The sequence below is a fragment of the Cellulosimicrobium sp. 72-3 genome (assembly GCF_013127315.1).
GTDB lineage: Bacteria > Actinomycetota > Actinomycetes > Actinomycetales > Cellulomonadaceae > Cellulosimicrobium > Cellulosimicrobium funkei.
The window spans coordinates 2,923,877-2,981,547 of record NZ_CP053419.1 but is presented as its reverse complement, the minus strand read 5'-3'; the positions used below and the strand labels follow the sequence as shown (position 1 = coordinate 2,981,547).

Sequence of the window (57,671 nt, the reverse complement as noted above, 5' to 3'; positions counted from 1 at the left end):
CGTGCGCGGGCTCGGCTACCTGCAGGCTCCCGTGGTCGTCGCCGGGGACGAGCACTGGTCCGGGTTCCGCCCCGACCAGATCACCGCCCTCGCGCAGAAGGTCTCGCCGGTCGTCGCCTGACCGGCCTCCCCGGAGCGCCGCGAGGCGCCCGGAAACCCGTACGGAAACAGGCGGAGCAGGGCAGGACGGAGGTGCGTCCCCGTGGGGTCGCTCGTGTACTTCTCCAGCGTCAGCGAGAACACGCACCGGTTCGTCCAGCGGCTCGACCTGCCGGCCCTCGGCATGGACGTCCAGCGCATCCCGCTGCGTCCGACCGAGGGCTTCCTGCGCGTCGAGGAACCGTACGTGCTCATGGTCCCGACCTACGGGGGCGGCAACGAGGGCGGTGCCGTCCCGCGCCAGGTCGTGAAGTTCCTCAACGACGTGCACAACCGGTCGTTGATCCGCGGCGTCATCGCCGCCGGCAACACCAACTTCGGCGAGGCCTACTGCATCGCCGGCGACATCATCTCCGCGAAGTGCCAGGTGCCCTACCTGTACGCCTTCGAACTCCTGGGAACAACCGAGGACGCCGCGCGCGTCCGCGACGGATTGGGACGATTTTGGCAACGACAGTCACGGATTCCGGCGTGAGCGTGGCAGGTGGTGGCACGGTCACCGAGGTGCCGCTCGCGAGCACCCAGCTCGACTTCCACGCGCTCAACGCGATGCTCAACCTCTACGGCCCGAACGGCGAGATCCAGTTCGACAAGGACCGTGAGGCCGCGCGACAGTACTTCCTGCAGCACGTCAACCAGAACACCGTCTTCTTCCACGACCTCGCGGAGAAGCTGGACTACCTCGTCGAGAACAAGTACTACGACCCGGCCGTCCTCGCGAAGTACGACCGCGAGTTCGTGAAGTCGCTGTTCGAGTTCGCCTACGCGAAGAAGTTCCGCTTCGAGACGTTCCTCGGCGCCTTCAAGTACTACACGTCGTACACGCTCAAGACGTTCGACGGGAAGCGCTACCTCGAGCGCTTCGAGGACCGCGTCTGCATGGTCGCGCTCGGCCTCGCCGACGGCAACGAGCAGGCCGCGCTGGACATCGTCGAGGAGGTCATCTCGGGCCGCTTCCAGCCCGCGACACCCACGTTCCTCAACGTCGGCAAGGCGCAGCGCGGCGAGCCCGTGTCCTGCTTCCTGCTGCGCATCGAGGACAACATGGAGTCCATCGCGCGCGGCATCAACTCCGCGCTGCAGCTCTCCAAGCGCGGCGGCGGCGTCGCGCTGCTCCTGTCGAACATCCGCGAGCACGGCGCGCCCATCAAGCACATCGAGAACCAGTCGTCCGGCGTCATCCCCGTGATGAAGCTGCTCGAGGACTCGTTCTCCTACGCGAACCAGCTCGGCGCGCGCCAGGGCGCCGGCGCCGTGTACCTGCACGCGCACCACCCCGACATCATGCGGTTCCTCGACACCAAGCGCGAGAACGCGGACGAGAAGATCCGCATCAAGACGCTGTCGCTCGGCGTCGTGATCCCGGACATCACGTTCGAGCTGGCGAAGAAGAACGAGGACATGTACCTCTTCTCGCCGTACGACGTCGAGCGCGTCTACGGCAAGCCGTTCGCCGACATCTCGATCACCGAGAAGTACGACGAGATGGTCGACGACTCGCGCATCCGCAAGACGAAGATCAAGGCCCGCGACTTCTTCCAGACGATCGCCGAGCTCCAGTTCGAGTCCGGCTACCCGTACATCATGTTCGAGGACACGGTGAACAAGGCGAACCCGATCAAGGGCCGCATCACCCACTCGAACCTGTGCTCGGAGATCCTCCAGGTCTCGACGCCGTCGACGTTCAACGAGGACCTCTCGTACGACCACGTCGGCCGCGACATCTCCTGCAACCTCGGCTCGCTGAACATCGCCAAGACGATGGACTCGCCCGACTTCGCGAAGACGATCGACACCGCGATCCGCGCGCTCACCGCGGTCTCCGACCAGACGAGCATCGAGTCGGTGCCGTCGGTCAAGCGGGCCAACGAGGCCGGCCACGCGATCGGCCTCGGCCAGATGAACCTCCACGGCTACCTCGCGCGCGAGCGGATCCACTACGGGTCCGAGGAGGGCATCGACTTCACGAACATCTACTTCTACACGGTCGCCTACCACGCGATCGCGGCGTCGAACCGCCTCGCGATCGAGCGCGGGCGTGCGTTCGGCGGCTTCGAGGACTCGAAGTACGCGACGGGGGAGTACTTCGACAAGTACACCGACCGCGTGTGGGAGCCCGCGACCGAGCGCGTGCGCCGGCTCTTCGCCGACGCAGGCGTGCACATCCCGACCCAGGACGACTGGGCGGCGCTCAAGGCCTCGGTCATGGAGCACGGGATCTACAACCAGAACCTCCAGGCCGTCCCGCCGACGGGCTCGATCTCCTACATCAACAACTCGACGTCCTCGATCCACCCGGTGCCGTCGAAGATCGAGATCCGCAAGGAGGGCAAGATCGGGCGCGTCTACTACCCGGCGCCCTACCTGACGAACGACAACCTCGAGTACTACGAGGACGCGTACGAGATCGGCTACGAGAAGATCATCGACACGTACGCCGCCGCGACGCAGCACGTCGACCAGGGTCTGAGCCTCACGCTGTTCTTCAAGGACACGGTCACGACGCGCGACGTCAACCGCGCGCAGATCTACGCGTGGCGCAAGGGCATCAAGACGCTCTACTACATCCGCCTCCGCCAGATGGCCCTCGAAGGGACCGAAGTGGAAAACTGCGTCTCCTGCATGCTGTGAGCGACGAACCGTGATCGACGAGATCCTCGCGGTCAGAGTCCCCGTCGGACTCGTGTATGGCATCCGCCTGCGCGAGTCCGACGAGTACCGCTACGTCGGGCTCACGACGAAGGCTGCGTCGCGTCGGCTTCGCCAGCACTTGCGGAACGCGCGCGATGGTCAGAGGACGCCGTTCTGCGACTGGCTGCGCAAGCATGGCGAGCATGACATCGTGGTCGATGTCCTGGAGACGGCTCTCGGAGACCTGGAGTCACTCGGTGAGTCTGAGATTGAGTGGATCGAGTTCTTGCGCGCCACCGGGCATCGGCTGCTGAACGTGTCAGACGGCGGGCTCGGTCCGACCGGAGTCGTCTGGACCGCGGAGCAGCGCGAGGCGGCTCGGGTCAGGTCGACAGGACGCAAGGGGGTCAGCCGCCCGGGTGAGCTCAACCCGTTCTTCGGTCACAAGCACTCGGACGAGCAGCGTGCACTCTGGTCGGAGCAGCGCAAGGGGACGTTCGTCGGGCCGGAGAACCCCAACTACGGGAAGTTCGGGCCGGAGCACCCGAGCTACGGGCACACGATGTCGCCCGAGGCTCGCGCTGCGCTCTCGGCCATGCGGCGCGGTGAGCTGAACCCGAACTACGGTAGGACGGCGAGCGAGGAGACTCGTGCCAAGCGATCGGCCGCCCAGAAGGGTGTGCCCAAGCCGTCGAGCGCGCGAAGTGCTCACACCCGTCATCACACGAACAAGGGCCGCACCAGCCCGACGTGCAAGTTCTGTATCGCTGACGCGGAGCAGCAGTCCTCGCGTCTACCCGAAGGAGAGAATCCGGCATGAGTCCCACCGGGAAGCTCAAGCTCATCGATCGCGTGAGCGCGATCAACTGGAACCGTCTCGAGGACGAGAAGGACCTCGAGGTGTGGGACCGCCTCGTCGGGAACTTCTGGCTGCCCGAGAAGGTGCCGGTGTCGAACGACATCCAGTCGTGGAACACGCTCACCGCGCAGGAGCAGGAGCTCACGATGCGCGTGTTCACCGGCCTGACGCTGCTGGACACGATCCAGGGCACGGTCGGCGCGGTGTCGCTCATCCCCGACGCGATCACGCCGCACGAGGAGGCGGTGTACACCAACATCGCGTTCATGGAGTCGGTGCACGCCAAGAGCTACTCGTCGATCTTCTCGACGCTGTGCTCCACGCGTGAGATCGACGACGCGTTCCGCTGGTCGGAGGAGAACCCGAACCTCCAGCGCAAGGCCGAGATCGTCATGGACTACTACAAGGGCGACTCGCCGCTCAAGCGCAAGGTCGCGAGCACGCTGCTCGAGTCGTTCCTCTTCTACTCCGGCTTCTACCTGCCGATGTACTGGTCGTCGCGCGCCAAGCTGACGAACACGGCCGACCTCATCCGCCTCATCATCCGCGACGAGGCCGTGCACGGGTACTACATCGGCTACAAGTTCCAGAAGGGTCTCGAGAAGCTCTCCCCGGAGGAGCGCGACGAGCTCAAGGCGTACACGTTCGAGCTGCTCTTCGAGCTGTACGAGAACGAGGTGCAGTACACGGAGGACCTCTACGACGGCGTCGGGCTGACCGAGGACGTCAAGAAGTTCCTGCGGTACAACGCCAACAAGGCGCTCATGAACCTCGGTTACGAGGCGCTCTTCCCCAAGGACGAGACCGACGTCAACCCGGCGATCCTCTCGGCGCTGTCGCCGAACGCCGACGAGAACCACGACTTCTTCTCCGGGTCCGGTTCGTCGTACGTCATCGGCAAGGCCGTGAACACCGAGGACGACGACTGGGACTTCTGATGCCCGCACGACCCTGACCGACCACGACGGGCGGGCGTCCCCCACGGGGACGGCCGCCCGTCGTCGTCGAGCCGGGTCAGTCGTTCGGCCGGGACTGCGCACCCTCGACGGGAGGGTCAGCCGACCACGGGAACGTGATCCAGAGGTCGGTGTCCTTCCACGAGTAGTCCGGCTGGATGATCGTGCGCGGCTTCGTGTAGAGCACCGCGGAGCGGGCCTCGGCACCGTGGGTGCTGAGCATGTCCATGACCAGGGCGAGCGTCCGGCCGGAGTCGGCGACGTCGTCGACCACGAGCACGTGCGCGCCCGGCAGGTCGGACGTGTCCATGAGGGGCGGCAGCACCCGCGGGTCGGTGAGGGTCTGGCCGATGTCGGTGTAGAACTCGACGTTGAGCGTCCCGACGCCCTTGGTCCCGAGCGCGTACGCGACCGCGCCGCCGGGCAGGAGACCGCCGCGGGCGACCGCGACGACGACCTCGGGTCGGAACCCGCTCGCGACGACCTGCTCGGCGAGCTCGCGCGCGGCGACGCCGAAGGTCTCCCACGTGAGCACCTCGCGCTCGGGCGGGGCGGCCGCGGGGGGCGTGGGGGCGTCGTCGGGCACGGGTGGGACCGAGGTCGTGGAGGCGTCCGTCATGCGTCGAGCCTACGACCCGCCCACGCCCCGCCCGACACGCCCCGGACGCGCGGAGGGCCGCACCCCGAGCGGGGTGCGGCCCTCCGTGCGCGCGCGTCCGTCAGGAGGCGCCGAGGATGTCCACGACGAAGACCAGCGTCTCGCCCGCGAGCTCGCTCGTGTTCGCGTCGCTCTTCTCGCCGTACGCCTGCGCGGCCGGGATGACGAGCAGCACCTGGCTGCCCACGGTCTGGCCGCTGAGGCCCTCCGTCCACCCCGGGATGACGCCGGTCAGCGGGAACGACGTCGGCTCTCCGCGGTCCCAGGACGAGTCGAACTGCTCACCGTCGAGCTTCCAGCCCGTGTAGTGGGCGATGACGGTCTGGTCGGAGGTGACCTCGGCGCCCGAACCCTTGATGAGCGGCTGCACGACGAGCTCCGTCGGCGCCTCGTAGCCCTCGGGGATGTCGATGCTCGGCTTGCCCGTGTCGTCGAGCGTGACGACCGGCAGGCCCTCCGCCGGGGTCACGGCCTCGCCCTCGGCGCGGTCCGGGATCGTCTGGGCGTTCACGACCTCGATGAGGTTGAGCACGGTGCCGCCGTTCCCGTCAGGGCCGGCGAACAGGAGGCGCGTGCCGACCTTCTGACCGCTCAGCGGCTCGGTGAGCAGGTCGAACTGCGGGTCGCCGAGCACGAACGACTGCGGCGTGTCGCCCTCCCAGGTGGAGCCCTGACGCTCGCCCGTGGCACCGTCGTAGGCGACGTAGTGCATCGTGACCTGCATGCCGTCCGTGAGCTCGTCGCCCGTGCCCTCGTCGGTGATGCGCGTGACCGCGGCCGAGACCTCGAGCGGTGCCTCGAACTCCAGCGTCGGTTCGGCGCCCGCGTCACCCGTGACCGTCACGGCCTCGAGCGCCGCGACGTCCTCGGGCGACGCCGTCGGGGCGTCGCTCGCGCCGTCGGAGGCGGACGGGCTCGACGACGTCTCGTCGCCGCCGCCCTCCGACGAGCAGCCGGAGAGGACGAGGGCGGCGCCCAGGGTGAGCGCGGCGACGCCGCGCAGGGTGCGGTGCTTCACGAGGAGGGTCCTTCGGTCGGGGGGACGGCGGGGCCGTCGGGTCTGGGCCGCACCCGCACGACGGCGGTCGTCGGCGCCCGGGAACGGGCCACCTCGCGGTCGGACGCCGGGTGCAGCACCGGCCCGGACACTCTAGCGGTCGCGGCTGGACGCCCGCTGGGAGTCGTGGGCCCGGTGCTCTGCCGCTCCGCGGGCCAGTGCCGTCCGACGCTCCGTGATCCGGCGAGCGCCCCGCGAGGAGGTCCCCGGCGGTGCCGCGGGGGAGAATGGGCCTATGCCGTCCCGTCGACCGTCCCGCAAGCGACCCTGGGGCGCGGAGCCCGCGCCCCTCGACCTGGACCGCGCCCTCGGCGGTGCGCGCCGGGAGTCGGGAGCCGACGGCGAGTGGCAGGTCCGCACGGTGCGCGGCGGCGCGAAAACCTACCTCTGCCCGGGCTGCCAGCAGGAGATCCCGCCCGGCACCGGGCACGTCGTGGCGTGGCAGGAGGACTCCTTCTTCGGGGCCGAGACGGCGCTCGACCACCGTCGCCACTGGCACAGGTCGTGCTGGGAGGCGCGCGACCGCCGTCGGCCGCGGTAGACGCACTAGGCTCGGGACGATGAGCACCGCACCCGAGACCGCGCCCGATCCCGCCCGAGCCTCGACGGAGCCGACCCCCATCCGGTCGCTCAGCGTCCTGCCCGCGCGGCGCGAGGACGTCGAGCTGCACACCGCGGACGGCCTCACGCTCGTCGGCGAGCTGGCGCTCCCCGCGGACCGCGACCCGGTCGCGACCCTCGTCACGCTGCACCCCCTGCCGACGCACGGCGGGTACATGGACTCCCACGTCTACCGGAAGGCGGCGTGGCGTCTGCCGGCGCTCGCGGACCTCGCCGTGCTGCGGTTCAACACGCGCGGCACGTCGTCCCCGCGCGGGACGAGCGAGGGCGCGTTCGACGGCGGCGAGGCCGAGCGCTTCGACGTCGCGGCGGCGATCGAGTTCGCCGAGTTCCACGACCTCCCGAACCGGTGGCTCGTGGGGTGGTCGTTCGGCACGGAGCTCGCGCTCAAGCACGGCACGGACCCGGCGGTGGAGGGCGCGATCCTCCTCTCGCCCCCGCTGCACCGCGCGACGGACGACGACCTCGACCGCTGGGACGCGTTCGGCAAGCCGCTCGTGGTCCTCGTGCCCGAGCTCGACGACTACCTGCGCCCCGACGAGGCGCGACGACGCTTCGCGCGCGTGCGGAACGCCGAGGTGATCGGCGTCGAGGGCGCCAAGCACCTGTGGGTGGGGGAGTCGTCGGTGCGGCGCGTGCTCGACGAGATCGTGGGGCACGTGCGTCCCGGTTTCCCGCTCCCGCTGCCGACCACGTGGGACGGCGACGCGAGCGGCACGGCTGACCGCGACACGGCCGACTCGGACCAGGCGAGCTACGACGCGAGCCGGTCCGACGGCGTCGTCGACTGACCCCCGCCGCGGCGCGAGGCGCCGCGCGCACCCGACCGACCCGAGGAGGACCACGTGACGACGGCACCGCTCGAGACCTTCACGCTGCGCGAGGGGTACGGGACACCGCTCGTGCTGCTGCACGGCTTCCCGCTCGACCACCGGATGTGGGCAGACGTCGCGGAGGCGCTGCCGGGCGAGCCCACCGTCGTCGCGGTCGACCTCCCCGGGCTGGGCGCGAGCCCGCTGGGGGGCGAGCCGCCGTCGATCGAGGCGGCGGCCGACGCGACCGCGGACGCCCTCGCCGCGGCGGGGATCACGCGCGCGGTCGTCGCGGGCCTGTCGATGGGCGGCTACGTGGCCCTCGCGCTCGCAGAGCGCCGGCCGGAGCTGGTCGCGGGGCTCGGGCTGGTGGACACCAAGTCCACCGCGGACTCCGACGACGCGCGCGCGAACCGGCTGCGCATCGCCGACGAGGCGGAGAGCACGCAGACCGTCGAGCCGGTCCTCGGCATGCCGGGGGTGCTCCTCGGCGAGACGAGCAAGGCCGCGCGCCCGCACCTGACCGCGCGGCTCGAGGAGTGGATCCGTGCGCAGCGGCCCGACGGCGTCGCGTGGTCGCAGCGGGCGATGGCGGCCCGCCCCGACCGCACGTCCGTCCTCGCGGGCTTCGCGGGGCCGGTCGCGGTGGTCGTGGGCGAGGAGGACCAGGTCACGCCGGTGGCGGAGGCGGAGCACATGGTCGCCGCGGCGCCGACCGCGCAGCTCGTGCAGGTGACGGGCGCGGGCCACATGAGCGCGGTCGAGGACCCCGCCGCGGTGGCCGACGCGCTCGCGGACCTCCTGGCGCGGGCGACCGTCTGAGCCGCTGACCGCTCGTCAGCGCCCGTCGAGCACGAGCGCGAGCGCGTCGGCGAGGTCGATCGACTCGCCGTCCCGGCCGCCCTTGCCCAGCACGAGCGGCGGGTCGGACGGTTCGACCGCGACCCCCCGCAGGCGCGCGCGCACGCCGCCGGGCACCGAGAGCACGTAGAACTCGCCGTCCTCGCCGACGGCGACGCTGTGGTTGCGGCGCAGGTACCACCCGCGGAGCGGGGTGCGGTACGTCGCGGTGCCGTCGAACGCGCGGGCGCGGAGCGGCTCGGGAGCGAGACCCCGTGCGCGCGCCCGCGCGACGAAGTCGGCGAGCAGGGCCCGGGCCGCGTCGCTCTCGCGGGCGCGCTGCCGGTCGAGCTCGCGCTGCTGGTGCGCGGCGGCCTCGGTCCGCTGCCGACGCCAGTCGTCGGCAGCGGACCCCGAGGGACCCGACGGGCCCGCGGTGGCCGGCACGGCGTCAGGCCGAGGCGGGGGCGTCGGGCTTCGCGTCGGCCGTCTTCGTGCCGCCCGACTTCGCGCCGGTCGGCTTCGTGCCGGTCGGCTTCGTCTCGCTCGGCCGGGCGTCGGCGGACGCCGCGGAGCCACGCTCCGCCGGTGCCTCGACCGTCCCGACCCGCTGCCCGGACTCCTCCGGGACGACCGGGAACTCGGCCGTCATGAGCGTCGCGGCGCGCGCCTGCTGGGCGGGCGTCCCCGCAGGCACCGCCTTCTTCGCGGGGGCCTTGGTGGCCTCGTTCTCGCTACCGAGGAGACCACGGAGCTCGTCGAGGTAGGTGTTGATCGAGTCGTGCTGGCGCGTGAGGTCCTCGAGCTGGCGCTGGGCGACGTTGCGCTGCTGCTCGGCCTCGGCCTTCGCGTCGCTCACCGTCTGGTCGGCGAACGCCCGGGCCTCGGCGACGACCTGGTCGGCGTTCCGGCGCGCCGTCGACAGGAGGTCCTTCACGTACGCGTCGGACTCGCTGCGGACCTTCTCCGCCTGCTGGAGCGCGTGGGCGACACGCTTCTCCGCCTCGGCGGCGTGCTCCTCGGCCGTCGCGACGAGCTTCTCCGTCTCCGCCTTGGCGGCGGCGTGGCGCTCGGCGTTCTCGCGCTCCGCCTCCTCGCGGCGTCGCACGACCTCGAGCTCGGCGTCCGCGAGGGCGGTGCGGGCCTGGTCGCGCAGCGTCTCCATCTCGGACGTGACGGCGTTCGCCGCCTCGGTCGCCTTGCGCTGCGCCTCGTCCACCTGGCGCTGCGCCTCGCGACGCGCGTTCTCCAGCAGCTCGGCCGACTCGCGCTCCGCGGCCTCGCGCTGCGCCGCCGTCTCCGCCGCGACGCGCGCGCGGAGCTCCGCGGCCTCGCGCTCGGTCGTGACGCGCAGCTCCGTGGTCTCGCGCTCCGCCGTCGCACGCAGCGTGCCGAGCTCGCGCTCGAGCGACGCGCGGCGCTCGCTCTCCTCCGTGGCGAGCGCGCTGTGGATGCGCGCGGCCTCGCGCTCCGCGGAGCCGACCAGCTCCTCCGCGCGGCGCTGGGCGCTGAGCAGCGTGCCCTCGGCCTCGGACGCGCTCGTGGAGCGGATCTCCTCCGACTCCAGGCGTGCGCTGTTGAGCAGCTCGGCGACCTCGTTCTCGGCGCGGGACCGGACCTGGCCCGCCGAGAGCTTCGCGCGGGCCATGATGTCGGCCGCCTGGGCGTTGGCCTGCGACAGGATGTCCGCCGACTGCTCCTCCGCCGAGCGCAGGAGCTGCTCGATGCGGGAGCCGAGCCCCGCGTACGACGGCCGGTCCGCCTCGCGGAGCTGGCGCTGGGCGTCGTTGAGCTCGCTCGTGAGCTGCATGGCGCGGGCGTCCGCCGCCTCGACGCGCGCCCGCGCGTCCTCCACGGCCTTCTCCAGCCTCGCGAGCTGGGCCTCGACCTGGACGCGGTCGTACCCGCGCATCGTGATGGGGAAGAGCGTGCGCTCGTCGGACACGTCGATGACCTCCGGTGCTGAGTCGTCGCGGCTTCCGCCGCCGGTCGGCGTCCCCTCCCGGGGAGGGAGGGCGCGGCGGTCGTGCCACGGCCCCGCCGTGCTCCGACCAGGATACGGGGATCACGCTGTCCTGAATACCCGGATTGGTGGGGGTGAGACGATGGTCGCAGTGCTGCGCGCACGGTCTTCCCTCGCGGGAACGGCGGCCCTCTCGGCCGCCGGGCACGACGTTCCCTGGGAGCGGTGAGACCGTCCCGGGAGGGGCGCGTGAACGGTTCGTGAGGATCCACAGGCGAGGCGTCTCGGTCGATCCACGAGGGGTTTCGCACCTATCCTTGAACGTCGATCGACGAAGGGAACCTCGGTGCTGCAACGAATCATCGCCGCCCTCCTGCTCGTGGGAGGGCTGGTCGCCGTCGGCCTCGGTGTCGCGTCCGCCACCGTCTGGCGGGACAGCGACACGGTCGTGGCGACCACGGCGTACACCGGCGACGGCACGGTGCTCGTCACCGCGCCCGGGGTCCTCGACCTCGTCGCCGAGGACGTGACGATCCGCGCGACAGCACCCGGTGAGCAGCAGGTCACCCTCGCGATCGGCCGCGAGGCCGACGTGACCGGGTGGGTCGGCGAGGACCCGCACGGTCTGGTCACCGGCCTGTCCGACTGGGACGCGCTCGCGACGCGCGCCGTCGACGCGCCGGCCGCGGAGGACGAGCCCGCGGAGGGCGAGACGCCCGCGGACGGGGAGTCGCCCGCGGAGGGCGAGAGCCCGGCCGACGCCGAGGCACCCGCCGACGCCGAGAGCCCGGCCGAGGGCGAGACGCCCGCCGAGGGCGAGACGCCCGCGGAGGGCGACGCGGCCGCGGAGGCCCCCGTCGTCGGCGTCGACCCCGCCGGCTCCGACATGTGGCTGGAGGAGGCGACGGGCGCCGGCTCGGCGAGCCTGCGCTGGTCCGACCAGCCCGGCCGCTGGCAGCTCCTCGCCGCCGGCGTGGGCGAGGACGCCGTCGCCCCGACCGTCGAGCTCTCGTGGCCGCGCCAGGTCGAGACGCCGTTCCTGTGGCCCGGCGTCATCGGCGGTGCCGTGCTCATCCTCCTCGGTCTCGGCATCGGGGCGGCGAGCCTGCGCCCGCGCCGCCGCGGGCCCTCGGGCGGCACCACGACCTCCGCGACCCCGGCGGTCGCGCCGGCCGGCACGACGGCGGGGACGTCGTCGGACGACGCCGACGCGCCCGACGGCGAGGTGCCGACCGACACGGCCCAGGTGCGCATGCTCACGCGGCGTGAGCTGCGCGAGCGCGAGGAGGCCGACCGCCTCGCGCAGCAGCAGGCCCGCGCCCAGAAGCCGCGCCGCGCGTGGCTCACCGGCCAGATCCCGATCGTCGCGCGCGGCGAGCGCCGCCCGCGCACCGCGGCCCAGCCGACCGTCGACGCGAGCGCGCACCCGACCACGGAGGACAGCGCGAGCACGCGCGCAGACGCCTGGCGCCGGGCGTGGGGCTTCACGCCCGGCAGCGACGAGAGCGCCCCGGCGCCTGCACCCGAGAGCGACCCGGACGAGACGAAGGACAGCACCCGATGACCAGCACCGCCCGCGACACGGCCCGCGCCCGCCGCGCCCGTCGTCACCTCGGCGGGGTGGCCGGGGGACTGGTCGGCGCGCTCCTGCTCGCCGCCTGCTCCGCACCCCTCCCGACGCCCGAGCCCGACCCCACGCAGGACCCGCCCGCGCCCGTCCTCACCGAGGCGCAGGAGACCGCCGTCCTCGACGCGGTCGCCGCCGCGCTCGCGGCGGCGAGCGAGACCAACGACGCGGCCCAGCTCGAGGGCCGCGTCACGGGCCCGGCCCTCGCGATTCGCACGAGCCAGCTCGCCGTCGCCGCCGCGCGCGGCAACGCCGACCTCGTGACCGAGCTCCCGACGGAGGCGCAGCAGGTCGTCATCCCGACGACGCAGACCTGGCCGCGCACGTCGTTCGCCGTGAGCGTGCAGCCCGAGAACCTGCAGACGCCGCGCCTGTCCGTCCTGGAGCAGGACACCGCGCGCGGCGACTACCAGCTCTGGGCCTGGGTCCGCCTCCTGCCGGGCGTCACCATGCCGAGCTTCGCGGACCCGAGCATCGGCAGCGAGGACGTCGCTCCCGACGACTCGAGCCTGCTCGTCACGCCGACGGACGCCGTCGCGCAGTACGCCGACGTGCTCAACCTCGGCACGGGCTCCGGGTTCGCGGGGTCCTTCGAGGAGGACTCGTTCCGCACCCTGCTCGCCAAGCGCGCGCAGGACTGGACGACGGCGCTCCAGCCCGCCGCGGGCGCCTACGCCCTGACGTTCACGCCCAACCCGGACGAGCCCGTGCGCGCGGTCCGCACCGCGGACGGCGGCGCGCTCGTGGTCGGTGCGATGACCTCGCAGGAGTCGATGACGGCCGAGGAGGGCGCGCAGGTGCCGCCCGACACGGAGTCGATCAAGGCGCTGTACGGGGACAAGACTCCGACGAACGTGCTCAAGGTCGGCTACGTCGACGTCGTCGCGCTCTACGTGCCGCCCGCGGGCTCGGAGGAGAAGATCCGCGTGGTGGGCAACGAGCACGTCGCGACGTCGGTCGCGAACGCCTGACGCTCCGTAGGATTGCGACCATGAGCGAACCCACCCAGCCCACGTTCGACGTGCGCGGCGCGGTCGACCTGTCCGCGCTGACCAGGCCGCAGTCACCCCCGCCCGGCGAGGAGGGCGGCGCGCCCGCCGCGGGCGGGTACGTCGTCGACGTCACGGACGAGACGTTCGGCCAGCTCGTCCAGGACTCGGCGCAGTACCCCGTCGTCGTGCTCCTGTGGATCCCGACGGACCAGGCGAACGCGCAGCTCGGCACCGACCTCGGCGCGCTGGCCGACGAGTACGCCGGCCGCTTCCTCCTGGCCCGCGTCGACGCCCAGGCGTACCCGCAGATCACGGCCGCGTTCCAGGTCCAGGGCGTGCCGACCGTCGTCGCGATCCTGCAGGGTCAGCCCGTGCCGCTGTTCCAGGGCGCCGCGCCCGTCGAGCAGGTGCGCGCCGTGCTCGACCAGGTGCTCCAGGCGGCCGAGGCGAACGGCGTGACCGGTCGTGCGCCCGCCCAGGGCGCCGACGGCGAGCCCGAGCGCCCCGCGGAGCCCGCCGCCGAGCCGGAGCCCGAGCTCCCGCCGCTGCACCAGGAGGCGTACGACGCGATCGAGCGCGACGACCTCGACGCCGCGGTCGCGGCCTACGAGAAGGCGATCAAGCAGGACCCGCGCGACGCGCTCGCCGTCGCGGGGCTCGCGCAGGTCCGCCTCCTCCAGCGCACCCGCGACGCCGACCTCGCGACGGTCCGCGCCGCGGGTGCCGCCGCACCGCAGGACGTCGACGCCCAGCTCGCCATCGCCGACCTCGACCTGCTCGGCGGGCACGTGGACGACGCCCTCGACCGGCTCCTCGACCTGCTGCCCGGCGCCGACGCGGACGGCAAGGAGAAGCTCCGCGTGCGCCTCCTCGACTACTTCGAGGTCGTGGGCCCCACCGACCCCCGCGTCGGCAAGGCCCGCCAGCGCCTCGCGATCAGCCTGTACTGACGCACCCGCGCTCCACCGACGCACCCGCGTCACGCACGACGGCGGCCGGTCACCGTGAGGTGACCGGCCGCCGTCGTGCCTGGAGGTCACCGCGAGGTGACCGGCTGCTGCCGTCGTGCCTGGAGGTCACCGCGAGGTGACCGGCTGCCGTCGCGCTGAGGAGGCAGCGCCGGGGGTGAGGCGAAGCCGGTGGGTGGGGTGGTGGCGCCGGGTCGTGGCGGGCCTGGCGGGAGCCGCGAGGAACGAGCGGCGGATGGTAGACCCGGCGCCACCACCCCACCCACCACCCAGGGTGACGACAACTCGCCGTCGGCGGGACCAGGCCTCTACCTCGGCGACGAGGCCTCTACCTCGGCGGACCGGGCCTCTACCTCGGCGACGGGACGAGGTACAGCGCGCCGAGCGGCGGGACGCGCAGGACCGCGGAGTACGCGCGCCCCTTCCACGGGACGGGCTCCGCCCCGACCTCACCGAGGTTGCCGACACCGGAGCCGCCGTAGACCTCGGCGTCGGTGTTGAGGACCTCGCGCCACGCGCCGCCCGACGGCAGGGCGACGCGGTAGCCCTCGTGCGGCGTCCCGGCGAAGTTCACGACGACGGCGACCTCGCTGCCGTCGCGCCCGCGGCGTACGTAGGCGAGGACGTTGTGGTCGGCGTCGTCGGCGTCGAGCCACTCGAACCCCGCGGGGTCGTGGTCGAGCTCCCACAGAGCAGGGGTCGCGCGGTACAGGGCGTTGAGGTCACGCACGACACGCTGCACGCCCTGCCGGCCCGGGTCGGCGGCGAGGCCGTCCCAGTCGAGCGACCGACCCTCGTTCCACTCGGAGTGCTGGCCGATCTCGCTGCCCATGAAGAGGAGCTGCTTGCCGGGGTGCGACCACTGGTAGGCGAGGAACGCGCGCACGCCGGCGCGCTTCTGCCAGTCGTCGCCCGGCATCTTCCCGTAGAGCGAGCCCTTGCCGTGCACGACCTCGTCGTGGCTGATGGGGAGCACGAACTGCTCGGAGTACGCGTAGACCATGGAGAACGTGATCTCGTGGTGGTGGTACCGGCGGTTGATCGGCTCCTCGGCGACGTAGCGCAGGGAGTCGTTCATCCAGCCCATGTTCCACTTGAGCCCGAACCCGAGGCCCCCCGCGGAGGTGGGCCGGGTGACGCCCGGCCACGCGGTCGACTCCTCGGCGATCATCATGACGCCGGGCGTGCGCCGGTACGCGGTGGCGTTGGCCTCCTGGAGGAACGCGATGGCCTCGAGGTTCTCGCGGCCCCCGTGCACGTTGGGGTGCCACTGGCCGGGGCCGCGCGAGTAGTCGAGGTAGAGCATGGACGCGACGGCGTCGACGCGCAGCGCGTCGACGTGGAACTCCTCGAGCCAGTACGTCGCGTTGGCGACGAGGAAGTTGCGGACCTCGTTGCGGCCAAAGTCGAAGACGTACGTGCCCCAGTCGGGCTGCTCGCCGCGCAGCGGGTCGGCGTGCTCGTAGCAGGGCGTGCCGTCGAAGCGGGCGAGGGCCCACTCGTCGCGCGGGAAGTGCGCGGGGACCCAGTCGACGACGACGCCGATCCCCGCGGCGTGCAGGCGGTCGACGAGGTAGCGGAAGTCGTCGGGGTGGCCGAACCGGGACGTCGGGGCGTAGTAGCCCGTGACCTGGTAGCCCCACGACCCGCCGAACGGGTGCTCGGCGACGGGCAGGAGCTCGACGTGCGTGAACCCCTGCTCGACGACGTACGCCGTGAGCTGCTCCGCGAGGTCGCGGTAGGACAGGCCCTGGCGCCACGAGCCGAGGTGCACCTCGTAGATGCTGAGCGGCTGCGTGTGGGGGTCGTGCGCCGCGCGCTCGGCGAGCCACGCGTCGTCGGACCACTCGTACCGGGACTCGACGACGACGCTCGCCGTTGCCGGGGGCACCTCGGCCGCCTTGGCGAGCGGGTCGGCCTTCTGGCGCCACGAGCCGTCGGGCCCGAGGATCTCGTACTTGTAGCGCGCGCCCGCGACGACGCCGGGGACGAAGAGCTCCCACACCCCGGTGGACCCGAGCGAGCGCATCGGGTGCGTGGGGCCCCAGCCGTTGAAGTCGCCGATGACGCGGACCGCGCGCGCGTTGGGCGCCCAGACGGCGAACGCCGTGCCGGTCGTGTCGCCGAGCGCGCTCGGGTAGGTGCGGACGTTCGCGCCGAGCGCGCGCCACAGCTCCTCGTGCCGGCCCTCGCGGATCAGGTGCAGGTCGACGTCGCCGAGCGTGGGCAGGAACCGGTAGGGGTCGTCCACGGTCGTGGACTCGTGCCCGTAGCGGGCGCGGACGCGGTAGTCGGGGGCGTGCCGGGTGCCGTCGGCGTCCTGGTGCACCGGCACGACGGCGGCCCACACCCCGTCCTGCTCGTGCACCGCCGGGTGCTCGCCGTCGGCGGCGACGACGACGACCTCGTCCGCGAGCGGGCGCAGGACGCGGACGACGGCCCGCGCGTCCGCGGCGTCGTCCGCGAGGTGCGGGCCGAGCACGGCGTGCGGGTCGAACGTGCGCCCGCCCGCGGCCGCGGCGAGCGCGTCCTGCGGCACGACGACGGGGGGCGGGGTGGGGGAAGCGGCGGGCCCGGTCATGGGGCAACCTTTCCACGTCCCGCGCACCCTCACAGGACGGGCTCGCCGGACAGTCACAGTAGGCTCGCGACCTGGAGGAAGGAGCGTCGTGGCAAGGATCACCATCGCGGACATCGCGCGCGAGGCCGGGGTCTCGACGGGTGCGGTGTCGTACGCGCTCAACAACCGGCCGGGGGTGTCGGAGGCGACGCGTGCGCGGATCCTCTCGATCGCGTCAGACCTGGGGTGGGCCCCCAGCTCCGCGGCGCGCTCCCTCTCGGGGGCCCGGACGGAGACGGTCGGCCTGGTGCTCGCGCGCGACCCTGGGATGCTCGGGGTCGAGTCGTTCTACATGCAGTTCCTCGCGGGCATCGAGTCCGAGCTGTCGAAGCGGTCGTACGCGCTGCTCCTCCAGGTCGTTCCGGACCAGGAGACCGAGCTGCGGGCGTACCGTGCATGGCGCGCGGCACGTCGGGTCGACGGGGTGATCCTCGTCGACCCGAGCATCGACGACCCCCGGATCTCGATGTTCTCCGAGCCCGAGGCGCTCCCGGCCGTGGTGGTGGGAGACCCGGCGCTCGCAGGCGGTCTGCCGAGCGTGTGGACGGACGACGCTGCCGCGATGCGCGAGTCGGTGCGCTACCTGCACGCCGTCGGGCACCGCAGGATCGCCCGGGTCGCGGGCCTGGAGGGGTTCGGGCACACGGGGATCCGCGACGCGGCGTTCCGCGACGAGATCGCGGCGCTCGGCGCGGAGGGAACGGTCGTGCGCACGGACTACTCAGCCGTCCAGGGGGCGGCGGTGACGCGGACGCTCCTCACGAGCACCGACCGGCCGACGGGGATCATCTACGACAACGACGTCATGGCGGTCGCGGGGCTGGGAGTCGCGAGCGAGATCGGTGTCCGGGTGCCACAGGAGGTGTCGATGATCGCGTGGGACGACTCGCCCCTGTGCGAGGCGACGTTCCCTCGCCTCTCGGCGCTGAGCCACGACGTCACGCGCTACGGCGCGCACGTCGCTCGCCGTCTGTTCGACCGGATCGCGGGTCAGGTCGGGGGGAGCTTCCTCGACTCGACCCCGACGCTGCGCCCGCGGGGGACGACTGGACGCCCCGTGTCCTGATGCGCTTCATCGTCGCGTAGGCCGAAGCCGCCTTGATATCGGTTTGTTACCTTCGAGGGTTGGACTTACGCAAACTTAAACGCTTCACTAGTCGTGTCGCCAGCGACGTCCGCGCAAGCGGAGCCCGTCGCGCGCGACGTCAACGACGACCAAGGAGTGGAACGACATGGCAAGGAAGCAGACCGCCGCCGTGCTCACCGTGACAGCGCTGACGCTGGCGCTCGGTGCATGCTCGAGCGGCTCGGGCGAGGGTGGGGGCGGAAAGGCCGGCGAGCTTTCGGGCACCATCACGGTCCTGACCAACCGCACGGACATCGTCGACACCACGCTCCAGGACTACGCGGACCAGTTCCAGACCGAGAACCCCGGTGTGACGGTCGAGTTCGAGGCGATCACCGACTACGAGGGCGACGTCTCGATCCGACTCAACACACAGGACTACGGGGACGTCCTCCTCGTCCCCAACTCGGTGAGCAAGGACCAGCTCCCGCAGTTCTTCGAGCCCCTCGGCACGGTGGACGAGCTCGGGCAGGAATACCGTTTCATCAACGAGCAGGCCTACGACGGCGACGTCTACGGCATTGCGACCTTCGGCACCGCGATGGGCTACGTCGTGAACACGAAGGTCTGGGAGCAGGCCGGCATCACCGAGCCGCCCGCGACGCCCGAGGCGTTCGTCGACGCGCTCGAGCAGATCGGTGAGAAGACCGACGCGGTCCCGTACTACACCAACTACACGGACGGCTGGCCGCTCACCCAGTGGCAGAACAACCAGGGAACGATCGCCGGGACGGACGCCGTGAGCATCCGGACCTCGCAGGACGACCCGTGGGCCGAGGGCAACGAGCAGTACGCGATCGACGGCCTGCTGTACGACATCGTCGCCGCGGGCGTCACCGAGGAGGACCCCACGACGACCAACTGGGAGGAGTCCAAGACCCTCCTCGGCACCGGCAAGGTCGGTGCGATGGTGCTCGGCTCCTGGGCGGTCCCGCAGATGCAGGACGCGGCCGAGGCAGCCGGCGGGTCCGCGGACGACATCGACTTCTGGCCGATGCCCTGGCAGAACGAGGGCGCGTTCTCCTCGACCGTCTCGGGCGACTACAAGCTCGCGATCTCGAAGCACTCCAAGAACAAGGACGCCGCGCGGGCGTGGGTCGACTGGTTCCTGAACGAGTCGACCTTCGCATCGGAGCAGGGCGGTATCTCACCGGTCGTCGGCGCGGCGGCCCCGGACAACCTGGCCACGTTCGAGGCCCTGGGCGTCAACCAGGTCGAGCTCTCCCCGGCCCCGGCCGGCGAGGAGACGTGGGACAACGACATCAGCAACGAGGCGGAGATCGACCTCTGGGGTGACAAGTACCGCAAGCAGCTGGTCGACGTCGCCCGCGGCGCCGCGGACGGCGACAAGGAGTCCTTCTTCGCCGACCTCAACTCCCGCTGGGCGGCCGCGCGCGCGAACGTCGTCGGCTGACGCAGGAGTCCTGGTTCGCGTGAGGCCCCCGGCCCGCCCCGCCGGGGGTCTCACGCCCTATCGACCGAAAAGAGCATGACATGGCTGTCACCAGTCCGACCGTGGCCGCATCGACCCAGCCACACAGACGGAGTGCTACGTCCCGACCGCCCAAGCGACGTCCCGGGTCGCTCACCCCTTGGCTGTTCCTCGTCGTCCCGCTCGGGTTGCTGCTCGTGTTCACGTACCTGCCGGTGGCGAACATGATCTGGTACAGCTTCACGTCCTGGGACGGTCTCGACGCTGTGAAGGAAGGCGTCGGGTTCAAGAACTACGTCGACATCTTCACGCGGCCCGAGCTGTTCCGGGTCTTCTTCGTCAGCCTCTACTACCTCGTCGGGGCGCTCGTCCAGCTCGCGCTGGCGCTCTACTTCGCGACGATCCTCAGCTTCAGCACGCGGTTCCGGAACTTCTTCAAGGGCGTCATCTTCTTCCCGTACCTCCTGAACGGCGTGGCGATCGGCCTCGTCTTCCTCTACTTCTTCCGCCCGGACGGGACGTTGGACGCCCTGCTGGCGATCGTCGGCGTGCAGGAGACTCCGCACTGGCTCGGAGACCCGTCGATCGTCAACTACTCGCTCGCCGGCACCTCCGTGTGGCGCTACATGGGCCTGAACTTCGTGCTGTTCCTCGGTGCGATCCAAGCGATCCCGGGTGACCTGTACGAGGCCGCGGACCTCGACGGCGCGACGTCGTGGCAGAAGTTCCGCTACATCATCTTCCCGGGCATCAAGCAGATCGTCGGTCTGTCCCTGATCCTCGCCGTCTCGGGCGCGCTCTCGGTCTTCGAGATCCCCTTCATCATGACGAAGGGCGCGAACGGTTCCGAGACTTTCGTCATCCAGACCGTCGACACGGCGTTCCGGTACTCCAAGGTCGGCCTCGCGTCCGCGATGGCCGTCGTGCTGCTGATCATCGTCCTCGTGATCAGCGCGATCCAACGCAAGTTCTTCCCGGACGAGAAGGGAGACCTGGTATGAGCGCCCCCACCGCACCCGCGCCGAACCGGATCACCGCAGCGGACAAGCTCCGCCGGGCCGCCGCCCGGTTCTCGAGGGGCGTCGCACCCGTCGCCGGGCCGTTGGCCACGACGGCGAAGTACATCAGCCTCGTCATCGCGTGCGCGGCCGCCGTCGTCCCGATCCTCACGATCTTCTTCGCGGCCTTCAAGTCCCGCGAGGAGTACGTGACGACCGGTCCGCTCGATCTCCCCCGGAACTGGTTCAACTTCGCGAACTTCACGCGGGCCTTCACGGACAGCGACATGCTCGCGGGCTTCGTGAACACCATGATCATCCTCGTCGTCGCGCTCGCCGGGACGATTCTCATCGGGACGATGACCGCGTACGCGGTGGACCGGTTCGACTTCCGCGGCAAGAAGGTCGTCATGGCCGGGTTCCTGCTGGCGACGCTCGTCCCCGCGGTCACCACGCAGGTCGCGACGTTCCAGATCATCAACGGCCTCGGGCTCTTCAACACCCGCTGGGCCGCGATCGTGCTCTTCATGGGCACGGACATCATCGCGATCTACATCTTCTTGCAGTTCATGCGCTCCATACCGCGCTCGCTCGACGAGGCCGCGATGCTGGACGGGGCGAACCGCCTGACGATCTACGCACGGATCGTCTTCCCGCTGCTCAAGCCGGCGATCGCCACCGTCGTCATCATCAAGGGCATCGCGATCTACAACGAGTTCTACATCCCGTTCCTCTACATGCCGTCGAGCAAGCTCGGCGTCATCTCGACGACCCTCTTCCGGTTCAAGGGACCGACGGGGTCGGAGTGGGAGGTCATCGCCGCCGGCACGATCCTCGTGATCGTCCCGACGCTGATCGCCTTCCTCCTCCTCCAGCGACACATCTACAACGGCCTGACCGCAGGAGCCACGAAGTGACCTTCACCGAGAAATCCGCCCTCAGGGCGACCCGCCGCGAGCTGCACGAGGGCTGGACGGTGAGCGCCGTCGGGGGAGCGATTCCCGTGGGGACGACCGTCTCCGACGTCCCGGCAACGGTCCCGGGGAGCGTGCACACGGACCTCCTCGCCGCAGGCGTGATCGACGACCCCTACCTCGACGACCACGAGCGTCTCCAGGCGTGGATCGGTCGCACCGACTGGGCATACACCACGCGCTTCGCGTGGGCCCCGGACGGGCACGAGCGGCACGACCTCGTCTTCGACGGCCTCGACACCGTCGCGGAGGTCCGGCTCAACGGGACGGTGGTGGGCACGACGGCGAACATGCACCGCACCTACCGGTTCGACGTCGGTCCGCTGCTCGTCGCGGGCGAGAACGAACTCGTGGTCCGGTTCTCCGCCCCCGTCCCGTACGCCGACCGGCAGAGCCTCCTCCTGGGCTACCGGCCGCAGGTCAACCAGCACCCGTTCAACGCCATGCGCAAGATGGCATGCAGCTTCGGCTGGGACTGGGGTCCCGACACGGCGACGTCCGGGATCTGGCGCCCCGTGCGTCTCGAGTCCTGGTCGGTGGCGAGACTCGCCCAGGTGCGCGTCCACGCGGCGGTCGCGGGCGAGCCCGGCGAGTCCACGGCACCGACGGCGGGCCGGGTGCGCGTGGTCGTGGAGGTCGAGCGCTCCGGCACAGGTCGCGGTCTCGCGCCGCTCACCCTCGCGGCGTCCGTCGCCGGGGTGCGGGTCCAGGTGCCGGCCGACGGCGGCTCGGCCGAGGTCGACGTCGTCGTGCCGCAGGTCGATCTCTGGTGGCCGCGCACGCACGGTGACCAGCCGCTCTACGACGTCGCCGTCGAGCTGCTGGGCGCGGGGGAGCCCCTCGATACCTCCGCCCGTCGCGTCGGCTTCCGCACCGCGACGCTCGAGATGGAGCCCGACGAGGACGGCACGTCCTTCCGGTTCGTCGTGAACGGCGTGCCGGTCTGGGTACGCGGGGCGAACTGGATCCCGGACGACGCGTTCCCGCACCGCGTCACGCGCGAGCGGTACGCCGCGCGCATCGACCAGGCGGTCTCCGCGAACCTCAACCTCCTGCGCGTATGGGGCGGCGGGATCTACGAGTCGGACGACTTCTACGACCTGTGCGACGAGCGGGGCCTGCTCACCTGGCAGGACTTGCTCTTCGCCTGCGCGGCCTACGCGGAGGAGGAGCCGCTGCGCTCCGAGGTCGAGGCGGAGGTCCGCGACAACGTCGCCCGCCTCGGTCATCACGCGTCGCTCGTGCTCTGGAACGGCAGCAACGAGAACATCTGGGGATTCCACGACTGGAGCTGGGACAAGCGCCTCGACGGCCGCACCTGGGGTCTCGGCTACTACACGGAGCTGTTTCCGCGCGTCGTCGCGGAGCTCGACCCCGACTGCGCGTACACACCGTCGAGCCCGTGGTCGGGCAGCCTCGACGTGCACCCGAACGACCCGCGGCACGGCTCGATGCACGAGTGGGAGCTGTGGAACCGCCAGGACTGGCCGCACTACCGCGACACCGTGCCGCGGTTCATGGCCGAGTTCGGCTGGCAGGGGCCTCCCACCTGGTCCACCCTCACGCGCGCGATCAGCGACGACCCCCTGACGCCCGAGTCGCCCGGGATGCTCGTCCACCAGAAGGCGATGCAGGGCAACGACAAGCTGACGGACGGGCTCGTCGCCCACGTCCCGCTGCCCGACGCGATGGAGGACTGGCACTGGGCCATGTCCTGGAACCAGGCAACCGCCGTGCGCACGGCGCTCGAGCACTACCGCTCCTGGAGCCCGCGCTGCATGGGCGCGGTCGTCTGGCAGCTCAACGACTGCTGGCCCGTGACGTCCTGGGCCGCTGTCGACGGCGACGGACGCCAGAAGCCGCTCCTGTTCGCGCTGCGCCACGCATTCGCCGACCGTCTGCTCACCGTCCAGCCGCGTGGGGAGGACGGGCAGCTCGTCGTGGCGGTCGTCAACGACTCCGCCGAGCAGTGGCGCGGCGACCTCGTCGTCCGGCGGATCCGCTACGACGGCGTCGAGGTCGAGGCGACGAAGATCCCTGTCGACGTCGCGGCACGTGCGACGGACACGGTCCAGCTGCCGACCGACCTCGCCGTCCCGGGTGATGCCGCCGGCGAGCTGCTCGTCGCGTCGCTCGGACACGAGCGCGCAACGTGGTTCTACACCGAACCGCGCGACAGCGCCCTGCGCAGCCCGGCGCTGCACGTCGAGGTCACCTCGACCGACGACGGGGCGCGCGTCCGGGTCACGACCAACACCCTCGTGCGGGGTCTGTCGCTGCTCGCAGACAAGGTGCACCCCGACGCCGTCGTGGACGACATGCTGGTGGACCTCCTTGCCGGCGAGAGCGTGACCTTCCACGTGGCGGCCCCCGAAGCGCTGGACAGGTCCGCGCTCGCCGACCCGCGGGTCCTGCGCAGCGTCAACCAGCTCATGTCGCGCCGGCCCGTGATGTCAGCATGACGGCGCCGACGATCGACCTCCGGCCGCGCGGCGGGGTGCGCGACGAGCTCGCCTGGACCGAGCGCGAGACGCACGTCGCCTGGCTCGATGCCCACACGCGGTCGCTGCTCGGGTTCGGGCGTCGCGTCGTCGCGCCGGGGGGAGGGGCGGCCTACCTCGACGAGACCGGGGCCCCCGACCCGGCGGCAGGCGTCCAGACGTGGATCACGTGCCGGACCGTCCATGTCTACGCGCTCGGTGCCATGCTGGGCGTGCCCGGGTGCGAACCGGTCGCGCGCGGGGCCCTCGACGGCCTGCTGGGACCGCTGCACGACGCTGAGCACGGAGGGTGGTTCCACGCCCTCGACGCGCAAGGCGCACCGGACCTTGGCGCAGGCAAGTCCGCGTACGACCACGCGTTCGTCCTGCTTGCCGCGTCGAGCGCGACCCTGGCCGGCGTGCCGGGCGCGCGGGCCCTGCTCACGGACGCGTGCTCCGTGTTCCTCGAGCATTTCTGGGACGACGCGACCGGCCTCGTCGTCGACACCTGGGACGCATCGTTCACCGTCCTCGACGCTTACCGGGGCCTCAACGCCAATATGCACGCGGTGGAGGCGATGCTCGCCGTCGCCGACGCCACCGAAGACGTCGCGTGGCGCGACCGCGCCGCGCGCGTGGCCCGGCTCGTCGTGCGGCTTGCCGAGGAGCACGACGGCCGTCTGCCCGAGCACTTCGACGACACGTGGACGCCGCACCTGGAGCTCAACGCCGACCGGCCCGCCGACCCGTTCAAGCCCTACGGGGCGACCGTCGGGCACGGGCTCGAGTGGTCCCGGCTCCTCCTGCACCTCGAGGGCGCCCTGGGCACGGTCGCGCCGTCCGACCTGCGCGCGACGGCGACAGTGCTGTTCGACCGCGCCATGGCTGACGGCTGGGCCGTGGACGGCGCCGAGGGGTTCGTCTACACGACCGACTGGTCCGGTGTGCCCGTCGTGCGCGAGCGCATGCACTGGGTCGTCGCCGAGGCGATCGCCGCCGCGGACGCCCTGCACCGACGGACGGGTGACGCCCGCTACGCCGACCTGTACGCGACCTGGTGGGACTACGCGGTGACGTTCGTGGTCGACCACGACAGGGGATCCTGGCACCACGAGCTCGACCGCTCGAACCACCCCGCGCGGGGAACGTGGCCCGGCAAGCCCGACCTCTACCACGCGGTCCAGGCAACGCTCTTACCGCGGCTTCCGCTCGGCCGCTCGATCGCGCGCGCTGTCCACGACGGGCAGGTGGCCTCGTGACGCGCATCCTCGTGGTCGGCGAGGCACTCGTCGACGTCGTCCCGGGCCGCGACGGCGTGACGCACGAGCTGCCCGGCGGCAGCCCCGCCAACGTCGCGCTCACGCTCGGCAGGCTTGGGCGGGAGGTGTCACTCACCACGGCTCTCGCCCCCGACGAGCGCGGCGCCCTGGTCCGCGACTGGCTCGTCGCGAGCGACGTGGACGTGAACGCGCACGTGCCCTCGACAGGCCGGACGTCGGCCGCGACCGTCTCCCTGGACGCCCAGGGGCAGGCGACGTACACCTTCGACCTCGCGTGGGAGCTCGGGGAGGTCGAGCTCGGCGACGCGGAGGTCGTCCACGTCGGCTCCGTTGCGGCGGTGCTCTCTCCAGGCGCCGAAGTGGTCCGGGACGTCGTGCGCCGGGCGCGCTCCTCCGCCGTCGTCTCGTACGACCCCAACGTGCGCCCCGCTCTCGTCGACGACCCCGCGGCGGTCCGGACCCGCGTTGAGGAGCTCGCCGCGCTCGCCGACGTCGTCAAGGTGAGCGACGAGGACCTCGCATGGTTCGCCCCCGCGACCGACCCGCTCGACGTCGCCCGCCGCTGGTCGGCATGGGGCGTAGCCCTCGTCGTCGTGACACGCGGAGGCGACGGCGCGACCCTCGTGCGGCACGACGGCCGCCTCGTCGAGGTCCCGGGCCGTGCGGTCGACGTCGTCGACACCGTCGGCGCGGGCGACACGTTCACCGGGGCGCTGCTCGACGCGCTCGCGGCTCGCGGGGTGCGCGGCCCGAGAGGCGCGGACGTTCTGCGCCGGCTGTCGGACGCGGCGGTGCGGACCGCGGCACGGTCCGCAGCGGTCGCCGCGTCGGTCACGGTATCGCGCGCGGGGGCGAACCCGCCGACCCGGGCCGAGCTCCACGCGGCCGAAGGGCCGGTACGGCCCACGCCGTTCGCCGGGGCACCCGTCACGGGCATGACCTGGGGCTGGACCGGCGTGCGCGGAACCTGGACCGGTCCGGGGGCCGAGCGCTCCATGGACCAGCTGCGCGGGCTCGGCGTGGACTGGGTCGCCGTGACGTTCTCCGCGAAGCAGGACACGCCCCAGTCGACCACGGTCCGCTACGGCGACGAGCCGACGGTGACCGACGACGAGGTGCGCGCCGCGATCCGCGCGGCCAAGGCGCGCGGCTGGAAGGTGTGCCTCAAACCGGTCGTCGACTCCGCCGACGGAACCTGGCGCGCGTTCATCGGCTTCTTCGACGAAGACGTCCCGGGCGAGCCCTCGTGGGACGAGTGGTTCGCGTCGTACACGCAGTTCATCGTGCACCACGCGCGGATTGCGGCCGAGGAGGGCGTGGAGATGCTCTGCGTCGGGTGCGAGATGGTTCGCGCCGACGGGCACGACGCACAGTGGCGGGCCCTTGTCGCAGCCGTGCGCGAGGTCTACGACGGCCTCGTCACGTACAACTGCGACAAGTACCAGGAGGACCGCGTCACCTGGTGGGACGCGGTCGACGTGATCGGCAGCTCGGGTTATTACCCGGCAGGGACGTGGGAGCGCCACCTGGACCGGATCGAGGCCGTCGTCGCGCGCGAGGACAAGCCGTTCGTCTTCCTCGAGGCCGGATGCCCCAGCCGCGAGGGCTCACCGGAGAGACCGAACGACTGGACTCTCGCCGGGCCGCCGTCGGGCGAGGCTCAGGCGGCCTGGCTCGCGGAGATGTTCGACGCGTGCGGCCGACGACCCTGGGTCTCCGGCTACTTCCTGTGGGACTGGCCGACTCCGCTCTACACCGAGGCCGAGGCGGCAGCGAACGACGACTACTGCATGTACGGCAAGCCGGGCGCGGACGTCGTCCGGCACGCCTACGAGGAGCTGCGGGCGCGCTCGCGGGACTGAGCTCCGGCTCCGGTAGGGGAGCGGGGCGGGGCGTCTTCCGACGCCCCGCCCCGCTCCCGCCGTACCTGCGGCCGTGGCAACCACGTCGCGGAGGGGCGCCGAAACGGACGAAAGACGCCTGGAATTTACCTCGAGAGTGCGCTACCTTCGATATGAAGCGTTTAAGTGCGCAGGTGTCATTCGGCCACGACGGGCCGGTTGAGGGCTCGCGGAAGAGCCCGACGACGACGTCCACCAAGCAGACCGGGCGACGACGCTCGGATCGGGAGGAAGATCGATGAGACGACTGTTCGCCATCGCCCTGAGCGCGGTGCTCGCCCTGCTCGCCGTGCCGGCGCTCGCGCAAGGGGCGAGCGCCGCGAACGACGGGTTCTCCGTCCGGGGCGGGAACATCTACGACGCGAACGGCAACCAGTTCGTGCCGGTCGGCGCCAACCACGCCCACGCCTGGTACCCGTCGCAGACGCAGTCCTTCGCAGACATCCGCGCCGCCGGCGCGAACACCGTGCGCGTCGTGCTCTCGGGCGGCCGGTACGGGACGAGCTCGGCCTCCGACGTGAGTGCCGTCATCGAGCGCTGCAAGCGGAACCAGCTCGTGTGCATCCTCGAGAACCACGACACCACGGGGTACGGCGAGGACGGCAGCGCTCGGTCCCTCGCGAACGCGGCTCGATACTGGACAAGCATCGCCTCGGCCCTGCGGGGCCAGGAGCGGTACGTGATGATCAACATCGGCAACGAGCCCTTCGGCAACTCCGGCTACCAGAACTGGACCAGGGACACCGTCGCGGCGATCCAGACCCTGCGCGGGGCCGGACTCGACCACACGCTCGTCGTCGACGCCCCGAACTGGGGCCAGGACTGGTCCTTCACCATGCGCGACAACGCCCCGACGGTCGCGGCGGCGGACAGCAACGTGGTCTTCTCGATCCACATGTACGGCGTCTTCGACACCGCAGCCGAGGTACGCGCCTACCTCGACTCCTTCACGAGCCGACGCCTGGCGATCATGGTCGGGGAGTTCGGCGACAACCACTCGGACGGGAACCCGGACGAGGCCACGATCATGAGCTACACGCGGTCCCAGGGGATCGGGATGCTCGGCTGGTCGTGGTCCGGCAACGGGAGCGGCGTCGAGTACCTGGACATGGTGAACGGGTTCTCCGCGAGCTCGCTCACCCCGTGGGGCCAGCGGTTCATCAACGGCGCCGACGGGCTCAAGGCCCGCAACGCGCCCGTGGCCTCCGTGTACGGGGGCGGTGGCGACGGCGGAGTCGGCACGGCCCCCAACGGGTACCCGTACTGCGCGAGCGCGTCGTCGGACCCCGACAGAGACGGATGGGGCTGGGAGAGCAACACCTCGTGCGTCGTGCGCGGCTCCTCCGCGGACACGGGTTCCGGTGGAGGCTCCGGGAGCGGGAGCACGGCGCCCAACGGGTACCCGTACTGCGCGAGCGCATCGTCGGACCCGGAGGGGGACGGGTGGGGCTGGGAGAACAGCGCGTCGTGCGTCGTGCGCGGCTCGTCCGCCGACCGCTGAACGGTCCGCCGCAGCGTGTCACGCGCATGAAGCGGTTCATCCTAGGGTCCATCCGATGTCGGATTGCGAGCGCGCTCGTGCGTGAGCGCAGAACGAAGGAGTTCGATGAGTAACAACAGCACACGACAGCTCCAGGTCCGTACCCGTGCGACGTCGGTCGCGGCGTACGTCGCTGCGCTCGCCCTCGCCGGGCCGGGAGCGCTCGCGCTGGCCGCTCCGGCAGCCGCCGACGAAGCGACCACAGATGGTCTGCACGTCGTCGACGGTCGGCTCGTCGAGGCGGACGGGAGCGACCTCGTCCTCCGCGGGATCAACCACGCCCACACCTGGTACACCCACGAGTTCCAGTCGTTCGAGGACATCAAGGGCACAGGTGCCAACGCGGTGCGCGTCGTCCTGTCGAGCGGGGACCAGTGGACCCGCAACGACCCCGCGGACGTCGCGCGCGTCGTCCGCGAGTGCGACGTGAACCGGTTGGTGTGCGCCCTCGAGGTGCACGACACGACGGGCTACGGGGACGAGTACGCGCCTGCGGCGGTGTCGCTCGACCGCGCGGTCGACTACTGGGAGGACCTGTACCCGACTCTCGCCGGGACGGAGGACAGGATCCTCGTCAACATCGGCAACGAGCCGATCGGCAACGGTCCGATCGCGGACGAGTGGGCGGCGCAGACCTCGGCCGCGGTCCAGCGACTGCGCGACATCGGGTACGGGCACACGATCGTCGTCGACGCCCCGAACTGGGGCCAGGACTGGTCGCGGACGATGTACTCCCAGGCGCAGCAGGTCTTTGACGCCGACCCCGACGCGAACGTCGTGTTCTCCGTCCACATGTACGAGGTGTACGGCGACGGCGCGGTGGTCACGGACTACCTGGAGCACTTCGTCGACGCGGGACTGCCGCTGATCGTCGGCGAGTTCGGCCCGGCGCACTACGGCAACGACGTCGACGAGGACACCATCCTCGCGGAGACGCGGCGCCTCGGCCTCGGGTGGTTCGGGTGGTCCTGGAGCGGTAACAGCGGCGGCGTGGAGGACCTGGACCTCGTCCAGGGCTTCGACCCGGTCTCTCGGTCCCCTTGGGGCGAGCGTCTGATCTCCGGCCGGGACGGCATCGCCGAGACGTCGCACGAGGCCTCGGTCTTCGCGAGCCGCGCGGACGGATGCTCGGCCGAGCTGGAGATCCAGTACCGGTGGCCGGGTGGGTACCAGGGCCAGGTGCAGGTGGAGTTCGACGGCGAGCCCGTCTCGACGTGGTCCACCTCGTGGCGCGTGCCCGCGGGCAGCGAGCTCGTGCAGACCTGGCACGGTGCGCTCTCCGTGGACGCTGGGACCGCGACGGTTACCGCCGAGTCGTGGAACGCGCGCGTGCCGGCCGGCGGGACCATCACGTACGGATTCTCCGGCCGTGGTGACGCTCCGGTGCTGGCACCGGTCGTCGACTGCTCGGCGAGCTAGGAACCGGGGCGGCGAGGTGGAGGCGTGGTCACGGCCGCGCCTCCACCGTGCCCTACCTGTCGCCGACCTCGCGGCGCCGTGCCTTCCTCGCGGACGGGTCAGGTGTTCCCGGCGAGGAGGCGGTCCACGGCGGCGAGGGGGATGGGCTCCCAGTCGGGACGGTTGCGCGACTCGTAGACCACCTCGTAGAGCGCCTTGTCGAGCGTGAGCGCCCGGACGAGCGCCTCCGACGTCGCGTGGTCGACGCCCGCGGTGTCCGCGCGCTCGTACGCGTCGAGGAACGCGGCGCGCGCCTGGACGGCCCACGCGGCGTCGGGGGCGCGCCCCACGGCGGCCGCGTAGTCGAACGAGCGCACGATCCCGGCGACGTCGCGCAGGGCGAGGTCGGGGCGGGTGCGCTCCGCGACCGGCCGCAGCGGCTCGCCCTCGAAGTCGAGCACCTTCCAGCCGAACCGGCGGGCGTGCAGCACCTGCCCGAGGTGCAGGTCGCCGTGGACGGTCTGGAGCCGCGGGAGGGCGTCGGGGACGCGCGTGACGGACGCGAGCCGTACTGCCGTGCGGTCCCAGAACGCGGCGATCTCGGTCGCGCGCCGGCCGAGCGCGCTCGACGACGCGACGGCCTCGTCCGAACGGCGCCGCAGGTCGGCGACGAGCCAGCGCGCGTCGACGGGGGAGCCCACGTCGAACGCGCGCCGGAGCGCGGCGTGGAGGTCGGCGAGGACCCGGCCGAGGTCGGCGGCGAGGTCGGCGAACGAGGAACCCTGCCCGGCGTAGGCGCACGCCAGGTCGAAGCCGTCGCGCGCGCCGTCGACGAACTCGCTGAGGATCGCGAGGTGCGCCGACCGGGGCGACGCCGGGTCGGGCGCGTGCCCGGGAGCGGCCGGGTCGTCGGTCGCGTCCCAGCCCACCTCGAGCCAGGCGAGCGGTCGCGGCACGCCCGCCCACCCCTGGGCGGCGAGCGCGCGCGGGATCGTCACGTCCGGGTTCGGGCCGATCGCGATGGCCCGCAGGACCTTGAGCATCGTGCCGCCGGCGACGCCGGGCAGCAGCACCGAGCTGTTCGACTGCTCGACGCTCAGAGCGCGTCCGCCCGCGAGGTCGAGCGGATCGGTGCCCGCGCCCCCGGCCGCGGGGGTCGTCTCCCAGTCGGCGACGGCCAGGAGCGCCGCCCAGCACGCGGGGTGCGCGGCGCCGTCGTGCACGACCCAGGCCGTCCCGGCGGTCGCGCCGCCCCCGGCGTCGCGCACCGTCCCGAGCGGCGCGGCGGGCGCGCGCCCCGGACCGGCGGACGGGGTCGCGCCGCCCGGGGTGCGCACGTCGCCCGGGGCCGCGGGCGACGCGTCGATTGGCTCGAGGACGAGCGGCACCTGCACGACGAGGTCGACGCCGTCCCCGAGCAGCCGCAGCAGGTGGAGGACGACGCGCGGGGCCCGCGCCGGGTCCTGCCCAGCCGTCGCCGGGACGTCGAGCGCGAACGACAGCCACGGCACGTGCCGCACCGCGACGCCCTTGACGGGGTACCACCGGCGCTCCGGCAGCCACGCGTCGAGGAGCGTCATGAGCTCCGAGGAGGGAAGGTCCGTCCGTCGGAGCGTCATGCGCGCCTCCCTGTGGCTGGGTCGTCGGGTCGTCGGCAGGTCGTGGCCCGGGGGTGCCCCGGGGGCCCCGCCGTCGGGTCACGACGGCGGCAGCCTCCATCCGACCACGACGCGCCCGATCTCGCCGGGCGTCAGGGGGTCGTGCCCTCGGGACCCCCGACGACGAGCCAGTAGAAGTCGCGCGAGCCCCAGGTCATGACGACGCGCCCGTCGTCCCCGACCGCCGGGAAGTGCGCGCCGCCGAACACGTCGGTGAGCGGCGCGCCCGCGTGCCCCGGCAGGTGCACCGCCGCGGACCGGGCGGTCGCCGAGAGGTTCGCGACGCACAGGATCGTCTCCGTGGGCGTGCGCCGCAGGAACGCGAGGATCGACTCGTTGTCGCACTCGAGCGCCACGAAGTCGCCGGTGCCGAACGCCTTGTGGCGGCGCCGGACCTTGAGCATGCCGTGCACCCAGTGCAGCAGCGACGTCGACTGCTCGAGCTGCGCCTCGACGTTGACGTAGCCGTAGTGGTGCACGAGCGACTGCACGAGCGGCAGGTACACCTTGCCCGGGTCCGCGGTGGAGAACCCGGCGTTGCGGTCGGGCGTCCACTGCATGGGCGTGCGCACGGCGTCGCGGTCGGGCAGCCAGATGTTGTCGCCCATGCCGATCTCGTCGCCGTAGTACAGGCACGGGCTGCCCGGGAGCGAGAGCAGGAGCGCGTGCGCGAGCTCGACCTCCTTGCGCGAGTTGTCGAGCAAGGGCGCCAGCCGACGGCGGATCCCGACGTTGGCGCGCATGCGCGGGTCGGGCGCGTACCACCCGTACATGGACGCGCGCTCCTCCGTCGAGACCATCTCGAGCGTGAGCTCGTCGTGGTTGCGCAGGAACGTGCTCCACTGCGCGCCCGCGGGGATGTCGGGCGTGTCGGCAAGGATCTCCAGCACCTGGTTCGCGCGCTGGTCGCGGATCGCGTAGAAGATGCGCGGCATGACGGGGAAGTGGAAGCACATGTGGCACTCCGGCTCCTCCTCGGTGCCGAAGTAGTCCACGACGTCGCGCGGCCACTGGTTCGCCTCGGCGAGGAGGATGCGGCCCGGGAACTCGGTGTCCACCATGCGCCGCACGCGGCGCAGGAACTCGTGCGTCTGCGGGAGGTTCTCGCAGTTGGTGCCCTCGGCCTCGTAGAGGTACGGCACCGCGTCGAGGCGGAACCCGTCGACCCCCATCTGCAGCCAGAACCGCGCGACGTCGAGCATCGCGTCGGCGACGCGCGGGTTCTCGAAGTTGAGGTCGGGCTGGTGGGAGAAGAAGCGGTGCCAGAAGAACTGGCGCCGCACCGGGTCGAACGTCCAGTTGGACGTCTCCGTGTCGACGAAGATGATGCGCGCGTCCTGGTAGCGCGTGTCGTCGTCGCTCCACACGTAGAAGTCGCCGTACGGGCCCTCCGGGTCGGCGCGCGACGCCTGGAACCACGGGTGCTGGTCGCTCGTGTGGTTCATGACGAGGTCGATGACGACGCGCATCCCGCGCGCGTGCGCCTCGCTCACGAGCTCGGCGAAGTCCGACGTCGAGCCGTACTGCGGCGCGATCGCGGTGTAGTCGGACACGTCGTAGCCGCCGTCGCGCAAGGGCGACGGGTAGAACGGCGGCAGCCACAGCGCGTCGATGCCGAGCCAGTGGAGGTAGTCGAGGCGGTCGATGAGCCCGCGCAGGTCGCCCGTCCCGCTGCCGTCGGAGTCGGAGAACGCGCGGACGATCACCTCGTAGAACACCGCCGTGCGGTACCAGTCCGGGTCGTCGGACAGCCCAGGGCGCGTCTCGACGGGCGGTGCCGGCTGGCGGCGCGGAGGGAGGGCCGCGACGGGGACGGGCGCGGTGAGCGGGGGCACGGGAGCGGGACCGGCGGCGGGTCCCCGCACGGGGACCGGGGCCGCGTCCCGGGGGAGCGTCACGAGGCCCTCACGTGGATGACGTGCGCGACCTGGCGCAGCGGCTCGAGCCGCACGTACACGTCCTGCCCCCAGCCGTAGCTCTCGCCGGTCAGCTCGTCGTGCGCGACGAACGACGGCGCCCAGGGGTCCTGGCCGTCCGCGAGCGGGGGGAGGCCGAGGGCCGCGAGGTCCAGGTGCACGTTCGACTCCTGCGGGGAGTGGGGGTCGAGGTTCACCACGACGACGACCGTGTCCGCCTCGCCGGTCGGCGAGTGCTCGGCCGGCAGGTGGCGCGAGAACGCGAGCACCTGGTCGTTCGTCGTCGGGTGCACCGTGAGGTTCCGGAGCTGGCGCAGCGCGGGGTGGTCCCGACGGATCTCGTTGAGCCGCGCGAGCAGCGTCGAGATCCCGATCTCGTCGGCGAGCGCCCAGTCGCGCGGCTTGTACTCGTACTTCTCGTTGTCGATCTGCTCCTCGACGCCCGGGCGCGGCACGTTCTCGACGAGCTCGTACCCGGAGTAGATCCCCCAGGTGGGGGCACCGAGGGCGGCGAGCACCGCGCGCACGGCGAAGCCCGCCACGCCGCCGTGCTGGAGGTACGGCGGGAGGATGTCGTGGGTCGTGGGCCAGAAGCTCGGGCGCATGTAGGCGCCGGCCTCGCCCGAGACCTCGGTGAGGTACTCCGCGAGCTCGTCGCGCGTGTTGCGCCACGTGAAGTACGTGTACGACTGGTGGAACCCGATGCGCGCGAGGGTGTGCATCATCGCGGGCTTGGTGAACGCCTCGGAGAGGAACACGACCTCGGGGTTCGTCGCGCGCACCTCGGCGAGCAGCCACTCCCAGAAGTCGAGCGGCTTGGTGTGGGGGTTGTCGACGCGGAACGCGGTGACGCCGCGGTCGATCCACACGCGCACGACGCGCAGCACCTCGGCGTAGATGCCCTCGGGGTCGTTGTCGAAGTTGAGCGGGTAGATGTCCTGGTACTTCTTCGGCGGGTTCTCCGCGTAGGCGATGGAGCCGTCGGCGCGCGTCGTGAACCACTCGGGGTGCTCGGTGACCCACGGGTGGTCGGGCGAGCACTGCAGCGCGAGGTCGATCGCGACCTCCAGCCCGTGCCGCCGGGCCTCCTTGACGAACGCGCGGAAGGTGCGCTCGCTGCCGAGCTCGGGGTGGATCGCGTCGTGGCCGCCGTCCTTCGACCCGATGGCGTACGGGCTGCCCGGGTCGCCGGGGAGCGCGGTGAGGGAGTTGTTGCGGCCCTTGCGGTGCGTCGTGCCGATGGGGTGGACGGGGGTCAGGTAGACGACGTCGAAGCCCATCTCCGCGATCGCGGGCAGACGGCGCGCGGCCGCGGTGAACGTGCCCGAGCGCCAGCGCCCGTCCTTGAGCCGCCGGGCGCCCTCGGAGCGCGGGAACATCTCGTACCACGCTCCTGCGAGCGCGAGCGGGCGCTCGACGCGCAGGGGGTACGTGGCCGACGCCGTGACGTGGTCGCGCAGCGGGGCACGCTCCAGGACGTCGCGCACCTCGGGCGACGTCGCGGCGACGAGCCGGGCCTCGGCGGGGCGGGTCGCGTCGGCGAGCGCGGCGAGCGCGTCGGCGAGCGTGCGCTCGTCCGCGGGGGTCCGGCGGCCGGGCGTGCCGTCGCGCCCGGGGAGGGGGACGGCGTCGGCGAGGACGCGCTCGAAGAGCCGCACGCCCTCGGCGAGCATGAGCTCGACGTCGACGCCCGCCGCGACCTTGACCGTCGCGTCGTGCGCCCACGTGCCGTAGGGGTCGCTCCACGCCTCGACGCGCAGCGACCAGTCGCCGACCGCGTCCGGGTGGAGCGTGGCGCGGAACCGGTCGAGCCCGGGGGCGACGTCGACCATGGGTGCCGTGCGCTCGGTGCCGTCGGGCGCGACGAGGACGGCGGTCGCGGCGACGGCGTCGTGGCCCTCCCGGAAGACGGTCGCCTCGATCGGCACCATCTCGCCGACGACGGCCTTGGCGGGCCACCGGCCGCCCTCGACGACGGGCGACACCTCGAGCACGGGGATGCGTCCGACGGGTGCGGCGGGGGCGGGGGCGGGGGCGCCGCCTCGGGGGCGAGGGGCACCGGTGGCGCGGGGGCGGTGCGGCGCGAGGGCCGGAGGGGTCGACGTCACACGCACAACGTATCGAGGGGCACGGGGGCCAGGCACCTGGGGAAGGGGTCGGCGCGTCGCGGACGGGTCGCGCACGATACCTGGGTGAAATTTCATGCAAGCGTTACACACAGGTTGCGGCGCGGGGGTGTGCACCGGCGTCAGGCTGCGTAGTCTCGTCCCCGTGAGAGCCATCCGACGGTTCACCGTCCGCACCCTGCTGCCCGCCGAGCTGCGCGACCTGGACGAGCTCGCGCACAACCTGCGCTGGTCCTGGCACGCGCCCACGCGCGACCTGTTCGCCGGTATCGACCCCGAGACGTGGGCGGCGGTCCACGGCGACCCCGTCGCGCTGCTCGGTGCGCTCGGTCCCGAGCGCCTGGCGGAGCTCGCCGCCGACGGCGCCTTCGTCGAGCGCGTGCGGGCGGCGGCGGCCGACCTGCGCCACTACCTCGACGACGCCCTGTGGTACCAGCAGCGTGCCGCGGAGGCGTCGGAGGGCGGTGGCTCCCTGCCGGCCGCGATCGCGTACTTCTCGCCCGAGTTCGGCATCACGTCCGTGCTGCCCCAGTACTCCGGCGGCCTCGGCATCCTCGCCGGCGACCACCTCAAGAGCGCGAGCGACCTCGGCGTGCCGATCGTCGGCGTCGGGCTCCTCTACGGCGCCGGCTACTTCAAGCAGTCGCTCACGCGCGACGGCTGGCAGGTCGAGACGTACCCGCTCCTCGACCCGGACGGCCTGCCGCTCACCCTCCTGCGCGACGACGACGGCACGCCCGCGCGCGTCTCGCTCGCCCTGCCCGGGGGTCGCACGCTCCACGCGCACGTGTGGGTCGCGGCCGTCGGCCGCGTGCCGCTGCTCCTGCTCGACTCGAACGTGCCCGGCAACGACGAGGCCGCGCGCAAGGTGACCGACCGCCTCTACGGCGGCGGCGGCGAGCACCGCCTCCAGCAGGAGCTGCTGCTCGGCGTGGGCGGCGTGCGCGCGCTGCGCCTGTGGTCGCGCCTCACCGGCGCGCCGGAGCCCGAGGTCTACCACACCAACGAGGGCCACGCGGGGTTCCTCGGCGTCGAGCGCATCCGCGAGCTCGTCGAGCAGGGCCTCACGTTCGACGCGGCGCTCGAGGCCGTCCGCGCCGCGACGGTCTTCACGACGCACACGCCCGTGCCCGCCGGCATCGACCGGTTCGGCCGCGACCTCGTCACGCAGTACTTCGGCGGCGACATGGCCGTCGACGGCCTGCCCGTCGAACGCGTCCTCGCCCTCGGGGCCGAGGACTACGACGGCGGCGACCCGACCGTGTTCAACATGGCCGTCATGGGCCTGCGCCTCGGCGGGCGGGCGAACGGCGTCTCCCTCCTGCACGGCGAGGTGTCGCGCGGCATGTTCGAGGGCCTGTGGCCGGGCTTCGACGCCCGCGAGGTCCCGATCACCTCGGTGACGAACGGCGTCCACTCGCCCACGTGGGTCGACCCGGCGCTCGCGGCACTCGAGGCCGAGCGGCTCGGGCTCGACGAGCTCACGGCCGAGCACGCGTCGTCGCGCTGGCTGCGCGGCGACGGGGAGGGCGCCGTCGGCGACGGCGAGCTCTGGGCGATCCGCCGCGAGATGCGCGGCCGGCTCGTCGACGAGGCGCGCCGCCGCGTGCGCAAGTCCTGGCGCGAGCGCGGCGCGACCCCGGCGGAGCTCGGCTGGGTCGACGACGTGCTCTCGCCCGACGTCCTCACCATCGGGTTCGCGCGCCGCGTCCCCACGTACAAGCGGCTCACGCTCATGCTCCGCGACCCGGAGCGCCTCAAGGCGCTGCTGCTGCACCCCGAGCGCCCGGTCCAGCTCGTCGTCGCGGGCAAGTCGCACCCCGCCGACGACCAGGGCAAGCGGCTCATCCAGCAGCTCGTGCGCTTCACGGACGACCCCGAGGTGCGGCACCGCATCGTCTTCCTGCCCAACTACGACATCGCCATGGCGCAGTCGCTCTACCCGGGCTGCGACGTCTGGCTCAACAACCCGCTGCGCCCGCTCGAGGCGTCCGGGACGTCGGGCATGAAGTCGGCCCTCAACGGTGGCCTCAACCTGTCGATTCTCGACGGGTGGTGGGACGAGTGGTACGACGGCGAGAACGGCTGGGCCATCCCGACCGCCGACGGCGTCGAGGACGCGGACCGTCGCGACGACCTCGAGGCTGCCGCGCTCTACGACCTCGTCGAGCAGCAGGTCGCGCCCCGCTTCTACGACCGCGACGCCGACGGCGTGCCCGGCCGGTGGCTCGAGATGGTGCGGCACACGCTCGCGACGCTCGGCCCCAAGGTCCAGGCGACGCGCATGGTCGGCGAGTACGTCACGCGCCTGTACGCCCCCGCCGCCGCGGCCGGGCGCGCGCTGGCCGCCGACGGGCTCGCGCCCGCCCGGGAGCTCGCGCAGTGGAAGCATGCCGTGCGCGACGGCTGGTCGCGCGTGCGCGTCGACCACGTCGACTCGGCCGGCATCGGCGAGGTGCCGCAGGTCGGCGACCGCCTCACGGTCCGCGCGTACGTGTCGCTCGGCGACCTGCGTCCCGAGGACGTCCAGGTCCAGGTCGTGCACGGTCGCGTCAGCGAGGCCGACGTCATCGAGGAGTTCACGGCCGAGCCGCTCGCGCTGGCCGAGACGTACGAGGCCGGCCGCTACGCGTTCGCGGGCGAGGTCGTGCTCGACGCGTCCGGACCGTTCGGCTACACCGTCCGCGTCGTCCCGACCCACGACGGCCTCCCGAGCGTCGCCGAGCTGGGCCTCGTCACCAACGCCTGACCCCCCGCCGACGAGGTAGAGCCTCCGGTCGCGAGGTAGAACCCAGGTCGCGCGAGGTAGAGCCGAGGTCGCACGAGGTAGAGGTGCGGTCACGCGAGGTAGAGGCGTGGTCGCGTGAGGTAGAGGCGTGGTCGCGTGAGGCGGATGCGTCATGCGAGTGCGAGAGGGCCTGGCCGTCGTCGGCCAGGCCCTCTCGGCTCGTCCGTCCATGGACGGAGGTCGACGGCGGCGGACCGTCGTGCAGGGGCGGCGACTTCGTCATCCACAGATCTGCCGTACTCGCCCCGCGACGGGGTGGCGACCGGCACGCTGGGTTGATGGACGAGACGACGGGCAGCTCCCGGGCCGGCCACGACCCGACAGCACGGCGCAGGCTCGGGGCCGATCCGGTCCCGACCCGCCCCTCCGGTCGCTACACCGCGGACAGCAACGGCCCTCGGAGGGTTCCGTCTGCTGTGCCCTACGTACGTCGACGCCGCGCGGAGCTGGCGGCGCGTGCGCGCGCCGGTGAGCTCGTGCGGGTACGGCGCGGTGTCTACCTCCCCTCGGCGCACTCCGCGCCGTCGGAGCGCGAGGAGTGGCTGCTCGGCGAGGTGCGCGGACTGGTCGACCGGCTCGTGACGCCGTTCTGGGTGAGCCACGACACCGCGGCTCTGCTCTGTGGCTGCTGGACCTGGCGGCTCCCGCCGTTCGTGCACCTGACCCAGCTCGGCCACCCGAACGTGACGAGAGAGCGGGACGCAGCCGTGCGTCGGCACTGGACCGATCTACCGGTCCGTGACCGCGCGGTCCTCGACGGCGTCCCTGTCACCAGCCTCGAGCGCACCTTGGTCGACTGTGCGCGGTCGCTGCCGCTCGAGCGCAGCCTCGTCGTGGTGGACTCTGCGTTGCGCCTGGGTGCGGACCGGGACGTGGTCGACTCGATCGTCGAGGAGTCGCGCGGCAAAGCGCGGCGTCGTGCGGGCGCGGCGCGCTCTCGAGCTCGCGGACCCGAGGTCGGAGTCCCCGGGCGAGACGCTCGTGCGGCTCGCGGCCGTGCTCGGCGGTCTGCCTGCGCCTCGCCCGCAGGTACCGGTCCTGACGTCGCGCGGGACGTACGTCGTCGACCTGGCCTGGCTCGACGCCCGGCTGGTGATCGAGTTCGACGGGGCGGTGAAGTACTCCGGCGGGGAGTACGGGGACCCGGCAGAGGTCCGGCGCGCACAGGACGTCCGCGAGGCGGCGCTCGTGGCAGCGGGCTGGACGGTCGTGCGCTTTACCTGGGAGGACCTGGGCGACCCGGTGGCGGTCGGCTGTCGTCTCGCGGAGTCGCGTCGCCTCGCGCTCCGACGCTGCGCAGACAGCTCGCGACCTTCCTCGCCGAGGTAGAGCCCTGGTCCGTCGAGGTAGAGGCGTGGTCGTGAACCTGGCCTCTACTCCGGCGTACCTGGCCTCTACCTCGGCCTACCTGGCCTCTATCTCGCGGACGGGGGTGGGGCGAGGAGGTCGAGGTAGCGCGAGCGCGCGCGCAGCACGTCGGCGAGCTGGGTCTCGATGCCGTCCACGAACTCCTCGCGGTACACGGCGTCGACCTGCACGGAGATCGCGTAGTAGAGGCCGGTGAAGGTCGCGATCGCGACGGAGACGCGCAGCAGCGTCTGCGTCACGACGAGGTCCGCGCCGCCGACGCCGCCCCCGCCGACGAGCGAGAGCGTGCGCTGCCAGGTGCCGCCGTCGACGTCCCACAGGGCCATGACCTCGGGGGTCACCGTGAGCGTCCCGAGCGCCATGAAGAACACGCCCATGCCGAGGCTCACGACGAGGACCTGGAGGAGCTGGCTCGTCGCGATCATCGTCGCGAGGTTCGCCGTCTGGCCGCGGCTGAAGCGCGCCGCACGCTCGTGCCCGGGGTGGCGGGCGGCGGTCTCCGCGAGCGCCTCGCGCGCCTCCGCGGGCGAGCGCAGCCCGACGAACAGCACGACGAGCAGCGCGAAGAACGCGCCGAGCACGAGGTCGGCGACGCCGTGCGTGCGGTCGAACACCTGCCACACCTCGGCGTTGTAGAAGAGCACGAGGGAAAACACGAGCAGCAGCGGCAGCAGGCGCACGAGCCGCAGCAGGGCGGCGCCGAGCTCGTCGGTGACGCGCGCGAGCCCCCACCACAGCGACGACAGCACGCCGTACCCCACGACGACGCGCACGATCCCGAGCAGCACGAGGTTGCCGACGACGGTGAGCAGGGCGTCGCCCCACTGCCCGCCGAACACGACCGGCAGGAGGGCGGGCACGAGCACGAAGAACGCGAGCTCGGGGACGCCGACGGACTGGGGGAGCGTGGACCACGGCCGGCCGCGTACCACGTTGAGCCCTGCGTACGCGCCCGCGACGAGGGCCGCTGCGCCGAGGAGCGCGAGCGCGTTCGCCCACGCGGGCCAGCCCGAGCGCACCGCCCCGGAGAGCTCGGCGAGCAGCACGACGAGCAGGAACGGCGCCGACCGCCCGAACACGTCGCGGTCGAGCGAGTGCCCCTCGACGAGCAGCGGCAGACCGTTGCGGCGGAACAGGCGCTCGCACGCGGCGGTGTCGAGGTGGTCGACCGCCGCGGGGGCGCCGGGCGCGGGGGCCGGGGACGCGTCGTCGGGCACGGTCATGGTCGCCGACCCTACCCGGGTCAGCCCAGGTCGGCGGCGACCGCGCGGCCCGCGACACGGCCGGAGTAGAGGCACCCGCCGAGGAACGTCCCCTCGAGCGCGCGGTGGCCGTGCACGCCGCCCCCGCCGAACCCGGCCGCCTCGCCCGCGGCCCAGAGCCCGGGCAGCACGGACCCGTCCGCGCGCAGCACCCGCGCGGAGGTGTCCGTCCACAGGCCGCCGAGCGTCTTGCGCGTCAGCACGGAGAGGCGGACGGCGAGCAGCGGCCCGTCCTTCGGCGTCGTCAGGGGCCGTGGCGGCGACACGCGGATGAGGCGGTCGACGCGGTAGCGGCGCGCCATCGCCGTCGCGACGACCTGCGGGTCCTTGCCCAGCCCCGTGCGGACCTGCTCGTCGCGCAGGCGGACGACGCGCGCCAGGGCCGCCGGGTCGACGTGCCCGCGCGAGCCCGGCGTGGCCTCGACGAGCGCGTTCATCCGGGCGGCGAGCTCCTCGGGGGTGTCGGCCCATACGAACTCCGGCGACTGCTCGGCGAACCGTGCGACCGGTCCGACGGCGCCGGGCAGCACCCGCTGGGCGAGGAGCCGCACGTCCTTGCCCGTGAGGTCGGGGTTCTGCTCCGAGCCGGACAGCGCGAACTCCGACTCCATGATCGCCTTGTTGAGCACGAACCAGGAGTGGTCGTCGCCGCGCTCGGTGACGTGCTGGAGCGCGCCGAGGGCGTCGAAGCCGGGGAACAGCGGGGCGGGCAGCCGGTTGCCGTCGGCGTCGAGCCACAGCGAGCTCGGTCCCGGCAGGATGCGGATCCCGTGGTCCGTCCAGACCGGCGAGTGGTTCGCGATCCCCTCCGGGTAGTGCCACATGCGGTCCTCGTGCACGAGGGCCGCGCCCGCGTCGGCGGCGACGCCGATCATGAGCCCGTCGGTCGAGTCGGGCACTCCGGAGAGCATGCGTGCGGGGAGCCGGCCCGCCGTCTGCGGCCAGCGCGAGCGCACGAGCTCGTGGTTCGCGCCGATGCCGCCCGAGGTCACGACGACGGCGCTCGCCGCGATCTCGACCTCCCCGACGACGTCGCGCGAGGACGGCACCCCGCGCCCGGCGTCCGACGGCGCGAGCACCTGCGCGCGCACGCCCGTCACCGCGCCGTCGGTCACGACGAGCGACGTGACCCGGTGCCGGAACCGGACGTCGAGCAGGCCCGCGGCGCGCGCGTCCAGGGCGGCGCGGACGAACGGCTCGAGGATGCCGGGGCCGGTGCCCCACGTGACGTGGAAGCGGGGCACGGAGTTGCCGTGCGCGCCGGCGGCGGACCCGTCGGCGCCCGAGCGCACCGGGTACCCGCCGCGCTCCGCCCACTGCACGAGCGGGAACCACCGCACGCCCTTGTCGTGCAGCCAGCCGCGCATCTCCCCGGCGGCGAAGTCGACGAAGCCCTGCGCCCACGCGTAGCCGTGGCGGTCGGGCCCCTCGCCGCGGTCCGCGCCGGGCGCGAACTGCGCGGACCCGAGCCAGTCGTCGAACGCGAGCTCGGCGGAGTCCGTAACGCCCATGCGCCGCTGCTCGGGAGAGCCGACGAGGAAGAGCCCGCCGAACGACCACCACGCCTGGCCGCCCAGGCTCGCCGCCGGTTCCTGGTCGAGCAGGACCACCCGGCGACCCGCGGCCGTGAGCTCGGTCGCCGCGACGAGACCGGAGAGCCCGGCCCCCACGACGACGACCTCGGGGTCCTCGATCGTGGGAGAGGTGGGGGAGGAGTCGACCGCGCTGTCACTCATGCGGGAAGAGTAGAGCACGTGTCCAGACCTCGGCGGGCAGGGGCGACCACGGCTCTACCTCGCGAGACCACGGCTCTACCTCGGGAGACCTGGGCTCTCCCTCTGCGGGGTGGGGGACACGTACACGCGCAGGCTCAGCGCCTCGAGCCCGACGACGTCGCCCGGGCGGGCGGCGCTCTCGCCCGGGGCGCGGTCCGGGTCGTCCGGGTGCTCCCAGTCGGAGTCCCACACGAGCTCCCAGCGCTCGGGCTCGCCGCCCGCGGCGGCCCGCAGCCCGGGGAGCGTCACGTCGACCGGGTCGAGCGCCCCGGTGAGCACGACGAGCACGTCGGCGTCGCAGGGCTCCGGGGCGGTGCGCAGCATCTGGAGCGTCCGGACGCCCGGGTCGTGCCACGCCCCGTGGTCCAGCGGTCCGCCGTCGGCGCCGAACCACGCCAGGTCGGGCACCGCCGTCGGGCGGGGGCCCTGGCCGCTGCCGGCCGCCGTGCCCGCCCCGGTGCCGCCCTCTCCACCGGCCGCCGTGCCGGCTGCCGCACCCGCCCCGGTGCCGCCTTCCCCACCGGTCCCCGTGCCGGCTGCCGCACCAGCCCTCGCACCGGACGCCGCGCCGCCGGGGCCGTCCGGCGCCGCCGGGCGCGGGCGGCCGGTGAAGAACGCGTCGGGGCGCAGCGCGGCGTGCTCGCGCCGCAGCGCGAGGAGGTGGCGCGCGGTGGCGAGCAGGTCCTTGCGCCACGGGGACAGGTCCCACGACACCCAGGACGTCTCGTCGTCCTGCACGTAGGCGTTGTTGTTGCCGCGCTGGGTGCGGCCCATCTCGTCGCCCGCGGTGATCATCGGGGTGCCCGCGGCGAGCACGAGCGTCGCGAGGAGGTTGCGGATCGAACGGCGCCGCAGCGGGGCGATCTCGACGCCGAGCCCGTCGAGCACGCCGCCCGCGGTGGCGTCCGGGGTGACCGGGCCCTCGAGCCCGTGGTTCCAGGACCGGTTGTCGTCCGTGCCGTCCCGGTTGTTCTCGCCGTTCGCGAGGTTGTGCTTGTGGTCGTAGGCCACGAGGTCGGCGAGCGTGAAGCCGTCGTGCGCGGTCACGTAGCTCACCGACGCGACCGGCCCGCGCACGAGCGGCGGGTCCGAGTGGCCGAACAGGTCGGCCGACCCCGCGAGGCGCGTCGCGAGGTCGCGCACGCCGTGCCCCGGGCGCCCGTGCGACGCCTCGCGCGCGTCCGCGAGCCAGAACTGGCGCGCCGCGTCGCGGAACCGGTCGTTCCACTCCGCGAGCGGCGGCGGGAACTGGCCGGTGCGCCAGCCGCCGGGGCCCACGTCCCACGGCTCGGCGACGAGCTTGAGCCCGCACAGCACCGGGTCGGTCTGGAGCGCGACGAGGAACGGGTGGTCCGGGTCGAACCCGGTCGCGCCGCGGCCCAGCGTCACGGCGAGGTCGAACCGGAAGCCGTCGACCCCGACGACCTCGGCCCAGTACCGCAGCGAGTCGAGCGCGGCCCGCACGACCGCGGGGCGGCGGAAGTCGAGCGAGTTGCCCGTCCCGGTGACGTCCGCGAGGCGCGCGGGCGTGCCGCCGTCGTGCAGGTAGTACCCGGCGTTGTCGAGGCCGCGCCACGACAGGTGGTACCCGTCGGCCCCGCCCTCGCACGTGTGGTTGTGCACGACGTCGAGCAGGACCTCGATCCCCGCCTCGTGCAGCAGGTGCACCATGCCGCGCACCTCGTCGAGCACGGCGGCCGGCCCGGCGTCCTGCGCGGCGCGCGTCGCGTACGCGGCGTGGGGCGCGAAGAACCCGAGCGTCGAGTAGCCCCAGTAGTTCGTGCGGCCGCTCGCGAGCAGGTGCGGCTCCGGCACGTTCGCGTGCACGGGGAGCAGTTCGACGGTGGTCACGCCGAGGCTCCGCAGGTGCTCGATCGTCACCGGGTGCGCGACGCCCGCGTACGTGCCGCGCAGGTGCTCGGGCAGCGCCTCCAGGCGCTGCGTGAGGCCGCGCACGTGCGCCTCGTAGACCACCGTGTCGCGCCACGGGACGCGGGGGCGGGCAGCGAGCGTCCCGGTCGGCTCGGCGACCACGACCGAGTGCGGGACGAACGGCAGCGAGTCGCGCGGGTCGGGCGGGCCGTACGGGTCGTCGCCGACCTGGCCGCGGATCGCCGGGTCGTCGACGAGCTCGCCCACGAGGCCCCGCGCGTACGGGTCGACGAGCAGCTTCGCGGGGTTGTGGCGCAGCCCGGCCGCGGGCTCCCACGGGCCGTGGACGCGGAAGCCGTAGCGCTGGCCGGGGCCGACGCCCGGGACGTGCGCGTGCCAGACGCCGTAGGCCGGCCCGGCGAGCGGGACCCGGCGCTCGCGGTAGCGCGCCGGGTCGTGCGCGGGCAGCGCCGGGTCGACGACGTCCACGAGGCACAGCTCGACGGCGGTCGCGTGCGACGCGAGCACGGCGACGTCGACGCCGTCCCCGGCGGGGCGCACCCCGAGCGGCGGGACGAGGGCGTGCCGGTCGACGCTCCCGGGCGCGGTCGGCGGGGCGGGTCTCGGGTCGGGCGACGGCTCGTGCACCCGTCCATTGTGGCGGGTGTCACCGGCTCCTCCGGTCGCCCGCCGGTAGGCTTCGGCGGAGCGGGCCGGGTACCTCTCCGGCCGACCGCCCAGCGCACAGGGAGAGCAGCCGATGCGGATCGTCGTCGCCGTGAAGTACGTCCCGGACATCCACGCCGACCGGGGCTTCGAGGACGGCCGCGTGGTGCGCCGGGCCGACGAGGGCACGCTCAACGAGCTCGACGAGAACGCGGTCGAGGCCGCGCTGCGCCTCAAGGAGGCGCTGCCGGAGGCGGAGCGCGAGACCAGCGAGGTGGTCGTGCTCACCGTCGCGGGGCCGGACGCCGACGGCGCCGTGCGCCGCTCGTTCCAGCTCGGCGCGGACCGCGGCGTGCGCGTGAGCGACGACGCGATCGCGGGCTCCGACTACTTCGGCACCGCGCGCGTGCTCGCCGCCGCGGTGCGCCGCCTCGCGGACGAGGCCCCGGTGGACGTCGTCGTGACGGGCATGGCCGCGCTCGACGGCCTGGGCTCCGTCGTCCCGGCGCTCCTGTCGGCCGAGCTCGGCCTGCCGCAGCTCACGCTGGCCGGGAAGCTCGAGGTCGAGGGCGAGCCGGGCGCGCGCACCGCGCGCGTCACGCGCGAGCTCGACGGCGTCGAGGAGGTCCTCGAGGCGCCGCTGCCCGCCGTCGTGTCGGTCACCGACCACGCGAACGACCCGCGCATGCCCAACTTCAAGCTCATCATGGCGGCGCGCACGCGCCCCGTGGAGGCGTGGAGCCTCGCCGACCTCGGCGTCGACGCCGCGCTCGTCGGCGACGCCGGAGCCCGCACGCGCGTGCTCGACGCGTCGCCGCGGCCGCCGCGCCCCGACGCCGAGATCGTCGTCGACAAGGGCGAGGGCGGCCGCGCCCTCGCCGAGTTCCTCATCCGCAACGACCTGGTCTGAGAGGCGTCCGCACATGAGCACCCCCGGGGCCCGTACCGTCCTCGTCCTCCTCGACTCCGCGGCCACCGAGCTGCGGACGCCCGTGCTGGAGCTGATCACCCTCGGCCGCGCGCTCGGGCGCGTGGAGGCCGTCGCGCTCGAGGCGCCGAGCGTCGGCGTCCTCGCCCAGCTCGGCGCGCACGGCGTCGCGCTCGTGCGCCAGGCCGAGCCGTCGTCGGGCGGGGAGGTCGTCACCGGCGACGCGCTGCACCTGACGCCCGTCGTCGCCGAGGTCCTCGCCGCCGCCACGCGCGCGTCGCACGCCGACGCCGTCCTGCTGACGTCGTCGTTCCCGAACAAGGAGGCCGCGGCGCGCCTCGCGTTCCTCACGGGCGCCGGCCTCGTCGTCGACGCCTCAGCGCTGCACGACGACGGCACCCACCTCGTGGCCGACAAGCGCGTCTTCGCGGGCTCGTGGGACGTGCGCAGCGAGATCCTCACCGACCCGGCGGTGCTGACGCTCCGCGCGAACTCGGTCGTGCCGCAGCCGGCGGACGCCGCCGTCGCGACCGAGGTCGAGGCGCTGCGCGTCGAGCTGACGCCGGCGGCGACCGCGGCGCGCGTCGTGTCCCGCACGGTCGACGCGTCCGCGGGCGCGGGGCGCCCCGCGCTCGGGGAGGCCGCGATCGTCGTGGCCGGGGGCCGTGGCACGAACGGCGACTTCGGCCCCGTGGTCGAGCTCGCCGACGCGCTCGGCGCCGCCGTGGGCGCGACGCGCGACGCCGTCTACGAGGGCTGGCACGACCAGTTCGTCGGGCAGACGGGCGTCACCGTGGCGCCCCGCCTGTACATCGGCGCGGGCATCTCGGGCGCTCCGCACCACCGCGGCGGCATGCAGGCCTCGCAGGTGATCGTCGCGGTGAACAACGACCCGGAGTGCCCGCTGTTCGAGATCTCGGACTTCGCGGTCGTGGGCGACCTCGCGGACGTGCTGCCGCAGGCGGCCGAGGTGCTGCGCGAGCACCGGGCGTCGCAGGGCTGAGCACCCGGCCGGCGCCGAGAGTTCACCCGGTGTCCTCCGGGCGGTGGCCGGCCGGTCATCGATCGTTCCTAGCGTCGGGCCGACTCCTCGGTGACGGGGAGGCCCCCCGACCCGTGGAGACGACCGATGACGATCACGCCTGCCCCTGAGCATCGCCCCCTGCTCTCCGTCGCGCCGCACGCGCGCGGCAAGCGCAGCCCCGTCACCTGCCGGCTGAAGTGCGCGGACGCGTGCTCGCACCCGGTCCCCAACGAGAGCGCGAACGAGACGTTCCGCGACGTGGTCGCGGGCGCGCTGTCGCGCCGCGCGCTGCTCGGCGGGCTCGCGGTGGGAGCCGCGGCCGTCGTGCTCGGCGCGCAGACCGTCGCCGCGCCGTCCGCCGCCGCCCAGGGCGTCGTGGCGCACGGCGGCCACGGCGGGGGCCGCCCGCAGAAGGGCCTCGCGTTCGGCGCGATCTCGCCCCAGCCCGCGACGCGCGACGCGCTCGTCGTCCCCGAGGGTTACCGGTGGCGCCCGGTGATCCGCTGGGGCGACCCGATCCTGCGTGGCGGTGCGCCGTTCGACGTCTCGCGCCAGACCCCGGAGCAGCAGGCGCGGCAGTTCGGCTACAACAACGACTACCTCGACATCCTGCCGTTCGAGCGCCAGCACGCCCTCGCCGGCGGCCGTGGCGCGGGCAAGGGGCCGGGCCGGGGGACGCGCGGGCTGCTCGTCGCGAACCACGAGTACACGAACCCGGCGATCATGTTCGACGCCTCGTACGACGCCCCGACCCGCCGCGCGATCGAGCGCGCGGCGCACGGCATGTCCGTCGTCGAGGTGCGCCGTCGTCGGACCGGGACGCCGTGGGACTACGTGGCCGACAGCCGGTACAACCGCCGCGTGCACCTGACGACCGAGTTCCGCCTCACCGGGCCCGTCGCGGGGTCGGACCTCGTCAGGACGGTCGCCGACCCGTCGGGCACGCGCGTGCTCGGCACGCTCAACAACTGCGCGGGCGGCACGACCCCGTGGGGCACCGTGCTCTCGGGCGAGGAGAACTACAACGGCTACTTCCGCACGTCGGGCACGGGTCACGACGCGCGCTACGGCCTGCGCGACGCCGCGACCGGGTACGGGTGGGAGCTCGACGACCCGCGGTTCGACGCCCGCAACCCCGGGTACGAGAACGAGCCGAACCGGTTCGGCTGGATCGTCGAGATCGACCCGTACGCGCCCGACGAGCCGCCGGTGAAGCACACCGCGCTCGGCCGGTTCAAGCACGAGGGCGCCAACGTGATCCTCTCGCGCCGGGGGAACGCGGTCGCGTACATGGGCGACGACGAGCGCTTCGACTACGTGTACAAGTTCGTCTCGTCGCGCACGATGCGCCCGGGGAACAGCGAGGGCGCGCGTCGCCACAACAAGACGCTGCTCACCGAGGGCTCGCTGTACGTCGCGCGGTTCCGCGGCGACTCGCCGGCGTCCGAGATCGACGGCTCGGGCGCGGTGCCGTCCGACGGCGCGTTCGACGGCCGGGGCGAGTGGGTCCCGCTCGTCGTCGACGGGCGCAGCGAGGTCGAGGGCATGACCGTCGAGGAGGTGCTCGTCTACACGCGCGTCGCGGCCGACAAGGTCGGGGCGACGAAGATGGACCGCCCCGAGGACGTCGAGCCCAACCCGGTCACGGGTCGCGTCTACGTCGCGTGCACCAACAACACCGCGCGCGGGCCGGCGGCGGCCGAGGCCGCGACCGAGCCGAACCCGCGCAACACCAACCGCGACGGGCACGTCGTGGAGATCGTCGAGGACCGAGACGACGCCGCGTCGCTGACGTTCCGCTGGAACCTGCTGCTCGTCGCGGGCGACCCCGCGACGAACACCTCCACCTACTTCTCGGGCTACCCGAAGGAGAAGGTCTCCCCGATCTCCTGCCCGGACAACCTCGCGTTCGACGCCGAGGGCAACCTGTGGATCTCGACCGACGGCCAGCCGAGCACGATCCAGAAGTGCGACGGGCTGTTCAAGGTCACGCTCGACGGCCGCGAGCGCGGGCGCGTCGAGCAGTTCCTCTCGGTGCCGCGCGGCGCCGAGACGTGCGGGCCCGTCGTGGACTCGGCGGACCGCATGGTCTACGTCGCGGTGCAGCACCCCGGCGAGGACGGGACGTTCGACGCGCAGGTGTCGCACTTCCCGGACTACCTCACGCCGGGCGCCCCGGTGCCGCCGGGAGCCTTCGCCGGGCCGCGGCCCGCGGTCGTGCAGGTCTGGCAGGACTGACGCCCGGCCCCGACGCCACGACGGCCCCGGCGCTACGACGGCGCCGGGGCCGTCACGCGCTCAGAGCCCGAGCTGCTCCAGCCACGCGACGGCCGCGACGCCCTGGGCGCGCTGGAACGGTCGCAGGCGAGGGATGGTCGGGATCGCGGGCTGCCGCGCGGAGTGCAGGAAGTACCCGGCGATCCCCGCGACGACGGCGCGCAGGTCCGTGGGGTGCACGTCCTGGCCGAGCGGGTGCGCGGCGAACGTCGCAGCCGCCCAGGCGCCCCCGCGCGCGCGTCGCGCCGGGTCGGCGCTCACGGTGACGGGCTCGCACACCTCCCGGACGCCCTGCATGACGACGCTCGGCAGGAGCATCGCGAGGTCGAGCCACGCGGCGCCGCGCGACGCGTACGGCCAGTCGACGAGGTACACCTTCTCCGGGGTCAGCAGCACGTTGTCGGCGCGCAGGTCGCCGTGCACGAAGGACTCGCCCTCGCACGCGACGAGCGCCCCGCGCTCGGCCTCCGCGAGCGCGTCGAGGTGCGCCGCGGCCCAGGGCACGAGCGTGGCGAGGCCGGGGTCGGGGTGCGCGCGCAGGGCCCGCCAGCCGGTCGCCATGTCGGCGAAGTCGGGGCCGGTCGGCGGCAGGCGCATCGCCCGGGCGCCGGGCACGGACGCGACGCGGACGAGCGCCGCGAGCACGCGGTCGAGCTCGTGCGGGTCCCACGGCGTGCCGGGCGAGCGCCCGTCGACCGCCTCGTACGCGAGCGCGACCCAGTCGCCGTCGCCGTGGCCCCAGGCGAAGCGCGGCGCCGGGACCGCGCGGGGCAGCCGCGTCGCGACCTTCGCCTCGGCGCGGTGCAGGTCGGCGGCCACGGGCTCGTCGGCGGTCCGTGCGGCCTTGACGAAGAGGCGGCTGCCGTCGTCGAGCGTGAGGACGGACGCGAGCCCCGGGCTGAACCCCGCCGGGACCGACCGCTCGTGCACGACCCTGCCCCCGGCGACCGCCTCCAGCTCGTCGCGCAGCGCGAGCGGCAGGTCGGCCCAGAGCAGGCGCCGGCCGCCCGAGGCGACCGGGACGTCCCCGGCGGCCTCGACGGCGGGCGGCGCGACGTCGTCGGGCATCGAGAGGCCACTTCCCCTGTCGGTGGCTGGACGGTCCCGCCCGCGGCACGTTCCCGTCCCGCGGCGACGTGTGGCGCGCGACGGCGGTCCTGCGATCGGGCGAGCGCCCGGCGACGGCCGGGCGTAGATGTCCCACAACCTAGCGCTTTCCGCCGGGATGTCCAGCGCCGCCCACCCCTCGGACCACGAGCGCGGCCCTGCGGTTCGTAGACTGGGTGACCGTGACCCTTGCTCCCGGCCCCGCGACCGGCGCCCGCCCCGGCGCGCACGGCGGGCCGACCCCCGTCCCCGTGACGGCCTACCTCGACCACGCCGCCACGACGCCGCTGTCCCCGGCGGCGCGCGACGCGTTCGTCGACGAGCTCACCCGCACGGGCAACCCGTCGTCGCTGCACGCCGCGGGGCGCGCCGCGCGGCGCACGGTCGAGGAGGCGCGCGAGTCGGTCGCCGCCGCGCTCGGCGCGCGACCGAGCGAGGTCGTCTTCACGGCGGGCGGCACGGAGGCCGACAACCTCGCGGTCAAGGGCCTGTTCTGGGGCCGGCGCACCACCGACCCGCGCCGGCGGCGCATCGTCGTGTCCGCCGTCGAGCACCACGCGGTGCTCGACCCCGCGTTCTGGATGGCGGAGCACGCGGGCGCCGAGATCGTCCTGCTGCCCGTGGACGCCGAGGGGCGCGTGGACCTCGCCGCCCTGCGCGCCGAGATCGCCGAGCACGCGGACGAGATCGCCCTCATCTCCGTCATGTGGGCCAACAACGAGGTGGGGACGCTGCAGCCCGTGCCGGAGGTCGTGCAGCTCGTGCGGCCGCACGGCATCCCGGTGCACTCCGACGCCGTGCAGGCCGTCGGGCAGGTGCCGGTCGACTTCGCCGCGAGCGGCCTCGACGCGATGACCGTCTCCGGGCACAAGCTCGGCGGCCCGGTCGGCGTCGGCGCGCTCGTCGCCCGGCGCGACGCCCCGCTCACGCCCGTGCTGCACGGCGGCGGCCAGGAGCGCGGCGTGCGCTCGGGGACGCTCGACGCCCCCGCGATCCGCGCGTTCGGCGTCGCGGTCACCGAGGCGGTCGGGCGCCGGGCCGAGCGGGCCGCGCACCTCGCCGCGCTGCGCGACGAGCTCGTCGCGGGCGTGCGCGAGCGCGTCCCGGACGCCGTCCTCAGCGGGCCCGAGCCCGGCGCGCACGACGGCGTCGACCGCCTGCCCGGCAACGCCCACTTCACGTTCCCCGGCGCCGAGGGCGACTCCCTGCTCTACCTGCTCGACTCCGCGGGCGTGCAGGCCTCGACCGGCTCGGCGTGCCAGGCCGGCGTGCCGCAGCCGTCGCACGTCCTGCTCGCCATGGGCGTCCCCGAGGCGGACGCGCGGGGTGCCCTCCGCTTCTCGCTCGGCGTGACGTCGACGCGCGACGACGTCGCGCGCCTCCTCGACGCCCTGCCCCGAGCCGTCGAGCGCGCCCGGGCCGCGGGCCTCGCGTCGAGCCCGGCGCGCACGCGCGTCACGAGCCGCACGGGGGGTGCCGCGTGAGGGTCCTGGCCGCCATGTCGGGCGGCGTCGACTCGGCCGTCGCCGCGGCGCTCGCGGTCGAGGCCGGGCACGAGGTGGTCGGCGTGCACATGGCGCTCTCGCGCGACCGCGACCAGTTCCGCACCGGCTCGCGCGGGTGCTGCTCGATCGAGGACGCGGGGGACGCGCGCCGCGCGGCCGACGTGCTCGGCATCCCGTACTACGTGTGGGACCTCTCCGAGCGGTTCGAGGACACGGTGGTCGCCGACTTCCTCGCGGAGTACGAGGCCGGGCGCACGCCCAACCCGTGCGTGCGCTGCAACGAGCACATCAAGTTCGAGGCGCTGCTGGACAAGGCGACGGCGCTCGGGTTCGACGCCGTCGCGACGGGCCACTACGCGCGCGTCGAGACGCGCGAGGTCCCCGACGCGTCCGCGCCGGACGGGGTGCGCACGGTGCGCGAGCTGCACCGCTCCCCGAACGCGGCGAAGGACCAGTCGTACGTCCTCGCGGTCATGGGTCCCGAGCGGCTCGCGCGGGCGGTCTTCCCGCTCGGCGGCTTCGCGTCCAAGGACGAGGTCCGCGCCGAGGCCGCGCGGCGCGGCCTGTCGGTCTCCGCGAAGCCCGACTCCTACGACATCTGCTTCGTCGCCGACGGCGACACCCAGGGCTTCCTGCGCGCGCGCCTCGGCGCGCGGCCGGGCGAGATCGTCGACGCGGAGGGCACGGTGCTCGGCGAGCACGAGGGCGCCTACGCGTACACGGTCGGGCAGCGCAAGGGGCTCGGGATCGACCGCCCCGCGCCCGACGGCCGCCCGCGCTACGTGCTCGACGTCCAGCCCGCGAGCAACCGGGTGGTCGTCGGCCCGGCCGAGCTGCTGAGCGTCGACCGGATCGAGGCGGGGTCCGCCGTCTGGTTCGACGACGCGCGCCCGCCCGCGGGCGAGGCGGCCGACGTCGAGGTGCAGGTGCGTGCGCACGGTGCGCCCGTCCCCGCGCGCGTGCGCGCCGTCCCCGACGGGTCGATCGAGGTCGAGCTCACCGGCACGCCGCTCCGGGGCGTCGCGGCCGGTCAGTCGCTCGTCGTCTACGCCGGCACGCGCGTGCTCGGGCAGGGCACGGTCGACCGGGCGTACCGGGCCGGGCGAGGCTCCGGCGCCCCGCGCGAGCCGGAGGCTCAGCCGACGCCGACGGCCGCCGGGTGAGCGAGCGCCCGCACGAGCGCCGACTCGTCGCGCACGCACCAGTGCTCGGCCGCGCGTCCCTCGGCGAAGCGGAGCACGTGCATCTCGCGGACGCGGAACCGGCGGCCCGTCGGCGCGACGCCGCGGAAGTAGCCGGTGTGCCGCGCGCTGAGCTCGACGTGCAGCGCCACGAGGTCGCCCTCCGCGACCGCGTGCAGCACCTCGACGTGCTGGTCCTCGAACGCGTCCGCGTACCAGTGCATGGTCGCGACGAGGCCCTCGTCGCCGCCGTCGCCGCCCGGTGCCGCGTCGTGGTTGCGGAAGCCCGGCGCGAGCAGCGCCGCGACGGCGTCGGCGTGGTTGCCCGGGATCGCGTGCGTGTGCACGGCGACGGCGGCGGCCTTGTTCTCGTGCGTGCCCATGGCGGGGTCCTTCCGCGGGACGGCCGTGCGGCCCCCGGACCCCGGCGGGGTCGCGGCACGGCTCGGTGTTCCGGTGTGCTCCTGGAGAGAGGTGGACGGCACGTGGTTCGTGACGAGGTGCGCGGTCTCCCGCGCGAGGCGGCCCCCGGGGGTGCGGCATGACCGCGGTGAGCGGGCTCGGGCCGTGGCCCGGCGGAGAGGGCGCGGACGTCCTCGAGGCGCAGCTCACGGTGCTCGGCGACCTCGCCGCCGTGCCGACGGGCGTGCGGGGAGTGCCGTTCCTCGTCCAGCTCCCGGGCCGCGGGCCCGGCGCCGACGCGACGGGGCGGACGGCGGCGCTGCTGCCCGGGCTGCCCGTCGAGCTCGGCCCCCACGGCTGGAAGCTCGCGGACCACGGCGGCGCGGACCTGCGCCGCGCGGAGGCGTACCTGCGCGAGGACGTGGAGGCGCTCACCATCGCGGGCGCCGGGTACGCGGGGCCGCTCGCCGTCACGGTCACCGGGCCGTGGACGCTCGCCGCCGAGGTGTACCTCGCGCGCGGCGACCGCGTGTTGTCCGACCGCGGCGCGGTGCGCGAGGTCGTCGAGGCGCTCGCCGCGGGCGCGACCGAGCACGTCGCGCAGGTGCGCCGTCAGGTCCCGGGGGCGGACGTCGTCGTGCAGGTGGACGAGCCGCTGCTCGCGCAGGTGGGCGCGGGCGTGCTGCCCACGTTCTCGGGCTACTCGCGCCTGCGCGCCGTCCCCGGCCCGGACCTCGTGGACGGGCTGCGCCCGGTGCTCGACGCCGCGCGCGCCGCGTCCGCGTCGACGGTCGTCCACGTGGGCCCCGCCTGGGTGGGCGTCGCGCCGGTCGTCCTCGCGGGCGCCGACGCGGTCGGCCTGACGCTCGGCGCGTGGGACGAGCGGTCCTGGGAGACGGTCGCGCGCGCGGTCGAGCGCGGCGTGCGCCTCTGGGCCGCGCTGCCGCCCGCGAAGGTCTCGCAGTGCGCGGGGCCGGCGCTGGGCGAGCTCGCCGACCTCGTCAGCGTGCCGTGGCGGCGCATCGGGCTCGGGCTGCCCGCGCTCGACGACGTGACGCTCCTCGGCGCGCCGCGGTCCGGCGTCGGCGGCGGCCCCGGTCGCGGGGTCGCCGGCACGCCCGACGAGCACCGTGCGCTGCTCGCGAACCTCGGCCGCGTCGCCGACGTGCTGGCCGAGCGGGCGCACGCCTGAGCGTCGCCCGGACACGCCCTGAACGCTTTCCGCGCACGGCTCCGGGTGCGTACGCTTGACCTCGCGCGACGGTCACGACGGCGACGTGCGGACGGCCGTCCCGCGGCCTCCGGACGGCGCGGGAACGGCCGGGCGCAGACCCTCGTCCCCCCACCGCGAAGGATCTCCATGCCCGTCCTGCGAGCCGTGCTGTTCGACCTCGACGGCGTCCTCACGCCGACCGCCGAGCTCCACATGCGCGCCTGGGAACGGCTGTTCGCGCCCTACTGCGCCGCGCACGGCCTCGCCCCGTACACCGCCGCGGACTACTTCGCGTCGATCGACGGGAAGCCCCGGTACGACGGCGTCGCGACGTTCCTCGCGTCGCGGGGCGTCACGCTGCCGCGCGGCGAGGTCACGGACGCGCCGGGGGAGTCCACCGTGTGCGCGCTCGGCAACCGCAAGGACGAGATCGTCAACCGCATGTTCGCCGAGGAGGGCATCGCGCCGTACCCGGGCTCGGTCCGGTTCCTCGACGCCGTGACCGCGGCGGGCGCGGCGGTCGCCGTCGTGTCGTCGTCGCGCAACACGCCCGCCGTCCTCGCGGCGGCCGGGCTCACGCACCGGTTCGCGGTCGTCGTGGACGGGAACGTCGCGGCGCGCGAGCACGTCGCCGGCAAGCCCGCACCGGACACGTACCTGTACGCGGCGCAGCTGCTGGACGTCCCCGCCGCGGAGGCCGTCGTGGTCGAGGACGCGCTGTCGGGCGTGCAGGCCGGCGCGGCCGGCGGGTTCGGTCTGGTGCTCGGCGTCGACCGCGGGGTGGGCGCGGACGCGCTGCTCGCGCACGGGGCCGACGTCGTCGTGGCCGACCTCGGCGAGCTCGACGCGACGGTCCTCGACCGTCCGCGCGCGGCGACCGCCGACGTCGCCCGTCCCGCCGTCACCGGCCCCGCCGACGAGGAGGCGGGCGCGTGATCCGCCGGACCGCCGACGAGCGCGGCACCGTCGACCGCCTGCGCTTCCCGGCCGACCCGTGGCGGCTCGTCGAGTCGCAGTTCTCCGCGGAGGACCTGGGCGTCACCGAGACGCTGTTCGCCGTCGCGAACGGCTACCTCGGCATGCGCGGCAACGTCGAGGAGGGCCGCGAGTCCCACTCGCACGGCACGTTCGTCAACGGCTTCCACGAGACCTGGCCCATCCGGCACGCGGAGGAGGCGTACGGCTTCGCGCGCGTCGGGCAGACGATCGTCAACGTCCCGGACGCCAAGGTCATCCGCCTCTACGTGGACGACGAGCCCCTCCTGCTGCCCGTCGCGGACCTCATCGACTACGAGCGCTCGCTCGACCTCCAGGACGGCGTCCTGCGGCGCGAGCTGCTGTGGCGCACGCCGTCGGGCAAGCGCGTGCAGATCCGCTCGCAGCGCATGGTGTCGTTCGTCGAGCGCCACCTCGCGGTCATGACGTTCGAGGTCACGCTCCTCGACGCGGCCGCGCCCGTCGCGATCTCGTCCCAGATCCTCAACCGCCAGGACGGCCAGGACGAGTACCACGTGCGGTCCGCGTCGCTGGGGGAGGGCTTCGACCCGCGCAAGACGAACCAGTTCACCGGGCGCGTGCTGCAGCCGCAGACGCAGTTCGGCGACGACGAGCGCCTCGTGCTGTCCTACCGCTGCACCAACTCCGGCATGACGCTCGCCGTCGCGGCCGACGACCTGCTCGAGACCGAGAACGAGTGGGACGTGCGCACGCTCGCCGAGGACGACCTCGCGAAGCACGTGTTCCGCGTGCACGCCGAGCCCGGGCGGCCGATCCGGCTCACCAAGCTCGTCGCGTACCACACGTCGCGCGGCGTGCCGTCGCGCGAGCTCGTCGACCGCTGCCGGCGCACGCTCGACCGGGCGCGCGAGACCGGCGTCGAGGCCCAGCTCGCGCTCCACCGCGAGTGGCTCGACGACTTCTGGGCCCGCTCCGACGTCGAGATCCCCGGCCAGCCGGGCGTCCAGCAGGCCGTGCGCTGGAACCTGTTCCAGCTCGCGCAGGCCACGGCCCGTGCCGAGGGCAACGGCGTCCCCGCGAAGGGCCTCACCGGCTCCGGGTACAGCGGGCACTACTTCTGGGACACCGAGATCTACGTCCTGCCGTTCCTCACGTACACGAGCCCGCGGTACGCGCGCAACGCGCTGCGCTTCCGCTACCAGATGCTCGACGCCGCCCGGCGCCGCGCCGCGGAGCTGTCGCAGAAGGGCGCGCTCTTCCCCTGGCGCACGATCAACGGCGAGGAGGCGTCCGCCTACTACGCGGCCGGGACGGCGCAGTACCACATCGACGCCGACGTGAGCTACGCGCTCGTGCAGTACGTGCGCGCGACCGGCGACGAGGACTTCCTGCGCCGCGAGGCCGCGGACATCCTCGTCGAGACGGCGCGCATGTGGGAGGACCTCGGCTTCTGGCGTGCCAACGGCGACGACAACTTCCACATCCACGGCGTCACCGGGCCGGACGAGTACACGACCGTCGTCAACGACAACCTCTTCACGAACGTCATGGCACGCTTCAACCTGCGCGCCGCGGCGTACGTCGTCGAGCGCATGAAGGCCGACCACCCCGAGGACTACGCGCGTCTCGTGGACCGGCTCTCGCTCGGCGCGTACGAGGCCGCGGAGTGGGTCCGCGCGGCCGACCACATGTCGATCCCGTACGCCGAGAGCATCGGCATCCACCCGCAGGACTCGCACTTCCTCGAGCGCGAG

43 protein-coding genes (2 of these 43 running past the window's edge) are annotated in these 57,671 nt (G+C 73.4%); 30 read left to right on the top strand and 13 right to left on the bottom strand.

Going from position 1 to position 57,671, the window contains the following annotated elements:
- The 5 genes from nrdH to nrdF all read left to right on the top strand — a co-directional run.
- On the top strand, positions 1-121 hold the 3' end of the coding sequence (gene nrdH, locus HKK73_RS13405; RefSeq protein WP_021480849.1) for a glutaredoxin-like protein NrdH. Its footprint begins 125 nt before the window's first position; 121 of the gene's 246 nt are visible here — the last part of the coding sequence; its start codon lies off the left edge, out of view; its stop codon occupies positions 119-121.
- 81 nt (positions 122-202) lie between these two features.
- Positions 203-634 carry a class Ib ribonucleoside-diphosphate reductase assembly flavoprotein NrdI gene (gene nrdI / locus HKK73_RS13400; protein WP_043653197.1) on the top strand — a complete coding sequence of 144 codons (432 nt, stop codon included), beginning with the start codon at positions 203-205 and terminating at the stop codon, positions 632-634.
- The gene (gene nrdE / locus HKK73_RS13395) at positions 604-2,790 is read left to right on the top strand and encodes a class 1b ribonucleoside-diphosphate reductase subunit alpha (RefSeq protein ID WP_171468186.1); all 2,187 of its coding nucleotides are present in this window, start codon (positions 604-606) and stop codon (positions 2,788-2,790) included. Before nrdI ends, nrdE begins: the two co-directional genes overlap by 31 nt.
- A gap of 10 nt (positions 2,791-2,800) precedes the next feature.
- Positions 2,801-3,610 carry an NUMOD3 domain-containing DNA-binding protein gene (locus HKK73_RS13390; RefSeq protein WP_171468185.1) on the top strand — a complete coding sequence of 270 codons (810 nt, stop codon included), beginning with the start codon at positions 2,801-2,803 and terminating at the stop codon, positions 3,608-3,610.
- Positions 3,607-4,587, top strand: coding sequence for a class 1b ribonucleoside-diphosphate reductase subunit beta (gene nrdF, locus HKK73_RS13385; RefSeq protein WP_034653523.1), 981 nt, complete (start codon positions 3,607-3,609; stop codon positions 4,585-4,587). The genes HKK73_RS13390 and nrdF overlap by 4 nt, the downstream gene beginning before the upstream one ends.
- Positions 4,588-4,663: 76 nt before the next feature.
- Here nrdF and HKK73_RS13380 read toward each other — a convergent pair whose 3' ends face one another.
- Both HKK73_RS13380 and HKK73_RS13375 read right to left on the bottom strand, forming a co-directional pair.
- Entirely contained in the window at positions 4,664-5,224 is a 561-nt protein-coding gene (locus HKK73_RS13380) for a phosphoribosyltransferase (RefSeq protein ID WP_082774712.1), read from the bottom strand.
- A gap of 100 nt (positions 5,225-5,324) precedes the next feature.
- Positions 5,325-6,281, bottom strand: a complete 957-nt coding sequence (locus HKK73_RS13375) for an FKBP-type peptidyl-prolyl cis-trans isomerase (RefSeq protein WP_171468184.1) — start codon at positions 6,279-6,281, stop codon at positions 5,325-5,327.
- A 274-nt stretch (positions 6,282-6,555) separates the two neighbouring features.
- Here HKK73_RS13375 and HKK73_RS13370 point away from each other — a divergent pair, with 274 nt between their 5' ends.
- From HKK73_RS13370 to HKK73_RS13360, 3 genes are read left to right on the top strand one after another with little or no spacing between them, the layout of a single operon-like run.
- Positions 6,556-6,861, top strand: a complete 306-nt coding sequence (locus HKK73_RS13370; RefSeq protein ID WP_061268786.1) for a hypothetical protein — start codon at positions 6,556-6,558, stop codon at positions 6,859-6,861.
- Between the two features lie 19 nt (positions 6,862-6,880).
- Positions 6,881-7,732 carry an alpha/beta hydrolase gene (locus HKK73_RS13365; protein WP_051027859.1) on the top strand — a complete coding sequence of 284 codons (852 nt, stop codon included), beginning with the start codon at positions 6,881-6,883 and terminating at the stop codon, positions 7,730-7,732.
- Positions 7,733-7,786: 54 nt separating this feature from the next.
- A complete protein-coding gene (locus HKK73_RS13360; protein ID WP_086150745.1) occupies positions 7,787-8,575 on the top strand; it encodes an alpha/beta fold hydrolase in 789 nt (262 codons plus the stop codon).
- A gap of 15 nt (positions 8,576-8,590) precedes the next feature.
- Here the strand turns inward: HKK73_RS13360 and HKK73_RS13355 are convergent, their stop codons facing one another.
- Entirely contained in the window at positions 8,591-9,040 is a 450-nt protein-coding gene (locus HKK73_RS13355) for a hypothetical protein (protein ID WP_086150744.1), read from the bottom strand.
- A 4-nt stretch (positions 9,041-9,044) separates the two neighbouring features.
- The gene (locus HKK73_RS13350) at positions 9,045-10,538 is read right to left on the bottom strand and encodes a hypothetical protein (RefSeq protein WP_171468183.1); all 1,494 of its coding nucleotides are present in this window, start codon (positions 10,536-10,538) and stop codon (positions 9,045-9,047) included.
- A gap of 364 nt (positions 10,539-10,902) precedes the next feature.
- On the opposite strand from HKK73_RS13350, the gene HKK73_RS13345 reads away from it, so the two are divergent.
- The 3 genes from HKK73_RS13345 to HKK73_RS13335 are packed head-to-tail and all read left to right on the top strand — an operon-like array spanning position 10,903 to position 14,125.
- On the top strand, positions 10,903-12,120 hold the full coding sequence (locus HKK73_RS13345; RefSeq protein ID WP_043653203.1) for a hypothetical protein: 1,218 nt from the start codon (positions 10,903-10,905) through the stop codon (positions 12,118-12,120).
- A complete protein-coding gene (locus HKK73_RS13340; RefSeq protein WP_085387568.1) occupies positions 12,117-13,154 on the top strand; it encodes a hypothetical protein in 1,038 nt (345 codons plus the stop codon). Before HKK73_RS13345 ends, HKK73_RS13340 begins: the two co-directional genes overlap by 4 nt.
- Before the next feature lie 20 nt (positions 13,155-13,174).
- Positions 13,175-14,125: a tetratricopeptide repeat protein gene (locus HKK73_RS13335; protein WP_171468182.1), complete on the top strand. Its 951-nt coding sequence runs from the start codon at positions 13,175-13,177 to the stop codon at positions 14,123-14,125.
- A gap of 367 nt (positions 14,126-14,492) precedes the next feature.
- Here HKK73_RS13335 and glgB read toward each other — a convergent pair whose 3' ends face one another.
- Positions 14,493-16,724 (bottom strand): 1,4-alpha-glucan branching protein GlgB, encoded by a 2,232-nt coding sequence (gene glgB / locus HKK73_RS13330; protein WP_216607990.1) that lies wholly within the window; start codon positions 16,722-16,724, stop codon positions 14,493-14,495.
- Between the two features lie 88 nt (positions 16,725-16,812).
- On the opposite strand from glgB, the gene HKK73_RS13325 reads away from it, so the two are divergent.
- The 9 genes from HKK73_RS13325 (at position 16,813) to HKK73_RS13280 (ending at position 29,913) form a co-directional block, all read left to right on the top strand.
- On the top strand, positions 16,813-17,829 hold the full coding sequence (locus HKK73_RS13325) for a LacI family DNA-binding transcriptional regulator (protein ID WP_034656392.1): 1,017 nt from the start codon (positions 16,813-16,815) through the stop codon (positions 17,827-17,829).
- A 166-nt stretch (positions 17,830-17,995) separates the two neighbouring features.
- A complete protein-coding gene (locus HKK73_RS13320) occupies positions 17,996-19,303 on the top strand; it encodes an ABC transporter substrate-binding protein (RefSeq protein WP_034656391.1) in 1,308 nt (435 codons plus the stop codon).
- Positions 19,304-19,518: 215 nt separating this feature from the next.
- Positions 19,519-20,322 carry a carbohydrate ABC transporter permease gene (locus HKK73_RS13315; protein WP_371810556.1) on the top strand — a complete coding sequence of 268 codons (804 nt, stop codon included), beginning with the start codon at positions 19,519-19,521 and terminating at the stop codon, positions 20,320-20,322.
- Positions 20,319-21,236: a carbohydrate ABC transporter permease gene (locus HKK73_RS13310; RefSeq protein ID WP_081896102.1), complete on the top strand. Its 918-nt coding sequence runs from the start codon at positions 20,319-20,321 to the stop codon at positions 21,234-21,236. The genes HKK73_RS13315 and HKK73_RS13310 overlap by 4 nt, the downstream gene beginning before the upstream one ends.
- A complete protein-coding gene (locus HKK73_RS13305; protein ID WP_114552690.1) occupies positions 21,233-23,755 on the top strand; it encodes a glycoside hydrolase family 2 protein in 2,523 nt (840 codons plus the stop codon). Before HKK73_RS13310 ends, HKK73_RS13305 begins: the two co-directional genes overlap by 4 nt.
- Positions 23,752-25,032 carry an AGE family epimerase/isomerase gene (locus HKK73_RS13300; RefSeq protein ID WP_114552689.1) on the top strand — a complete coding sequence of 427 codons (1,281 nt, stop codon included), beginning with the start codon at positions 23,752-23,754 and terminating at the stop codon, positions 25,030-25,032. The genes HKK73_RS13305 and HKK73_RS13300 overlap by 4 nt, the downstream gene beginning before the upstream one ends.
- Complete coding sequence (locus tag HKK73_RS19430) at positions 25,029-26,915, top strand: PfkB family carbohydrate kinase (RefSeq protein ID WP_371810555.1); 1,887 nt, start codon at positions 25,029-25,031, stop codon at positions 26,913-26,915. Before HKK73_RS13300 ends, HKK73_RS19430 begins: the two co-directional genes overlap by 4 nt.
- 277 nt (positions 26,916-27,192) lie before the next feature.
- Positions 27,193-28,455 carry a cellulase family glycosylhydrolase gene (locus tag HKK73_RS13285; RefSeq protein ID WP_114552688.1) on the top strand — a complete coding sequence of 421 codons (1,263 nt, stop codon included), beginning with the start codon at positions 27,193-27,195 and terminating at the stop codon, positions 28,453-28,455.
- 105 nt (positions 28,456-28,560) lie between these two features.
- Positions 28,561-29,913, top strand: a complete 1,353-nt coding sequence (locus HKK73_RS13280) for a cellulase family glycosylhydrolase (RefSeq protein WP_034656387.1) — start codon at positions 28,561-28,563, stop codon at positions 29,911-29,913.
- Between the two features lie 98 nt (positions 29,914-30,011).
- Here the strand turns inward: HKK73_RS13280 and HKK73_RS13275 are convergent, their stop codons facing one another.
- From HKK73_RS13275 to HKK73_RS13265, 3 genes are all read right to left on the bottom strand, one after another.
- On the bottom strand, positions 30,012-31,511 hold the full coding sequence (locus HKK73_RS13275; RefSeq protein WP_171468179.1) for an aminoglycoside phosphotransferase: 1,500 nt from the start codon (positions 31,509-31,511) through the stop codon (positions 30,012-30,014).
- A 131-nt stretch (positions 31,512-31,642) separates the two neighbouring features.
- Positions 31,643-33,385 carry a maltose alpha-D-glucosyltransferase gene (treS, locus tag HKK73_RS13270; protein WP_369824957.1) on the bottom strand — a complete coding sequence of 581 codons (1,743 nt, stop codon included), beginning with the start codon at positions 33,383-33,385 and terminating at the stop codon, positions 31,643-31,645.
- A gap of 59 nt (positions 33,386-33,444) precedes the next feature.
- Positions 33,445-35,574 (bottom strand): alpha-1,4-glucan--maltose-1-phosphate maltosyltransferase, encoded by a 2,130-nt coding sequence (locus HKK73_RS13265; protein ID WP_369824958.1) that lies wholly within the window; start codon positions 35,572-35,574, stop codon positions 33,445-33,447.
- A 163-nt stretch (positions 35,575-35,737) separates the two neighbouring features.
- Between HKK73_RS13265 and glgP the strand changes: the two genes are divergently transcribed.
- Positions 35,738-38,341 carry an alpha-glucan family phosphorylase gene (gene glgP, locus HKK73_RS13260; RefSeq protein WP_086150736.1) on the top strand — a complete coding sequence of 868 codons (2,604 nt, stop codon included), beginning with the start codon at positions 35,738-35,740 and terminating at the stop codon, positions 38,339-38,341.
- Between the two features lie 957 nt (positions 38,342-39,298).
- The gene (locus HKK73_RS13255; protein ID WP_171468177.1) at positions 39,299-39,709 is read left to right on the top strand and encodes an endonuclease domain-containing protein; all 411 of its coding nucleotides are present in this window, start codon (positions 39,299-39,301) and stop codon (positions 39,707-39,709) included.
- 86 nt (positions 39,710-39,795) lie between these two features.
- On the opposite strand, the gene HKK73_RS13250 is transcribed toward HKK73_RS13255, so the two are convergent.
- The 3 genes from HKK73_RS13250 to glgX all read right to left on the bottom strand — a co-directional run bounded on the left by HKK73_RS13250 (position 39,796) and on the right by glgX (position 45,305).
- Positions 39,796-40,971: a hypothetical protein gene (locus HKK73_RS13250; protein WP_144681016.1), complete on the bottom strand. Its 1,176-nt coding sequence runs from the start codon at positions 40,969-40,971 to the stop codon at positions 39,796-39,798.
- 20 nt (positions 40,972-40,991) lie between these two features.
- Positions 40,992-42,746 (bottom strand): FAD-binding dehydrogenase, encoded by a 1,755-nt coding sequence (locus HKK73_RS13245; protein WP_144681017.1) that lies wholly within the window; start codon positions 42,744-42,746, stop codon positions 40,992-40,994.
- Positions 42,747-42,821: 75 nt separating this feature from the next.
- Positions 42,822-45,305: a glycogen debranching protein GlgX gene (gene glgX, locus HKK73_RS13240; RefSeq protein WP_371810554.1), complete on the bottom strand. Its 2,484-nt coding sequence runs from the start codon at positions 45,303-45,305 to the stop codon at positions 42,822-42,824.
- A 112-nt stretch (positions 45,306-45,417) separates the two neighbouring features.
- Between glgX and HKK73_RS13235 the strand changes: the two genes are divergently transcribed.
- From HKK73_RS13235 to HKK73_RS13225, 3 genes are all read left to right on the top strand, one after another.
- A complete protein-coding gene (locus HKK73_RS13235) occupies positions 45,418-46,233 on the top strand; it encodes an electron transfer flavoprotein subunit beta/FixA family protein (RefSeq protein WP_034655378.1) in 816 nt (271 codons plus the stop codon).
- Positions 46,234-46,246: 13 nt separating this feature from the next.
- Positions 46,247-47,254, top strand: a complete 1,008-nt coding sequence (locus HKK73_RS13230; protein ID WP_137281226.1) for an electron transfer flavoprotein subunit alpha/FixB family protein — start codon at positions 46,247-46,249, stop codon at positions 47,252-47,254.
- A 126-nt stretch (positions 47,255-47,380) separates the two neighbouring features.
- Positions 47,381-49,513, top strand: a complete 2,133-nt coding sequence (locus HKK73_RS13225) for a PhoX family phosphatase (protein ID WP_144722677.1) — start codon at positions 47,381-47,383, stop codon at positions 49,511-49,513.
- Between the two features lie 60 nt (positions 49,514-49,573).
- Here HKK73_RS13225 and HKK73_RS13220 read toward each other — a convergent pair whose 3' ends face one another.
- Entirely contained in the window at positions 49,574-50,620 is a 1,047-nt protein-coding gene (locus tag HKK73_RS13220) for an aminoglycoside phosphotransferase family protein (protein WP_085387580.1), read from the bottom strand.
- 290 nt (positions 50,621-50,910) lie between these two features.
- Between HKK73_RS13220 and HKK73_RS13215 the strand changes: the two genes are divergently transcribed.
- The gene (locus HKK73_RS13215; protein WP_171468769.1) at positions 50,911-52,143 is read left to right on the top strand and encodes a cysteine desulfurase family protein; all 1,233 of its coding nucleotides are present in this window, start codon (positions 50,911-50,913) and stop codon (positions 52,141-52,143) included.
- Complete coding sequence (gene mnmA, locus HKK73_RS13210; protein ID WP_144722676.1) at positions 52,140-53,327, top strand: tRNA 2-thiouridine(34) synthase MnmA; 1,188 nt, start codon at positions 52,140-52,142, stop codon at positions 53,325-53,327. The genes HKK73_RS13215 and mnmA overlap by 4 nt, the downstream gene beginning before the upstream one ends.
- On the opposite strand, the gene HKK73_RS13205 is transcribed toward mnmA, so the two are convergent.
- Positions 53,300-53,728, bottom strand: a complete 429-nt coding sequence (locus HKK73_RS13205) for an ester cyclase (protein WP_085387582.1) — start codon at positions 53,726-53,728, stop codon at positions 53,300-53,302. The two genes, mnmA and HKK73_RS13205, sit on opposite strands and share 28 nt — an antisense overlap.
- Positions 53,729-53,886: 158 nt before the next feature.
- On the opposite strand from HKK73_RS13205, the gene HKK73_RS13200 reads away from it, so the two are divergent.
- From HKK73_RS13200 to HKK73_RS13190, 3 genes are all read left to right on the top strand, one after another.
- Positions 53,887-54,939: a hypothetical protein gene (locus HKK73_RS13200; RefSeq protein WP_171468176.1), complete on the top strand. Its 1,053-nt coding sequence runs from the start codon at positions 53,887-53,889 to the stop codon at positions 54,937-54,939.
- 168 nt (positions 54,940-55,107) lie between these two features.
- Entirely contained in the window at positions 55,108-55,896 is a 789-nt protein-coding gene (locus HKK73_RS13195; protein ID WP_051876909.1) for an HAD family phosphatase, read from the top strand.
- Positions 55,893-57,671, top strand: partial view of a glycoside hydrolase family 65 protein gene (locus HKK73_RS13190; protein WP_171468175.1) — the 5' portion only. Its footprint extends 699 nt past the window's final position; 1,779 of the gene's 2,478 nt are visible here — the first part of the coding sequence; the start codon lies at positions 55,893-55,895; its stop codon lies beyond the right edge, outside the window. The genes HKK73_RS13195 and HKK73_RS13190 overlap by 4 nt, the downstream gene beginning before the upstream one ends.

Bases quoted from the DNA above. Each gene is read 5' to 3' on its own strand.
- nrdF (WP_034653523.1), top strand. From the start codon at position 3,607: ATGAGTCCCACCGGGAAGCTCAAGCTCATCGATCGCGTGAGCGCGATC.
- HKK73_RS13380 (WP_082774712.1), bottom strand. From the start codon at position 5,224: ATGACGGACGCCTCCACGACCTCGGTCCCACCCGTGCCCGACGACGCC.
- HKK73_RS13370 (WP_061268786.1), top strand. From the start codon at position 6,556: ATGCCGTCCCGTCGACCGTCCCGCAAGCGACCCTGGGGCGCGGAGCCC.
- HKK73_RS13365 (WP_051027859.1), top strand. From the start codon at position 6,881: ATGAGCACCGCACCCGAGACCGCGCCCGATCCCGCCCGAGCCTCGACG.
- HKK73_RS13340 (WP_085387568.1), top strand. From the start codon at position 12,117: ATGACCAGCACCGCCCGCGACACGGCCCGCGCCCGCCGCGCCCGTCGT.
- HKK73_RS13335 (WP_171468182.1), top strand. From the start codon at position 13,175: ATGAGCGAACCCACCCAGCCCACGTTCGACGTGCGCGGCGCGGTCGAC.
- glgB (WP_216607990.1), bottom strand. From the start codon at position 16,724: ATGACCGGGCCCGCCGCTTCCCCCACCCCGCCCCCCGTCGTCGTGCCG.
- HKK73_RS13320 (WP_034656391.1), top strand. From the start codon at position 17,996: ATGGCAAGGAAGCAGACCGCCGCCGTGCTCACCGTGACAGCGCTGACG.
- HKK73_RS13310 (WP_081896102.1), top strand. From the start codon at position 20,319: ATGAGCGCCCCCACCGCACCCGCGCCGAACCGGATCACCGCAGCGGAC.
- HKK73_RS13300 (WP_114552689.1), top strand. From the start codon at position 23,752: ATGACGGCGCCGACGATCGACCTCCGGCCGCGCGGCGGGGTGCGCGAC.
- HKK73_RS13285 (WP_114552688.1), top strand. From the start codon at position 27,193: ATGAGACGACTGTTCGCCATCGCCCTGAGCGCGGTGCTCGCCCTGCTC.
- HKK73_RS13280 (WP_034656387.1), top strand. From the start codon at position 28,561: ATGAGTAACAACAGCACACGACAGCTCCAGGTCCGTACCCGTGCGACG.
- HKK73_RS13275 (WP_171468179.1), bottom strand. From the start codon at position 31,511: ATGACGCTCCGACGGACGGACCTTCCCTCCTCGGAGCTCATGACGCTC.
- HKK73_RS13250 (WP_144681016.1), bottom strand. From the start codon at position 40,971: ATGACCGTGCCCGACGACGCGTCCCCGGCCCCCGCGCCCGGCGCCCCC.
- HKK73_RS13245 (WP_144681017.1), bottom strand. From the start codon at position 42,746: ATGAGTGACAGCGCGGTCGACTCCTCCCCCACCTCTCCCACGATCGAG.
- HKK73_RS13235 (WP_034655378.1), top strand. From the start codon at position 45,418: ATGCGGATCGTCGTCGCCGTGAAGTACGTCCCGGACATCCACGCCGAC.
- HKK73_RS13230 (WP_137281226.1), top strand. From the start codon at position 46,247: ATGAGCACCCCCGGGGCCCGTACCGTCCTCGTCCTCCTCGACTCCGCG.
- HKK73_RS13225 (WP_144722677.1), top strand. From the start codon at position 47,381: ATGACGATCACGCCTGCCCCTGAGCATCGCCCCCTGCTCTCCGTCGCG.
- HKK73_RS13220 (WP_085387580.1), bottom strand. From the start codon at position 50,620: ATGCCCGACGACGTCGCGCCGCCCGCCGTCGAGGCCGCCGGGGACGTC.
- HKK73_RS13205 (WP_085387582.1), bottom strand. From the start codon at position 53,728: ATGGGCACGCACGAGAACAAGGCCGCCGCCGTCGCCGTGCACACGCAC.
- HKK73_RS13200 (WP_171468176.1), top strand. From the start codon at position 53,887: ATGACCGCGGTGAGCGGGCTCGGGCCGTGGCCCGGCGGAGAGGGCGCG.
- HKK73_RS13195 (WP_051876909.1), top strand. From the start codon at position 55,108: ATGCCCGTCCTGCGAGCCGTGCTGTTCGACCTCGACGGCGTCCTCACG.